This is a genomic window from Roseburia sp. AF25-13LB (genome assembly GCF_003478915.1).
In the GTDB taxonomy this organism is placed as follows: Bacteria; Bacillota; Clostridia; order Lachnospirales; family Lachnospiraceae; genus Roseburia_C; species Roseburia_C amylophila.
Map to the genome: position 1 here is coordinate 115,344 of NZ_QUFO01000002.1, position 57,671 is coordinate 173,014.

At 39.2% G+C, this 57,671-nt stretch carries 60 protein-coding genes and 1 pseudogene (1 of these 61 only partly in view); 51 read left to right on the forward strand and 10 right to left on the reverse strand.

Annotated features, from left to right (window positions below; all coding sequences use genetic code 11):
- From DWY37_RS03785 to DWY37_RS03875, 18 genes are all read left to right on the forward strand, one after another.
- A protein-coding gene (locus DWY37_RS03785) for a phage protein (RefSeq protein WP_118592590.1) crosses the window boundary here: on the forward strand, positions 1-709 show its 3' portion. Its footprint begins 170 nt before the window's first position; only the last 709 of its 879 coding nucleotides appear in the window; its start codon lies off the left edge, out of view; the stop codon is at positions 707-709.
- Entirely contained in the window at positions 679-1,278 is a 600-nt protein-coding gene (locus tag DWY37_RS03790; protein ID WP_243093193.1) for a Gp138 family membrane-puncturing spike protein, read from the forward strand. Before DWY37_RS03785 ends, DWY37_RS03790 begins: the two co-directional genes overlap by 31 nt.
- Positions 1,279-1,294: 16 nt before the next feature.
- Positions 1,295-1,642: a hypothetical protein gene (locus tag DWY37_RS03795; protein ID WP_118592592.1), complete on the forward strand. Its 348-nt coding sequence runs from the start codon at positions 1,295-1,297 to the stop codon at positions 1,640-1,642.
- A complete protein-coding gene (locus DWY37_RS03800; protein WP_118592593.1) occupies positions 1,635-3,095 on the forward strand; it encodes a hypothetical protein in 1,461 nt (486 codons plus the stop codon). Before DWY37_RS03795 ends, DWY37_RS03800 begins: the two co-directional genes overlap by 8 nt.
- Positions 3,082-4,239, forward strand: coding sequence for a DUF2612 domain-containing protein (locus DWY37_RS03805; RefSeq protein ID WP_158576765.1), 1,158 nt, complete (start codon positions 3,082-3,084; stop codon positions 4,237-4,239). The genes DWY37_RS03800 and DWY37_RS03805 overlap by 14 nt, the downstream gene beginning before the upstream one ends.
- Positions 4,240-4,250: 11 nt before the next feature.
- Positions 4,251-4,565, forward strand: a complete 315-nt coding sequence (locus DWY37_RS03810; protein WP_022463640.1) for a hypothetical protein — start codon at positions 4,251-4,253, stop codon at positions 4,563-4,565.
- Positions 4,566-4,567: 2 nt separating this feature from the next.
- A complete protein-coding gene (locus tag DWY37_RS03815; RefSeq protein WP_003502310.1) occupies positions 4,568-5,050 on the forward strand; it encodes a hypothetical protein in 483 nt (160 codons plus the stop codon).
- A complete protein-coding gene (locus tag DWY37_RS15940; RefSeq protein WP_003502312.1) occupies positions 5,050-5,220 on the forward strand; it encodes a hypothetical protein in 171 nt (56 codons plus the stop codon). The genes DWY37_RS03815 and DWY37_RS15940 overlap by 1 nt, the downstream gene beginning before the upstream one ends.
- Positions 5,217-5,561 carry a hypothetical protein gene (locus DWY37_RS03820; RefSeq protein WP_118592595.1) on the forward strand — a complete coding sequence of 115 codons (345 nt, stop codon included), beginning with the start codon at positions 5,217-5,219 and terminating at the stop codon, positions 5,559-5,561. Before DWY37_RS15940 ends, DWY37_RS03820 begins: the two co-directional genes overlap by 4 nt.
- An 11-nt stretch (positions 5,562-5,572) precedes the next feature.
- Complete coding sequence (locus DWY37_RS03825) at positions 5,573-6,625, forward strand: SUMF1/EgtB/PvdO family nonheme iron enzyme (RefSeq protein WP_118592596.1); 1,053 nt, start codon at positions 5,573-5,575, stop codon at positions 6,623-6,625.
- Positions 6,626-6,777: 152 nt separating this feature from the next.
- Positions 6,778-7,113 (forward strand): diversity-generating retroelement protein Avd, encoded by a 336-nt coding sequence (gene avd / locus DWY37_RS03830; protein WP_003502318.1) that lies wholly within the window; start codon positions 6,778-6,780, stop codon positions 7,111-7,113.
- Positions 7,114-7,396: 283 nt separating this feature from the next.
- On the forward strand, positions 7,397-8,503 hold the full coding sequence (locus DWY37_RS03840; RefSeq protein ID WP_022463643.1) for a reverse transcriptase domain-containing protein: 1,107 nt from the start codon (positions 7,397-7,399) through the stop codon (positions 8,501-8,503).
- Positions 8,496-8,723: a hypothetical protein gene (locus tag DWY37_RS03845; RefSeq protein WP_003502321.1), complete on the forward strand. Its 228-nt coding sequence runs from the start codon at positions 8,496-8,498 to the stop codon at positions 8,721-8,723. The genes DWY37_RS03840 and DWY37_RS03845 overlap by 8 nt, the downstream gene beginning before the upstream one ends.
- A gap of 40 nt (positions 8,724-8,763) precedes the next feature.
- Positions 8,764-9,072: a hypothetical protein gene (locus tag DWY37_RS03850; RefSeq protein WP_003502322.1), complete on the forward strand. Its 309-nt coding sequence runs from the start codon at positions 8,764-8,766 to the stop codon at positions 9,070-9,072.
- A 33-nt stretch (positions 9,073-9,105) separates the two neighbouring features.
- A complete protein-coding gene (locus DWY37_RS03855; protein WP_003502323.1) occupies positions 9,106-9,432 on the forward strand; it encodes a hypothetical protein in 327 nt (108 codons plus the stop codon).
- 11 nt (positions 9,433-9,443) lie between these two features.
- On the forward strand, positions 9,444-9,680 hold the full coding sequence (locus DWY37_RS03860) for a hypothetical protein (RefSeq protein ID WP_147403578.1): 237 nt from the start codon (positions 9,444-9,446) through the stop codon (positions 9,678-9,680).
- A 9-nt stretch (positions 9,681-9,689) separates the two neighbouring features.
- Positions 9,690-11,495, forward strand: coding sequence for a glucosaminidase domain-containing protein (locus DWY37_RS03870; RefSeq protein ID WP_243093192.1), 1,806 nt, complete (start codon positions 9,690-9,692; stop codon positions 11,493-11,495).
- A gap of 125 nt (positions 11,496-11,620) precedes the next feature.
- Complete coding sequence (locus DWY37_RS03875) at positions 11,621-11,878, forward strand: helix-turn-helix domain-containing protein (RefSeq protein WP_003502325.1); 258 nt, start codon at positions 11,621-11,623, stop codon at positions 11,876-11,878.
- A 67-nt stretch (positions 11,879-11,945) separates the two neighbouring features.
- Here DWY37_RS03875 and DWY37_RS03880 read toward each other — a convergent pair whose 3' ends face one another.
- Complete coding sequence (locus tag DWY37_RS03880; protein WP_118592598.1) at positions 11,946-12,389, reverse strand: gamma-glutamylcyclotransferase family protein; 444 nt, start codon at positions 12,387-12,389, stop codon at positions 11,946-11,948.
- A gap of 46 nt (positions 12,390-12,435) precedes the next feature.
- Positions 12,436-13,359, reverse strand: coding sequence for an amidoligase family protein (locus DWY37_RS03885; RefSeq protein WP_118343944.1), 924 nt, complete (start codon positions 13,357-13,359; stop codon positions 12,436-12,438).
- A gap of 185 nt (positions 13,360-13,544) precedes the next feature.
- On the opposite strand from DWY37_RS03885, the gene DWY37_RS15780 reads away from it, so the two are divergent.
- The 23 genes from DWY37_RS15780 (at position 13,545) to DWY37_RS03990 (ending at position 36,813) form a co-directional block, all read left to right on the forward strand.
- Entirely contained in the window at positions 13,545-13,706 is a 162-nt protein-coding gene (locus DWY37_RS15780; protein WP_158576766.1) for a hypothetical protein, read from the forward strand.
- A complete protein-coding gene (locus DWY37_RS03890; protein ID WP_118343945.1) occupies positions 13,703-13,900 on the forward strand; it encodes a helix-turn-helix domain-containing protein in 198 nt (65 codons plus the stop codon). Before DWY37_RS15780 ends, DWY37_RS03890 begins: the two co-directional genes overlap by 4 nt.
- A gap of 15 nt (positions 13,901-13,915) precedes the next feature.
- On the forward strand, positions 13,916-14,203 hold the full coding sequence (locus tag DWY37_RS03895) for a hypothetical protein (RefSeq protein ID WP_118592599.1): 288 nt from the start codon (positions 13,916-13,918) through the stop codon (positions 14,201-14,203).
- Between the two features lie 212 nt (positions 14,204-14,415).
- Positions 14,416-15,192, forward strand: a complete 777-nt coding sequence (locus DWY37_RS03900; protein WP_117946275.1) for a Cof-type HAD-IIB family hydrolase — start codon at positions 14,416-14,418, stop codon at positions 15,190-15,192.
- Positions 15,193-15,213: 21 nt separating this feature from the next.
- Positions 15,214-16,260 (forward strand): HAD-IA family hydrolase, encoded by a 1,047-nt coding sequence (locus DWY37_RS03905; protein WP_117946277.1) that lies wholly within the window; start codon positions 15,214-15,216, stop codon positions 16,258-16,260.
- Between the two features lie 511 nt (positions 16,261-16,771).
- Entirely contained in the window at positions 16,772-16,912 is a 141-nt protein-coding gene (locus DWY37_RS15785; protein WP_158576447.1) for a hypothetical protein, read from the forward strand.
- On the forward strand, positions 16,899-17,357 hold the full coding sequence (locus DWY37_RS03910; RefSeq protein WP_118542420.1) for a hypothetical protein: 459 nt from the start codon (positions 16,899-16,901) through the stop codon (positions 17,355-17,357). Before DWY37_RS15785 ends, DWY37_RS03910 begins: the two co-directional genes overlap by 14 nt.
- A gap of 719 nt (positions 17,358-18,076) precedes the next feature.
- Positions 18,077-19,039, forward strand: coding sequence for a Cthe_2314 family HEPN domain-containing protein (locus DWY37_RS03915; protein WP_118592600.1), 963 nt, complete (start codon positions 18,077-18,079; stop codon positions 19,037-19,039).
- 69 nt (positions 19,040-19,108) lie between these two features.
- Entirely contained in the window at positions 19,109-19,918 is an 810-nt protein-coding gene (locus tag DWY37_RS03920; RefSeq protein WP_118544457.1) for a hypothetical protein, read from the forward strand.
- A 968-nt stretch (positions 19,919-20,886) separates the two neighbouring features.
- The gene (locus DWY37_RS03925) at positions 20,887-21,078 is read left to right on the forward strand and encodes a DNA-binding protein (protein ID WP_118542482.1); all 192 of its coding nucleotides are present in this window, start codon (positions 20,887-20,889) and stop codon (positions 21,076-21,078) included.
- Between the two features lie 17 nt (positions 21,079-21,095).
- Complete coding sequence (locus DWY37_RS03930) at positions 21,096-22,193, forward strand: site-specific integrase (protein WP_118542484.1); 1,098 nt, start codon at positions 21,096-21,098, stop codon at positions 22,191-22,193.
- Positions 22,190-22,564, forward strand: a complete 375-nt coding sequence (locus tag DWY37_RS03935; protein WP_118544456.1) for a plasmid mobilization protein — start codon at positions 22,190-22,192, stop codon at positions 22,562-22,564. Before DWY37_RS03930 ends, DWY37_RS03935 begins: the two co-directional genes overlap by 4 nt.
- A gap of 131 nt (positions 22,565-22,695) precedes the next feature.
- Positions 22,696-23,730 carry an AAA family ATPase gene (locus tag DWY37_RS03940; RefSeq protein WP_118544455.1) on the forward strand — a complete coding sequence of 345 codons (1,035 nt, stop codon included), beginning with the start codon at positions 22,696-22,698 and terminating at the stop codon, positions 23,728-23,730.
- Positions 23,731-23,936: 206 nt separating this feature from the next.
- Positions 23,937-24,560, forward strand: coding sequence for a hypothetical protein (locus DWY37_RS03945; protein ID WP_118544454.1), 624 nt, complete (start codon positions 23,937-23,939; stop codon positions 24,558-24,560).
- A gap of 12 nt (positions 24,561-24,572) precedes the next feature.
- Complete coding sequence (locus DWY37_RS03950) at positions 24,573-25,214, forward strand: AbiTii domain-containing protein (protein ID WP_118542546.1); 642 nt, start codon at positions 24,573-24,575, stop codon at positions 25,212-25,214.
- A gap of 44 nt (positions 25,215-25,258) precedes the next feature.
- Positions 25,259-26,338 carry a hypothetical protein gene (locus tag DWY37_RS03955; protein ID WP_118544453.1) on the forward strand — a complete coding sequence of 360 codons (1,080 nt, stop codon included), beginning with the start codon at positions 25,259-25,261 and terminating at the stop codon, positions 26,336-26,338.
- 44 nt (positions 26,339-26,382) lie between these two features.
- On the forward strand, positions 26,383-27,102 hold the full coding sequence (locus DWY37_RS03960) for an ATP-binding protein (RefSeq protein ID WP_243092085.1): 720 nt from the start codon (positions 26,383-26,385) through the stop codon (positions 27,100-27,102).
- 218 nt (positions 27,103-27,320) lie between these two features.
- Complete coding sequence (locus DWY37_RS03965) at positions 27,321-27,644, forward strand: hypothetical protein (RefSeq protein ID WP_118541577.1); 324 nt, start codon at positions 27,321-27,323, stop codon at positions 27,642-27,644.
- A 23-nt stretch (positions 27,645-27,667) separates the two neighbouring features.
- Positions 27,668-30,625, forward strand: a complete 2,958-nt coding sequence (locus DWY37_RS03970) for a TOTE conflict system archaeo-eukaryotic primase domain-containing protein (RefSeq protein WP_118541579.1) — start codon at positions 27,668-27,670, stop codon at positions 30,623-30,625.
- A gap of 90 nt (positions 30,626-30,715) precedes the next feature.
- Positions 30,716-31,738 (forward strand): virulence RhuM family protein, encoded by a 1,023-nt coding sequence (locus tag DWY37_RS03975; RefSeq protein ID WP_118541581.1) that lies wholly within the window; start codon positions 30,716-30,718, stop codon positions 31,736-31,738.
- 715 nt (positions 31,739-32,453) lie between these two features.
- Positions 32,454-33,305, forward strand: a complete 852-nt coding sequence (gene licT / locus DWY37_RS03980; RefSeq protein WP_117946301.1) for a BglG family transcription antiterminator LicT — start codon at positions 32,454-32,456, stop codon at positions 33,303-33,305.
- Positions 33,306-33,428: 123 nt separating this feature from the next.
- Positions 33,429-35,315 carry a beta-glucoside-specific PTS transporter subunit IIABC gene (locus DWY37_RS03985; protein ID WP_022242328.1) on the forward strand — a complete coding sequence of 629 codons (1,887 nt, stop codon included), beginning with the start codon at positions 33,429-33,431 and terminating at the stop codon, positions 35,313-35,315.
- Between the two features lie 70 nt (positions 35,316-35,385).
- On the forward strand, positions 35,386-36,813 hold the full coding sequence (locus DWY37_RS03990) for a glycoside hydrolase family 1 protein (protein ID WP_118056547.1): 1,428 nt from the start codon (positions 35,386-35,388) through the stop codon (positions 36,811-36,813).
- A gap of 24 nt (positions 36,814-36,837) precedes the next feature.
- Here the strand turns inward: DWY37_RS03990 and DWY37_RS16390 are convergent.
- Positions 36,838-36,909: pseudogene (locus tag DWY37_RS16390) on the reverse strand (NAD(P)H-dependent oxidoreductase); the annotation flags it as partial.
- Between the two features lie 232 nt (positions 36,910-37,141).
- Here DWY37_RS16390 and DWY37_RS04000 point away from each other — a divergent pair.
- Entirely contained in the window at positions 37,142-38,473 is a 1,332-nt protein-coding gene (locus DWY37_RS04000) for a uracil-xanthine permease family protein (protein ID WP_118541613.1), read from the forward strand.
- A 125-nt stretch (positions 38,474-38,598) separates the two neighbouring features.
- Here DWY37_RS04000 and DWY37_RS04005 read toward each other — a convergent pair whose 3' ends face one another.
- Complete coding sequence (locus tag DWY37_RS04005; protein ID WP_118541585.1) at positions 38,599-40,683, reverse strand: methyl-accepting chemotaxis protein; 2,085 nt, start codon at positions 40,681-40,683, stop codon at positions 38,599-38,601.
- 320 nt (positions 40,684-41,003) lie between these two features.
- Between DWY37_RS04005 and thiE the strand changes: the two genes are divergently transcribed.
- The 5 genes from thiE to thiM all read left to right on the forward strand — a co-directional run bounded on the left by thiE (position 41,004) and on the right by thiM (position 45,361).
- Entirely contained in the window at positions 41,004-41,651 is a 648-nt protein-coding gene (gene thiE / locus DWY37_RS04010) for a thiamine phosphate synthase (protein WP_117698462.1), read from the forward strand.
- Positions 41,652-42,018: 367 nt separating this feature from the next.
- Positions 42,019-42,822: a bifunctional hydroxymethylpyrimidine kinase/phosphomethylpyrimidine kinase gene (thiD, locus tag DWY37_RS04020; RefSeq protein ID WP_118541589.1), complete on the forward strand. Its 804-nt coding sequence runs from the start codon at positions 42,019-42,021 to the stop codon at positions 42,820-42,822.
- Positions 42,815-43,999 (forward strand): putative hydroxymethylpyrimidine transporter CytX, encoded by a 1,185-nt coding sequence (gene cytX / locus DWY37_RS04025; RefSeq protein ID WP_118541591.1) that lies wholly within the window; start codon positions 42,815-42,817, stop codon positions 43,997-43,999. Before thiD ends, cytX begins: the two co-directional genes overlap by 8 nt.
- A 42-nt stretch (positions 44,000-44,041) precedes the next feature.
- On the forward strand, positions 44,042-44,557 hold the full coding sequence (thiW, locus tag DWY37_RS04030) for an energy coupling factor transporter S component ThiW (RefSeq protein WP_022243897.1): 516 nt from the start codon (positions 44,042-44,044) through the stop codon (positions 44,555-44,557).
- Between the two features lie 3 nt (positions 44,558-44,560).
- Positions 44,561-45,361, forward strand: coding sequence for a hydroxyethylthiazole kinase (thiM, locus tag DWY37_RS04035; protein WP_118541593.1), 801 nt, complete (start codon positions 44,561-44,563; stop codon positions 45,359-45,361).
- A gap of 21 nt (positions 45,362-45,382) precedes the next feature.
- Here thiM and DWY37_RS04040 read toward each other — a convergent pair whose 3' ends face one another.
- Entirely contained in the window at positions 45,383-46,261 is an 879-nt protein-coding gene (locus DWY37_RS04040) for a YitT family protein (RefSeq protein ID WP_117698457.1), read from the reverse strand.
- Positions 46,262-46,279: 18 nt separating this feature from the next.
- Complete coding sequence (locus DWY37_RS04045) at positions 46,280-48,232, reverse strand: helicase-related protein (protein ID WP_118541595.1); 1,953 nt, start codon at positions 48,230-48,232, stop codon at positions 46,280-46,282.
- 798 nt (positions 48,233-49,030) lie between these two features.
- On the opposite strand from DWY37_RS04045, the gene DWY37_RS04055 reads away from it, so the two are divergent.
- On the forward strand, positions 49,031-50,416 hold the full coding sequence (locus DWY37_RS04055) for an MATE family efflux transporter (RefSeq protein ID WP_118541599.1): 1,386 nt from the start codon (positions 49,031-49,033) through the stop codon (positions 50,414-50,416).
- Between the two features lie 158 nt (positions 50,417-50,574).
- Here the strand turns inward: DWY37_RS04055 and DWY37_RS15790 are convergent, their stop codons facing one another.
- Together DWY37_RS15790 and DWY37_RS04065 are read right to left on the reverse strand one after the other, a co-directional pair.
- Complete coding sequence (locus tag DWY37_RS15790; RefSeq protein WP_158561564.1) at positions 50,575-51,399, reverse strand: TPM domain-containing protein; 825 nt, start codon at positions 51,397-51,399, stop codon at positions 50,575-50,577.
- A complete protein-coding gene (locus DWY37_RS04065; RefSeq protein WP_117842139.1) occupies positions 51,392-52,987 on the reverse strand; it encodes a zinc ribbon domain-containing protein in 1,596 nt (531 codons plus the stop codon). Before DWY37_RS04065 ends, DWY37_RS15790 begins: the two co-directional genes overlap by 8 nt.
- Positions 52,988-53,667: 680 nt before the next feature.
- Here DWY37_RS04065 and DWY37_RS04070 point away from each other — a divergent pair.
- Complete coding sequence (locus tag DWY37_RS04070) at positions 53,668-53,934, forward strand: RDAC family protein (RefSeq protein WP_117698453.1); 267 nt, start codon at positions 53,668-53,670, stop codon at positions 53,932-53,934.
- A 50-nt stretch (positions 53,935-53,984) separates the two neighbouring features.
- Here the strand turns inward: DWY37_RS04070 and DWY37_RS04075 are convergent, their stop codons facing one another.
- A complete protein-coding gene (locus DWY37_RS04075; protein WP_118541601.1) occupies positions 53,985-55,103 on the reverse strand; it encodes a DUF4422 domain-containing protein in 1,119 nt (372 codons plus the stop codon).
- Between the two features lie 135 nt (positions 55,104-55,238).
- Between DWY37_RS04075 and DWY37_RS04080 the strand changes: the two genes are divergently transcribed.
- Both DWY37_RS04080 and DWY37_RS04085 read left to right on the forward strand, forming a co-directional pair.
- Complete coding sequence (locus DWY37_RS04080; RefSeq protein ID WP_118541603.1) at positions 55,239-56,000, forward strand: LysM peptidoglycan-binding domain-containing protein; 762 nt, start codon at positions 55,239-55,241, stop codon at positions 55,998-56,000.
- Between the two features lie 169 nt (positions 56,001-56,169).
- Positions 56,170-56,598: a hypothetical protein gene (locus DWY37_RS04085; RefSeq protein ID WP_118173023.1), complete on the forward strand. Its 429-nt coding sequence runs from the start codon at positions 56,170-56,172 to the stop codon at positions 56,596-56,598.
- Positions 56,599-57,381: 783 nt separating this feature from the next.
- Here DWY37_RS04085 and DWY37_RS04090 read toward each other — a convergent pair.
- The gene (locus DWY37_RS04090; protein ID WP_022244527.1) at positions 57,382-57,645 is read right to left on the reverse strand and encodes a TIGR03905 family TSCPD domain-containing protein; all 264 of its coding nucleotides are present in this window, start codon (positions 57,643-57,645) and stop codon (positions 57,382-57,384) included.
- Positions 57,646-57,671: the final 26 nt, after the last annotated feature.

Here is a 57,671-nt window from a genome sequence, read left to right on the forward strand (position 1 = left end):
GAATTTATCCCCTGCCAATCTCAGCGTCCTTGACACGGAAGATTGCGTAATTGAATTACAGGCGGGATATGCCAATCACATTGCATTGATTCTGGCAGGAAATGTAGTTACATCATCAACAGAGATGGATGGGGCTGACAGAATGACAGAGTTGGAGGTTGTGGATGGAAGAGTAGCCTTGAGAGACACATATGTGGAGATATCCCGCTCTGGACGAGTTGACAGTAAGGAGGTATTTGACGAGATTGCAGGTGCTATGGGAGTATCAGTTATATACTCAAAAGGCTGCAAGTTTAAGGTTTTACCGCATGGTTTCAGTTTTGTTGGCCCTGCAAAGACTGTACTGAAGAAATTGTGTAAAACATGTGGTCTTTCTTGGTCTATTCAGAATTCCGTTTTACAGATAAGAAAGCCAAACGAACCTATTACGACTAGGGCATATCTTTTAAGTTCCGATACGGGACTGTTAGAGGTGCCTAAGCGTATAACTATTTCATCAGAGGGTGACGATTCCAGCAGTGGGAAAAGCAATAGTCAGATAGGCTATGAGGTTAAGTATTTTTTGAATGGAGCAATTGGTGTGAATGATTATGTAAGACTGGAAAGTGACAAAGTACGTGGCTATTTTAGGATTTATAAGTTGACGATTGATGGCGACAACCTTGAGGGCGATTGGATATGTACAGCCCAGCTTTTGGAGGTGAAATAATGTTACAAGAATTTGTAGAACAGGTTGAAAAAACAGCACGGTCAGTAATGGAAGAGATGCACACTGCTATACCGGGAAAAATAACTGCGTTCAATGCAGGAACAGGCTTTGCTACTGTAAAACCTTATGGAACATATACGACTGATGCCGGCAGAAAGATGGCATATCCAACAGTTACAGAAGTTCCAGTTATCATTCCTCAAAGCCCAATGAATGATATTTATATCGCATTCCCGATAACAGCAGGAATGGATTGCCTGCTCATAGTTTCTGAACAGGAACTGGACGCATGGATTGGAGGCGGTGAATCTGAAAATGACATTCGCTTTGACTTGACAAGTGCAATAGCAATACCGGGGCTGCTTAATAAGGGAAGTGCGACACTGAAAGAGGCATGCAGCAAAGAAAGCATAATATTGCAGAATGGAAATTCTAAGTTATCTATAAATAAAGAAAATGTGGAAATAAAAGGAAACCTGATTGTGAGTGGCGATGTAAAAGCAAAGAATGTATCTCTTATAAATCACACTCATACAGGTGTACACGGAGACACATCAAAGGCAAAATAAAGAAGGAGGCGAGGAAGTGGATATATTGCTCGACAGTAATGGCGACTTGGCATTCAAGGAAACAGACATTGTCCTTGCCAATTCTGTTCGCCAAAAGATAAAAATTCGGTTAAAGTGGTTTTTTCAAGAATGGAGATGGGATGATGAAGCCGGTGTTCCGTATTTTGAATATCTTTTTGTGAAAAATCCAGATATAGACCAGATTAAAGAATTGATAGAAGAACAAATTTTCAATGTAGATGAAATTACGGAAGTTAATGATGTATCTATAGAAATTGATAGCTTGAAAAGGTCGGCAGTAATCCGATACGAAGCTGTTACAGATGAAAAAACATATAAGGAAGAGGTGAAGATTGGTGGCTGAATATGGAATTACAGATAAAGGATTCGAGATTAAAAGATTGGATGAAATATTGGAAGAACTTCATTCAGAACTTTCTGGAAAATTTGGATTTAACACCAGATTGGATCCTCAATCATTTCTGAATGTACTAATAACAACATACGGCGGACAAATTTCTGAACTTTGGGAAGTGGCACAGGCCAGTTATTATGCAAAATATCCGTCTACAGCTGAAGGAGTAAGCCTTGATAATGCTGTGCAGTATGGTGGCATTCGACGAAGCCCTAATAAATACAGTTATTACACATTGCATTGTACAGGCGATGATGGAACGGTTGTAAGGCAGGGAGCTACAGTTGCGACAAATACAGCACCACAAGCTAAACTGGCGGCTGTTTCAGAATTTGTTATAACGAGAGAATCTTTCAATAAGGCATCAATAAGGGTAGCAGCTCCTGTTGCAGGGGCTATATATTCTGTATCAATAAACGGTGTTCAGTACAGTTTTACAAGTGTGTCCGATGATGAATTATCAATCATTGAAGGCTTGAGTAAAGCTGTGAACCCAGATGGATATAAGGTATCTGTGAATGAAAGCAATATTACATTGGATGTGATCAGTGAATCGGCATCAAGGAGTGGAATACTTGTGCTTTCTGACAATTTAACAACATTCAGCGTTACTACTCTTGCAGATTTTGCTACAGTTGACTATGGCAAGCTCATATTCCCTAACGGAACGATAACAATCATGATTACAAATATTAGCGGATTCAATGCTGTTGAGAATTTGATTGAACCTACATACGGAAGGTTACAGGAAACAGATGTAGAACTCCGACATTCATATCTGGCGAAGTCAGCTATTCGTTCCACAAGAATGATAGATAGCATTTGCTCTCAGCTGATAAACAATGTTCCAAATGTGGAAAGTGCAACAGGATATGAGAATGATACGGATAATACAGACGAGGAGGGAAGACCTCCGCATAGCGTTGAAATAATAGTAGATGGCGGAGATGAAACAAGTATCGCAAGCATTATTCTGGATAAAAAAGCTGCTGGTATTCAGACGTTTGGCTCTATTACTGTTAATGTTGCAACAGAGTATGGAGACTCCATTCCTGTAAGCTTCAATAGACCGGAATACATTTATGTCTGGATGAAAGTAACATTAGATGCAGACAAAACATATCTTCCTACAAATTATGCAAACTTGGCGATAAATTCAATTGTCAAAGATGCTTCCAAATTACAGGCAGGTGACAATATGTTGTCACAGACATTCAATGATGGGATTTATTCGGCAGTGGGCGGTGTAACTTATGTAGATATTAAATGTGCTGCCACAAAAGACAAAGAGCGTATTCCGACCAGCGATGAATACACAAAGGTAAATATAAATGTTGAAAGCAGACAGAAGATTGTGGTTGCAGATACGAGAATTGAGGTGGTGTATAGTGGACATTCTTGATAAATGGTTGGATGATTTACCGCAACAGTTTCAAGGAAAGAAATACATAGAAGCCCTTATTTCGGTGTTCGCAAAGCAATTAGAGGATTTATATAAGGTATTCAAACAGCTTGATACAGAGACAGATTTAGATAGTGCTGTTGGTATGAATTTGGATATGGTCGGAGATATTGTGACACTTACACGAAAAGAAGCTGGTGTTCTTGCAGGTATTGATGTTGAGGATCCTGTTATTAGCGATGAGAGGTACCGCCAGTTCTTAAAGTATCAGATGCTGGTTAATACAAATGAATGTACCTACCATGACCTTATGGATGGATTGGCATTATTATGGGATGTATCTCCGATTTATTACAGAGAAGATCCAGCACTTCCTGCTGTGATTATCCTCACAATGCCATTTCTTACACCAGGCGGAAAAGTTGTAACATTGGGTGAAGTTCCGATGGTAAAGCCGGCAGGTGTCAGAATTGAATTTGAGTATTATATCAAGGCTATCGTTGAGGTAGCCTTTAATTTTTGGATATCATCCTATGACGTACCGAGATGCAACACTATTGTTTGCGGCACACACCCAAAGAGAGCAACACTTGGAACTATTATTGAAGTTCGCTGTGAACAGGATGTGAATGCTTTGATAGCAGCTTTTGAATCAAGCAAAACAGGTACAATTCGGATAGGCGGAACTGCATATAATGCGACACTTGGACAATTGCTTAAAAAGGATATAGAAATTGAGATTGACAGCAACCTACAAATCGTAGACTTTCTGCAGTCTGGACAAAGTGTGGCAGGATTGAAGCCAAATAAGGCAAAGAAGGGAATGATAATTCCGAAAGATATTCTTATCGATGGAAGCACATATTTACAGAAATACAACATGCCAGCTTCTGGCCGTCAAACATCTGGCGGTGGAGTGCTGGCTGATTCTTTATCCGTGGATGTTCAGAGCGGCATACAAGCTGAGGAAAATATAATGCTTGGAACATCAACCGAGATATATGCCTCGCCAGGGCACAAAGCTGGTAAAGCATATAAAACGCTTGCTGTTTCATCATCAGAAACAGAGGCAGATGTAAATGTATTCATTGCTTCGGCTACCATCAGACGATGTGGAACCAGAAGCTGTGGAAATAAAGAATAGGAGGTAGCAAGATGGGATTCTGGGAAAAAGATTTTCTCGACAGAAGACGGCAGGAATGGATGAGCTCTATTCATAAATTCCAGTACCAAGTAAATGGAAATTGGTATGATGCCAAAATCAATAGTAAGAAAATCACAGGCAACAAGATTGTTTTTATTGTAAGTTTGCTCACCACTCCCAAGACAGCCCACACAATTACCGGAATTCGCCTTTGGGACATTACCGGTCGCATTTGTGGAGGACTGGAAGTTGCCGTTAAAAGGACGGCAAATCAGGGTGTGTTAGCTAAATTTGAATTTCCAATTTACGAGAAAGGAGATGAATAGGGATGAATGTATTACCAGAATATTTGGAAGGCAACAGAACTGGCTCATACACACCAGAACAGTGGCTTGACGAAGTAAAGGACAAAAATTCGGACGAGATTATCCAGGAGGGAACTCCAATGGATGCCGAACACTTCAATCACATGGAGCAGGGCATTCATAACAACTCACTTATGTTGGCTCTTTTGTTAGAGAATGTAAAGCATACTCAGCAAAGCGTAGAGTCTGTTGATGGTGAGGAACTTGAAGTTACATTGACCAACACAAAGGATTTCTATTTTAATAATTCTGTTAAGACTGTGGCGCTTGCGAATATGCGTAGCACATTGGATTACAGGGTTATCACAGAAGTACAAGGCAATCCTGTAAATGTTGGCGATGTGGTTGTCTATGATAAGCAGGTGAATGGCTTTAAGATTGCTTTTACAGGCAGTGCTAAAAGCGTGACTGTTCGCTGCTTTGTACAGGGAGGAGGTACGGTGTAGTGGCAAATATCATTATTCATAGTGACGAAAGAAAAGCTGAAACAAACAGAACCCTTCGGGATTATGGTATCAATCCGGAACATGCAACCAAAGCACAAAGGGATATGGCGGATTGCGTAGCCCAAAAGACAGGCGAAGCCTGCAGAGAATTAAGGAGGTATGACAGATGAAAGTCGTAGAGGTAAATGTTGGAAAGAAAATTGAGTACAGTGTATCGAAAAATAAGATTACATTTGCTGATGAGCTGATGCTCAATTGCGAAAAGTTGGAGAGAGATAATGATGAATGTGTTGACATTTGCATTGCAAAGAATGGGATGATTACTTCTGGCCAGCTTGGTGAAAAGTATGCAGCACAAATTGAGATTCCGGCAAGGCAGTATATTGAAAAGGAAGTTCCTAATCCAGATTATGATCCTGAGGTAGAAAACAGCAGCGAAACAATTATGGAAAGAACCCCTGTTCCATTCAATATGGCAAATGTTACGCTCAAATTATATGCAATCGAATAAGGAGGACTATTATGGGAAATTATGATCAGATGGCAGCTGCGGTAAGCGAGCTGTCAGGCGGAAAAAATGTGGTATTACTGGATGACATCGGAATGCCATCAATTTATGTAAGAATTCCAAAAGGAAAAAATTCAGAGCTTGTAAGCGGCCTTAGCGATAATGTTCATTATGCGTTTAATGTGGACAGTGTCGAGAAGACCGCTTTTTATTATTCCAAGTATCAGAATATTATTGTAAATGAAAGGGCATATTCTCTCGGACACAGAGATCCTGCAAATTCCATAAATTGGGATGCTGCAAGAAAGGCTTGCGAAAATAAAGGAGCGGGCTTCCACCTTGCAACAATGGCAGAGTGGGCTTATATTGCTCTCTGGTGCCGCAAGAATGGCACTATGCCACATGGAAACAATAATTACGGAAAAGATTCGGCTTATACACATGAACACGGCGAGGAATCTTCAAAGGATAGCGGAAAAACTGGAAGATGTTTCACAGGTTCTGGACCTGTAACATGGAACCATAACCATCACGGAGATGGCATTTGTGACTTAAACGGAAATGTATGGGAGTGGAATGCAGGCATGCGTCTTGTTGATGGAGAAATCCAGATCATTCCATACAATAATGCAGCGATGGGTAGCAAATGTGATATGTCGGCATCCTCTACTCTCTGGAAAGCAATTAAGGCGGATGGCTCGCTTGTAGAACCTGGAACAGCCGGAACATTAAAGTGGGATTGGGTATCTGGCAAAATTCAGCTTACTTCTGGTGCGATTACATATAAGACTGATAGCGGTGTCGGTGGACAGTATAAAGATATGACACTTGCAAGCGGGCTTACTGCTCCAGAAATTGCAAAGATGTTATTGCTCTACCCAGACGAACCAAACGGAGATTACGCAGGTGATTATCATTGGTTCAACCCTGTTGGCGAGCGTTTGCCGATTTGCGGGGGCAACTGGGACAATGGTGCCAGCGCTGGTGTCTTCGGCTTGAACCTCGCCAATCCCCGCTCCTATGCGAGCTGGAGCATCGGTTTCCGCTCCGCTTTTGTTGATCTGTAATCTGTTGCACTGTAATCTGACTGAGGCTGCGATAGCAGCCTCTTATTTTATTTTTTACCTTGCAATAACGAAATACGATATAAAATAACAAATAAATCCGAAGCAGAACTATGTGTGGTAGAATGGAAAAAAATATGGTATAGAGGGACTTTATGGAGGAATTAAAGATATTACAAAAGACCTTCGATATGATGAACTATGCTTATCCTGCATTGGCACAATATCCAAAGGGCGAGAAATTCGCCCTTGTTGTGGATATAAAGAGGTGCATGGATGTTATGTTGGAGAGGATTATCGAGGCCAACAAAAAGTATTATAAGAAAACTACACTACAGGAATTAGATGTAGAAGTGGAAAAGTTAAAAGCATATGTCCGATTGTCATATAACTTAGGTTTTTTACCTCCGAAAAAATATGAACAATGGTCCGGTCTGGTAGTTGAAATTGGCAGAATGGTAGGAGGCTGGATAAAGAGTGTAAGCAAGTAGGGTACGGAATACTGCGTTTGCCGATTTGCGGGGGCAACTGGAACAATGGTGCCAACGCTGGTGTCTTCAACTTGAACCTCAACAATCCCCGCTCCAATGCGAACTGGAACATCGGTTTCCGCTCCGCTCTGCCTTCAAGTCAGATGCTGCAGACCTAATGGGTGTGCAGTCAGTACAGAGGTGTAAAGGATTCCGTCTCCTTTGCTCTCGCAAAAAAAATGTAATGGGCATGAATGCCGGTAGTAGTATAAGCGAATCCCGCAATGCTCTGAAAGGAGATAATATGTCCATTAAAAATGTGTATGCTCAAATCGTATCTTTTGATAATTTGCTACAGGCTGAGAAAGATGCCCGAGCAGGAAAAAGATATGAAAATGAGCAGCTTGCATTCTGGGGGAACCTGGAAGACAATATACATTCGATATCCGAAAAACTTAAATGCCATAATTATCCGCCAGACATATACCATCATTTTTATGTGTATGAGCCAAAATTGCGAAAAGTAATATTTTCTGATTACACAACAAAGGTAATTCAAAGGGCAGCATACAATGTACTCAATCCTATAGTTTGTAAAGGGATGATTAGTGATACCTATTCCTGCATAGAAGATAGAGGACAACTTAAATCTATGCAGAGATTAGCAGGGTGGGTTGATTTTGTAGAGAAAAGCGGTGAACGTTGGTACTATCTGAAAATGGATGTGGAGAAATTCTTCTATCGAATGGATCATGAGGTGCTTATGAGCATAATCCAGAAAAAGATAGGGGACAAGGAAGCGGTTAGATTCCTTGAACATTATGTGTGCCATGCTTCCAGAGCATTTGGACTTCCGCTTGGAGTAAAGTCACCACTGGAAATATCGGATAAAGAAATGCTGTGGGATGTAGGGATTGCCATAGGTGGCGGATTGTCACACATGTATGGCAATATGTATTTAAACCCTATGGACCAAATGGCAAAGAGAAAAGAGGGCATACAGTATTATATTCGTTATATGGATGATGTGATTATTCTATCGACGGACAAGGAGCTGTTACACAGGTACAAGAATATGTTTTCTGATTTTTTAGGTGATGTTCTGAAACTTCGATTAAATAATAAAACAGCAATTCGACCTGTCTCACATGGCATGGAGTTTGTTGGTTATACTATTCGCCCTTTTGATGTTCGATTGAGAAAAAGCACAAGCCTTAGAATGAAAAGGCATTTGAAAACAATACAGGAGCTTTATCGTGATTATGAGATAGACCTTGATAGAGCCCGCTCCACTCTTATGAGTTATAAGGCCTTGATGGACCATTGCGACTGCAGGGCTTTGGAAAAGAAAATATTTGAGGATTTTGTTCTTACGCACAATCCGAAGGAGGCTGATACAGACAATGGATGAAGACAATATGTTGGAACTGCTCGAACTTTATATGGATATGGTTGAAAAACAGGATGAAATCATATACCGCCTTGGAAAAATCGTAGCCAGACAGGCAACGGATATTCAACTGTTGAAAAATGACAGGGAATTTTCGGACGATAAACTGACGGAGGATACAGCAATTGTAGATGAAGTTATCGGGCAGTATAACGATATGAAAAGCGAATTAGAGCCGTAAGGCTCTTTTTTTATGCCATTTGGAAGGAGGTGAGAGAACAATGGAGGATCCAATCACAAGAGCTGAGTATGAAGAATACCAGAAGCGAATGGAGCAGGAAGACCACAGGCAGAACCGACGAATTGAACAGTTGGAGGAAAATACCAAGCAGATCAACGCTCTTACGGTATCGATAGAAAAACTGGCACAGAGTGTTGAGAGCATGGTTAGGGAGCAGGAGGCACAGGGGAAACGTCTCGTGTCTTTGGAAAGCAAAGACGGAGAAATGTGGAGAAAAGTCGTTGGTTATGTAATAACTGCGGTAATAGGAATTGTCCTAGGATTTGCATTTACGCAAATTGGAATGTAACTTTAGTTGAGATTATTTATAGGAGGAATCATCATGAACATGGAATTTATTATTGCTAATGCGTCACAGTTACTTGTTGTAGTTGCGGTTATCTGTACACTGATTTCTGTAATTACAGAGTTCACAAAAGAGATTGGGATTCTTAACAGAATTCCTACATCTTTGCAGGTCTTAATCCTGTCAATTATAATTTGCGTCACAGCCTTTTTTGCATATATTTCATATGCGAAAATCACCTTCGTGTGGTATTACCTCGTGGCTGTAATTTTTGCTTCATTCATTGTTGCTATTGTTTGCTGCAAAGGTTGGGAATATCTGATTACTATTTGGAAAAGGTTCTATAAGCCGGAGGATAAATGAGAACGGTGATTATGGTCTACATAATCATTGCAATTTTAGGATTCACAGCAGGAGTGATTTTGCTTTGCAGGGCAATGTATAAATCTATATCCAAAAGACACACAGAGAATACACCGGGGATAGTAATATTCCCGGTATTTCTTGTGTTAGCATCAATAGCATGGCCGCTGTGTCTAATTGCACTTTGTGTACTGACCATAAAAGAATTGGATAATGAACAAAATAACTATGATCAAAGAGATTTGTAGGAGGAATACATGAAAGAACAGGATTTTATTCAGAAAATATGTGGATATGCGATAAGTGATATGAAAGAGAACGGAATTCTCGCCTCTGTCACGATTGCTCAGGCTATTCTTGAAAGTTCCTGGGGTACATCTGAATTGGCGAAGAAAGCCAATAATTACTTTGGCATGAAATGTTCTTTGAGCAGCAATACATGGGGAAGTGTATGGGATAGAGTATCGAAATACACAAAAGTCACAAACGAGCAGGATGAGGCCGGAAAAATTTATACTATCAAAGCGGATTTTAGGGCATATCCAGACATAGAAATGAGCATAAAGGACCATTCAATGTATCTTGTTGGTGCTATGAATGGAACGGAACATAGATATTGTGGTATCGCAAACGAAAAAGACTACAGAAAAGCGGTTGAAATCATTAAAGCTGGAGGATATGCCACAGATATAAACTATGTGTCTAAGATTTGCTCAATCATAGAGAAATATGAATTAACACAGTATGACGAAATGGAGGAATTGAATATGGGAATTGAAATCAGAAAGCAGATTGCAACGAATAGTCCCTGTAATAAAACGGGAGATGAAATTACTGTAAAGGGCTCTATGTTACATAGTGTAGGGTGTCCGCAGCCTAAGCCAGAAGTATTTGCAAAGATTTGGGAGACTTCTACAGGAGCCTGTGTTCATGCGGTTACAGGCGCTGACGCTTATGCAATTCAGTGTTTACCTCTTTTCCCAGAGAGGAAAAAGGCTAGAAGAGGATGGCATGGGGCAAGTGGAAAGAATGGCAGTGTCAACAACACACATTTATCTCTTGAAATGACAGAGCCGGCTACAATTAAGTATGTGGGAGGGGCTACATGGATTGAGACAGGAGACGGAAGCAATACCAAGAGACATGTCCTTGCAACATATGCGAATGCGGTGAAGTTATTTGCAGAGTGGTGCAGTGAGTTCGGCCTGAATCCGTTAGAAGATGGGGTAATAATCTCACACCATGAAGGGAATCAGAGAGGCATTGCAAGTAACCATGGAGATGTGGAGCATATTTGGAATAAGTTTGGGCTCACAATGAATCAGTTTAGGCAGGATGTCAATAAGGCAATGAGAGGGCAGGTAGTTGATACAGTTCCAACTACTCCGGTGGATAACAGCAGTGATGATAAGAGCTCTCAATCTGTCAATCCTTTAAGTGGAACAGTCACAGTTATCTACGAGGGTGATGATGGACTCAATGTGAGAAAAGCTCCAAGTATCACAGCAGATGTTGATCAGGTTGTTTATAATGGTGTTTATACTGTTGTTGGCATCAGTGCAGATGAAAAGTGGTACAAGTTAAAGAGTGGGCTCTTTATCACAACAATTCCTGAGTATGTATCGTTCAAAGCCACACCGGAACAGAAGCAGCAGACGGCAGGAACTGGATATTACAGAGTAAGAAAAAGCTGGAATGATGCAGGCACACAGATCGGAGCATTTAAGAATCAGAACAATGCCATTGAACTGTGCAAGCAGAATAGTGGATACAAAGTGTTTAACAATGATGGCACTGAAATTTATCCTTGTCTCAAGGCAAATGACAATGTTCCTTTCAAATTCCAGGTTACTATTTCTGATCTTAGAATCAGAAAAGGCCCAGGAACTACTTATGATTACTGGAAGAAAAATGGAAGTCCGGAATATACTGGTAAAAATGTATTTACAATCATTGATACAGCTGAAGGTCCGGGAGCTAAAATCTGGGGATTATTAAAATCGGGAGAAAAAGACAGAGACAGATGGATTTCTCTTGATGAAGATTATGGAAACAGACTGTAATAGTCAAGACGGTCAGTTGCTCCATAACCTATACCGATAAGATATAACATAATCCGCTATAAAATAACAAACGACACAAAAAGATGTCAGAAAATGCTATTTTATAACGGAAGGAGCAACGACGTATGATAAGAATTTTACTATCTACAAAGCTCGGCGAAATGAAATGGAGTCAGGCGGATCTGGCCAGGGCAACCGGAATCAGACCCAACACCATCAGCGAATTGTACCATGAGTACACAGATAGAGTGAATTTGGAACACCTCGACCTAATATGCGAGGCTCTACATTGCGAACTCGATGAACTGATTGTTAGGGTGCCGAATGATTATGCGAAGATTACCCACACCAGATCCGGCTCCTTGATTTCGTCAGACAAGTAGTGCTGCAACACTGCTGTCATAGAGAAAGACGTTCAAGGACCGAACGTCTTTTTTTATACCACAATATTTATCTGCATTCAATGGTATTTCTATCCAATGAATTCTCAAATAGTGTTAAATCAAAATTGTTATCAATGTATCCCTGCCGGATGGTTTCTATGTAGGTCAAAGATGGTCTTCCGGGTGTACGCTGTTGGTTCATAATATAGACCATAGCTCTTTTCTTTTTCCCACCAATATCAACCATTACATTCTGCTTATAATAATATCGGGGATATCCTTCATATATATCTAATCTTTTCTCGTCTTCTGGTTCAATATTCCATAGTAGAACAGGAACATATGAACCATGCTTTTTGGCTATTGTTGCGTGCGAATTGGTTGCACTGCCTCTATATAAAAGTTCCCAGTTAGTTAATTGTCCAGTGCCATAAATACTCGCAGAGGGGCATCTATAAGCCCTCTGCTTTAAGTTGAGATTGCTTCCGTATGCTACATACAATTTTCCCATATTATTCTCCAATCTCCCCGTTGTGCCGGTAGGTCAGCACTTTTTACTAAGCTGCTCGACAAGTCATTCCGGCAGCTTTTTTAAGTGGTGTCATAAGATGAAGCCTGCATGTTTTAAATTCGTCTCCATAAAGTCCGAGGCGGTGAGTGAGAATGTTTCTCATAATTGTAACTTTCTGTTCTGGTGAGTATCCCTCCATTGAACGGAATACTATTTTTTCTTGTGAAGTAATAGCCCATGCAGATACCGCCAAACAAAACTGTATATAGGCCTTGATTTTTCCTGCGTGAAGTGTGCTGTTAAAAAGTCTGAATTCCACTGTACCCTTGGTGAAGAAAGAATGGAGATTTACTCCATGATATCTTGTGGAATTGTAATGCTGATGATCGATTCCACCGCAATAACCATCATTTGCTCTGCTATACCAGATTTCTTCGGCTTTTTCTTTTGTAAGATTCTTATCCTTTTTCATGGCATCAAGTAGCGTTTTGTTGAGCTTGTGGCACCAGTTACTCTCGCGGTCTCCGATTTGGAGAGCTTCGTAAATCAGATCCTGTCTGGCTGTCATAAAGTTAACCAATCTTCTAAGAGATACTGCTGTATGGTTTGCACCATCGACATGGATATGAATGCCGCAACTGCTATGAGCCTTTGCTCCGTTCTCTCGGAGTTTTCGTATGATGTTTTGGAGAAGTTCAATGTCGGAATAATTGAGAGGCGGTGTTACAAATTCGACTCTGTATTCATCAAGAGGCTCGATTGTATCATCGTTTCTTATTGGTGTAATAGATGAATCTCTCATAATTTTCCATTTACGAGCTGCCTGATCAGCAATCGTGCGTGTGTGGTAGCAATTTGATTCTGGATGAGAAGGTGTTGTTCCAAGAACTCCGGCAACGAGACGAGCTGCTTTTTCTCTTGTAATACCTGTCATTTCTACTTCAACTCCGAATAATTGATTTTTTAACATATATATATCCTCCTAAATTGTTTTTCTGTTTTATTGAACTTTTATTCTGTTTCTGTGAATATATTACCATATGTACACCCAGTGTCAATGCTTTTTTCTAATATTCTGAATATTTTTTCTGGAAAAGCAGAATAAAAAGTTGACAAAACAGAAAAACGAATTTATAATAAAACAGAGGTGATTATATGATTGATGAAAGATTGAAAGAGCAATACAATCAATCGGTTGTCGAGATAAAGGAAGCTCTTAAAAGGGAGCGTATTTTTAACAGGATTTACCGAAATATGATTGCGATAATGGATAAATTAGAGAAAATTTTGCGAAAGACAGGGGGAGAAAGAAGATGATTTGCTACGATCGACTGTGGAAAACACTAATTGATAAGCACTTGAAAAAGACAGAGCTTCGGGATAAAATAGGAATCAGTAATGCCACATTAGCGAAGCTTGGTAAAAACGAACCTGTCAATCTTAAAGTTATAGATGCTATATGCCAGGAGCTTGATTGTGATGTTGAAGATGTTTTGGAGATAAAACATTAAATTTAAGGAGGCATTATGTACGTTGAACAGGATAATAAAGTGCATTTTGACAAATCTGATTTAATTGATCCGGTTATTCCTTCTCCGTTTTGGAAAAAACCGTCTATCACAATGACGAATCCAGAGGTTCAAATTATTGCAGAAAATTGTGATAATGAAAAAAATGCACAAGCAGGTGAATCTGATAGATTAGAACATCAGCCTATATTTGATACATATACTGGTATTGACAAAAACATAAATGATGTTATTATGATGTTATTAGAGAACACAAATAAAAGTAATGAAAGTAATCACAAATAAAATTCATAAAATTAGTGGAAAAATTAACGATGAACGTACACAGAAATGCTGTTACGAAATCGAGTTTGAATAACGGATTAAAATGCCGAAAGCCTGTATTTATGCGGGCTTCCGGCATTTGTTTTATCAAATGGCTCTAGTTTGGCTCTATTTGTGGGGAGAGTAATTGATGCAAATATAATTATTCAGAAGAATGAAAAGGAAAAAATGATATGAAGAAATGCAAACTTCTTTTATTTGATTTAGACGGAACTTTATTACAGAGTGACAAAACAATATCAACCAGAACATTATCAGCTCTAAAAAAATGCAGGGGAAATGATATATTGATAGGTGTTTCCACCTCCAGAAGTGAGCAAAACTCTTTGGTATTTTTAAATGAATTGATGCCCGATATTTTAATATCGAGTGGAGGTGCATTAGTAAAATACAAAACAGAATATATTTATAGGGCAGAATTTTCCGAAGAAGAAACGAATGTGATGATTGACATGGCAAGAAATATTTGTGGAAATGATTGCGAAATTACGATAGACACAATAGATGCACATTATTGGAATTATAAAATAGATCCTAAGAAGTTAGATAAGAGTTGGGGAGATAGTATTTATACAGATTTTTCAGATTTTAACGAATGTTCATTAAAAATGTGTGTTGAGATATTTAATCAAGATAAGGCAGATAAGCTGACTCGAAGTCTCTCTGATTGTGATTGTATTCGTTTCTCTGATGGATTTTGGTACAAGTTTACAAAAAAGAATGTGACGAAAGAAAACGCAATTATGAAGATTACGGAAGTATGTGGATTTAGTACAGATTCAATTATTGCATTTGGAGATGATTATGCAGATATCGGAATGCTTGAATTATGTGGAACAGGTGTTGCAATGGGGAATGCGATTGATGAGGTAAAAGAGAGAGCTGATATTGTAATTGGTTCAAATGATGAAGATGGTATTGCGGGTTTTATTGAAAATGAAATATTATAGATATGTACATGGAGAGGAAATATGGTGGAAGTAAAATTTTATGATACGGTTAATGATGAACTATTGAAATTTGCAGTGATTATCTCACAGAGTAACGGCAAGTGGGTATTTTGCAAGCATAAAGAAAGAGATACATATGAAGTGCCGGGAGGGCATAGAGAAGATGGTGAGGATATTCTTGAAACAGCCAAACGAGAACTATATGAAGAAACAGGAGCAATAACTTTTGATATTACTCCAATTTGTATATATTCTGTGACTGCACCAGATAATTTCGATGGAATGGAGACTTTTGGAAAATTATTCTTCTCAGATATACATACATTTGAAAAAGAGCTTCACAGTGAAATTGAAAAAATAGCAATTATGGATGAACTACCGATTAATTGGACTTACCCAGAAATTCAACCCAAACTGCTGGAAGAAGCAAGAAAAAGAGGATTTTGCCCCAAAAAGGACGAAATAAAATGGCTATTTTTTGATGTTGGGTCGACATTGGTTGATGAAAGCAAAGTTTATGAAGACAGGATGAAAAGGATAGCGGATTTATCAGGTTTAACTTACGAGCAAATTTATAAATATGCCATGTCGTTTTATAAAGAAAACAAAAAAGGAGACTTAGAGGTAGCAAGGCAATTGGGCGTGAAACTACCTAAATGGGAATCGCAATACGAAAGGCTGTATACAGATACCAAAGATTGTCTGAAAAAGTTAAGTAGAATTTATAAAATTGGTGTAATTGCAAACCAATCACTAGGAACTTCTGAGAGATTAGAAAATCTTGGAGTACGAAAATATATTGATTTGATTATCGCATCAGCAGAAGAAGGTGTTTCAAAACCAGATAGGCGAATATTTGAAATTGCATTGGAAAGAAGCCGTTGCAGACCAGAGAATGCAGTTATGATTGGTGACCGTATTGATAATGATATTGTACCTGCAAAACAGTTGGGTATGAAAACTATATGGGTAAAACAGGGATTTGGAAGTTTGTGGAATATAACAGATGAGAGTGAAAAAGCTGATATTGAAATTAATAACTTATCTGATATATTAAAATATTTATAGGGAATGAGTCTATGAAATAAGATTCAAATTACAATTGTTCTTGCAGAACATATGATATATATGCTAGGGTACTCTTTAAGGAAAGTACCCATGACAGGGCGTTAAGCATCTGGGGGCACTTGCTTAGTACCGATGACGGCTTATGAGATCATTTCGATTTTCATTGGGATATTAGCATTGCTGATGTCCTTTGGTAGCTTGATTGTAGCGTTGCTTGCCTTTCTCGATAAAGAGAAAAGATCTTCGAGGAAGAGCAGGCGAAAATAAAAATGCCTATCCTGTCTGCCAACAGGATAGGCGGTGTCTGTAAGGACATTTCTTTAGCCTAAACTCGGAGCATCCACCTTTGGAGAGGGTCTCTTTCATATTTTGAAAACTACTTGATACTCCATTTTCTACACTCTTACTCATTGTGTAAGTAATTGTTGTTGTAGAGAAATCTTTGCTATAAGAAACTTTAATTTTTAAAATTCCAATCCATTCTTGCATATTTATCTGGAACAGGGATATTGTGTGCCTTGCAATCATCTTTCATCTTTTGAAAGAAGCGGTAGAAAGCACAAGCAAAGGCATCTGCCATGTGGTTGTTGTAGAGGAGCTTTTCATCCTTAGGCAAGAAAAAGATAATCCAATGTGGGATGACCGCAGCTAGAGAGTTCCTTAAGAAAATAAATCATGAGGGACTGCCATTGTTTAATCCTTTGCATGGAGAGGGAGGAACAGGGAAGAAAGGCAGTAAGACCTCTGGAGGTAATGAATCCAAAGAAGTGAAGTGGAATCCAATTGCAAAACAGCTATATAATGCAATCATGTGGGTGATTGTAATTATAGATGCTAAGCCAAACACCGCAATATATGAGGTCAAGGAAAAGGTGTGGAAATTTAAAAGCTATGAGCCATTTCCAAGTCAAGTGAAAGCTGTAAATACTATAATAGGAAAGAATATAGTCGGAAAAACGTTAACCGAAGCAATTGATGAGCTTAGACATGATAATGACATTAGAGATGGAATGTGTGATTTTGATAAGCTGGTAGACATTATCGGTAACTATAAAGATAAAGAAGGAAACCCTGTTGTAATAGAAGCCAAGTTTTAAAGCAGGCAAGCAGACTTTAGATATGCAATATCCTTGATGCATATTCTTGTCGATTTAGAGTGATATTACATTGAAAATGCCAAGGGGCTATGATAAAATTTCATTGGGTGCCACCATAACGGTAGGCGGTTGGCCTTCTACGGAGGGACTGTGACCCTCCGATTACATAGAAACCCGCAAGGGAATCGAAAGAAGTCATTGATTTCTTGGAAAGGAGGGCTAAGCCATATGAGTATTGTTGATTTTATCGCAGTGGTAAGCTTCGGCTTAACCTGCTTTGGATTAGGGTATTCCTTTGGTAAGGATAATAATAAGACACAAAAATAGCCGCCCCGACCTAGCAAGTTGAGCGGCTATTTTTAGTTAATTGATTTAATGGGTCAGCCGTCTATCGGTGGCACCCTTTTTGTATTATTAATATATCACGTATTGGTTTAAAATTCAACTCAAAAATCACTTTTGGGAATATGTGAGTCAATCTGATTTTTCCTTTAGAAGCTTTGGTGTTGGAATTGTGGTATAGACAAAAGAATACGATATGACATCTATGCAGTAAAAACATGTTTCGATAAAATCTAAATTTCGAGCGTGAACGTCATTAAGAAAGTTTCTATGATATAATAAACTTATACTATGAGAGACTCTTGTTGTTGACAAATAAGAACGGTAGAGATGGTGCCAGTTTATTTATATCACTATTATTAAAGGATGGGGATTGTGTGAAACAGTTTAATTCAGATAACGAGATTAAGGATTATATTGAAAAAAGTATTGATTCCATTAAAGTTTTAGATGAGTGTCGATTATATAGAGAAGAACAACTACAGATTACAGAAGAAGTAATGAGAGCAAGAAATTCAATAGAATGGCTTATCAGAATTAACAAGGTCATTAATAATTTTATCTATGCAATATCCAGGTCTTATGCATATGCAGTTAAAATGAATTGGCCATTGGAAGAAACGGAAAATTCTCAGATGTATGCGTATTATTTGGAGGATGCTGTGTATAGAGATATTGTATTATGGGACTTACTTCGGCAGTTTATAAACGAGTTTTTTAAGTGTGGATATGATAAGGATAGGGAAATAAGTATATTTTCTTTTTTGAATGATGCTACTGTTAGAAGAAAACTTGGTAATTCTGAAGTGAAAAAAATAAGAAAGTATTTAAACAGCGCAGACCATCAAGAAGTTAGGACAAAGTTAAGGAATCAATTTACGCATTCATTGGATGGAACATCTTCATATCTTTTTCATAGAAATAATAATGGAAAAATACAAGCGGATATGGGAAATGTATTTCCAAAACATCCATATGAAAATATTGTATATGTATTGGATGACATAAAGAAATATTTAAGGTTTGCGGAGCTGTATGTAAGTAAATTAGAAAATTTTTTGATTGAAAATATTATGATGGTTACAGTTGAGTGTAATATGAAGTGTGGTAAGGTGGCAGAAGATACAGAACCATGGAGCATAAATATTTTAAAAGATAAGGCGGAGCAGATTTTAGTTCCATGTGAAAATTCATGTGAATATGCAATAGATTATAAGGCGTGTAAAGTATGTAAGCCTATGTTTGTTGAATATTGTAGGATAAATGAAGAAGATAAAAAGTATAAAGGTAAGATTGAATTACATATGAGCTATGAAGAGATGAAAGAAAAGTTTTTTTGATTTAGAAGGTATGATTATGGACAATTTCCCCAAAAGTAAAAATGCATAAAAGGAGAAAGTAATTTACTAATGATAATGTTATTATTAAATATTGGTATTCTGGAAACTATAACAATAATGCTAAGTTTGTTTATATTATCAATTATCATAAGAAGACCTATAGAAAAAAAGAAAAGTAGACAATGGATTGTACGAGTATTTATGTTTTTTTATAAACTAACTCTTATTATAATGATTGGTGGTATATTATTAATTCAATTAATGATTTTGAATATGTTATATAAAGGGAATTATTGTCTCATAAGAATAATTAGTGAAAACGAAAATTTAGCATTATATTTAGCACTCACAATATCATTAATATCAAGTGCGCCAATAACATTGTGCTTTTTTAAGTATTTAATAAGAAAACAGTATATGAACAGTAAAATTGGCAAGGGTGTATTTGCAAATGCTGATAAAGATTGTGCTATTGTTATACAATCTACATATTACTCCTTTATAAAAAAGATAATTGATGTGCTGAATAGGTTCCCTTTTATGGGGATAATACATATTATTAATATGGTATTAGTTATCGCAGTCAACATCATAAAAGCCCTTAATATAAGTGTAGAACTTACAACCACAAGTATTTATATGGGAATTGCAACATTTTATGCTGTGGATAAGGTAATTGATTATTTTAAAAAGAAATACTCTGAGTTTTGGAAAATATTAGATAATAAAATTTTTTTGACAAAAGAAATAGAACAAAAAATTTTATTTGACTTTAATGACATGTTTAAGGTAACAGAGCAAGTGTTTTGTAATTATATTGACACAGGAAAATATGAGATAACTGATGAAATTAAGCAATTTCTGAAGAAAAAAACTTGATAAAGAAAAACAAGCTCGGTATAATACCCATACAAGGTCAAATTCTCCATATCCCAAGGCAACGCCCTTTATCTTCAAGGGGCAAAAATCTTTAGCCTAGGGAATGAATAAAATAACGAGAAAATATAGACCTTGTAGAGCAGAAAGCGTTCTATGAGGTCTTTTTCTTTTACATAAAACCATGGAGAAAGCCTTGAAAATAGAGGAATATCGAGAGATAAGAGAGAAGAAAGAGAGAGTAAGCTAAGACCTTGAAGGAAGTCAAAAGAAGCCTTGAAAGAGAAAATAGGTGAGGATAAAGGATTTTGCCTTTTGAGGATAAAGAGGGTTGCCCGAATATAGTAAACAGAGCTTCATAAATGGCGTAAACAAGCCATTTATGGAGCTTTTTCTTTTATTGTGATACCTATATGATACCTGTTTTCATAGTACCACAGATATTTAAGAGTACTGAGCAAATGTGTCAGAGGTATTTTCTATTATCACATTTCTTTATATTTTCAAAAATTATCCCAATAATCACATAGTCAAAAAATGACAAATATATATATGAAATTGAACCAGTTTAGCGTATTGGTGATTATGAGGTTTCATATTATCATGCCAACGCAGTAAAAAAGACCATCATAGAATATGCTTTTGCAGATTTCGACCATGAGAGAATATTCCGCAATCAGAGGACTGCATTTAAAATATCATATGTAGGGAATACACCAGAAATTGGTGGAAAATAGTGAAGAAACACCAATGGTGTCACTTCCATAAATTTATGGTTTACTGTAGACTTTATAGATGCGGAAAGTATCAGAGAGACAAAAAACCAGAATTGTGTCCATTTCTGGAAAAAAGAACCGTTCCTGTCCCTTTTAAAAATTGAGATATGAAAATACAATAACTGTAACAGATTTTCATAGATACCTATTACAAATACATACCGGCTACTGCTGGAGAAAGGAGGTGAAGCACCTATGGAGAAGAAGTTATATTACACAGCAAATGAGGTGTCTGAGATACTTGGTATATCGGTATCTCATGCATACAAGGTTATCAGAGAAGCTAATGAGGAGCTTAAGGAGAAAGGTTATTTTGTCAGAGCTGGCAGAGTAAGCCGTAAGTATCTTGATAGCAAGGTTTATGACTTATGCGACAGAACAGCATAAGGGAAAGGAGCAGTTGTATGGCAGCATACAAGGATGAGGCGAGGGGCACGTGGTATGTGTCCTTCCATTACAACGATTGGACAGGTAAAAACAGAAGAAAGTTGAAGCGTGGCTTTCGGACGAGGAAGGAGGCATTGGAGTATGAGCAGAAGTTCAGATTACAGCAGGCAACCAATCTGGATATGAATTTTGCAGATTTCTATAAACTGTATGAGGATGATATGAAGCCGAAACTTAAGCTGAATACCTGGCGGACTAAGGAAGTTATTTTTGAAAAGAAGCTGATTCCATATTTTAAAGATAAGAAGATGAATGAAATCAGTCCTGCGGATATTATCAAATGGCAGAATGAGATGATAAAGTATCGGAATGATGGAAAGCCTTATAAACCAACTTATTTGAAGAAAATGCAGTCGGAGCTTTCAGCCATATTTAATCATGCAGTCAGATTTTATAACCTTAGAGAAAATCCTGTTGTAAAGGCAGGAACTATAGGAAAAGGCAAAGCTGATGAAATGAATTTCTGGACAAAGGAAGAATATCTAAAGTTTATCGAATGTGTTAAGGACAAGCCAATATCATATTATGCGTTTCAGATTCTTTACTGGTGCGGAATAAGAGAAGGAGAACTGCTTGCACTTACTCCAGCAGATATTGATTTTGAGAATAAAAAACTCCACATTACAAAGTCATACCAGCATATCAATGGTGAGGATATTATCACAGATCCAAAGACAGAGAAGAGCAAGCGTGATGTTGTAATTCCGGATTTTCTGGTGGAAGAATTAAAACAGCTCATAGGAATGTTGTATGGATATGGTAAGAATGACAGAATATTTCAGATTACGAAATCATATCTGCACCATGAAATGCGCAGAGGTGCAAAAGCAGCTGGAGTTAAAAGAATAAGAATTCATGATCTCAGGCATTCGTACGCATCAATGTTAATCAAGCTTGGATTTTCGGCAGTAGCAATAGCTAACAGAGTGGGACATGAAAGTCAGGCAATAACATTCCGTTATGCTCATATGTTTCCAACAGAACAGATTGAGATGGCAGACATGCTTAATTCTGAGTTTGCAACAGAAACAAGGAAAGGAGTTGATGCATTATGAGTGGAGTTCATAAAAATTCTACAATCAGTTTTCGTATATCAGACCACGAAAGACGTGAAATTGAAGCAAGAATAAAGATGAGTGGAATGATGAAGAAAACATTTTTTGCAAGATGCTGTATCTATGGTCGAATCTGTGTTGTAGGTAAGAAAGAAACGATATATCTGCTGGTGCAAACGCTTGAGCATATGCAGGAAGATATTCACAGCTTGTATGATGAAATCATAGAAAAAGGACAGATAAAAGAAAAAGAATCGCCGATAGATGGCAGTATCTATTCAGATATAGAGGAATTGCAGCATGATTATCTGGCAATGATACAGGCAATCATTGATATGTTAGATGGTGCAAAATATTTATGGCAGAAATAGAGGCTTTCCTGACGGCAATCGGGAAAGCCTCGGCAGATAACAAAAGCGGGCTTCTGTTACGCTGATACCAAATAAAGTATAACAGCAGCTCACTTTTGAAACAATGATTATTTATGAAAGTGAGGAACAAGATGGAAGAAAGTGCAGAACTTAAGTTAATAAATATGTCAGATGTACAGACGCAGGAAATAAAGTGGCTGTGGTATCCGTTCATAGCTTATGGAAAGATGACAATTGTGCAGGGAGATCCAGGAGATGGAAAATCAACACTGGTACTTAATATTGCGGCTAAGCTCTCAAGAGGTGAGAGGCTTGAACCAGAAATGAATATTGATAAACCTGTAAATGTGATATATCAGACAGCGGAAGACGGACTGGCAGATACAGTAAAACCAAGGCTAGAGCAGGCAGGGGCAGATTGTAGCAGGATAAGTATTATAGATGGAAGTGAAAAGTCGCTCTCTATGATAGATGAGAGAATTGAAAAAGCAATTATAGCTGCAGAAGCAGGCTTGCTGATACTTGATCCGATTCAGGCATACCTTGGCGGTGGAACTGACATGAACAGGGCAAATGAGGCAAGAGAGTATACAAAGAGGCTAGGTAGTATTGCAGAGAGGACAGGCTGTGCAATTGTTCTTATTGGTCATATGAATAAAGGTTCAGGAGCAAAGGCGGCATACAGAGGTATGGGGTCGATTGATTTCTTTGCAGTTGCAAGAAGTGTAATGCTTGCAATGCAGATTTTCAGAGGATTCTCTTATATTCATTCTAAAGGCTATCTACATAGAGATATTAGTTTTACAAATGTATTGTTACAGCACTATGAAAATGATTTGACAATAGTAAAAATTTCTGATTTTGGTTTAGTTAAGATGGAAAAAAGTGATTTGACAAGTTTCGGAAGTGAAATAAAGGGTTCACTAAATGATAGTAATCTTCAAATTGTAGGATTTGGAAATTATAATATGGAGTATGAAACTTTTGCGCTTACAAGACTTATTTATTATGTAATGACTGGTAGGTATAATTTGGAAAAGATTAAAAATCAAAATATAAAGGATTTTGTATTAAAGGGTATTTCATCAGATTTAGATAAAAGATATCATAGTGTTGCAGAAATGAAGGAGGCATTTGATGTTGCATTTCCTCTTTCTGGATATTAGTCGAAATTGGGTTACAGACAAAAGGATATAATATGGCATCTATGCAAGGCATCTATGCAATAAAAATATGCTCCGATAAAATCTAAATTTTGAGAATAAACTTTTCTATAGAAAGTTCTATGTTATAATAAGTTTATACTAATAGAAATGGTAAATAGAAGAAAAACAAAACGAAAACTTAATGAATTTAGATAGGAGCGTTTGTGTTGAGAAAAGATAGTGAAAAATTTTTGGAGATACTTTTGGGAAAAAGAGGAAAGTTAGGTCAAGATGCTATAAGTTGTGGCATAGATGAATTTATGGAAATACCTAATGTTAAATTTAATGCTAAAGCAATATTAGATGATTTGAAAATGTGTGGTTGTATTACGAATGCTAGTTCAATGTATATTAGCGGCAGGTTGGATATTTATTTAACAATGGTAGGGATAGATTATTTTCAGGATAAAGAAAAAAAGTATCAGGAGGTATGTATGAGCAGTAATACAAATAATTTTTATGGTAATGTAAGTAATATACAACTTCAGCAAGGAAATGTTAATTCGATACAAACACAAACGGTTACTGCTGTAGAAACACTAGATTTTGATAGGGTTTCGGAGTTCGTTACAAAAATAAAGAAGTATGATTCTTTGTTAGAAGATGAGTTTGGGGATAAAGCAATGGAAGTTAGACAAAAAATAACAGAAATTGATGCTTTAGTCCAAAAGAAAGAAAATCCTAGTAAAGTGAAAATGCTTTTAATGGATTTGAAAAATTTATCTATTGGTGTGACTGGAAGTCTAATTGCGACAGGGATTGTAGAAGGAATAAAATTACTTTTTATATAAGAGGAATGAATTATGAATGGTATTGTTTTGGAACTACAAAAAGAAGCTATGGATAAAAAAGCAGATATAGAATCTTTATTAAGAAAATCATACGTTATTGCACGTAAATTGAAGCTGCCAGAATTTCAAGAATGGATACAGTGTGAGCAAGAAGGATATGGGAAAAAAGAGGTCCCTGAATATAGAATGATACAGGGACAATTGAAAGCATTAAATCCTGTAAGGGGATGGATTCCGGTTGTGATGGATTCTGCAGTAGCTGAAAGCACTTTTACGAAAACAAAATTGCCAAATTCAGTTTCAGAGCTATATGATTTATACCAAAATGCTGAAAGCTCAATGTTAGTGATGAATTTACCTGCTGAGAGGAATAAGTATGTAGCAAAATGTTGTGGATTTAATACTCAATTTAGATTAGAATTTGGAAAAAATCAAATATATTCTATTTTAAGTAGAGTGAAAAATAATATTTTAGATTGGGCTTTGACGTTAGAAGAAAGTGGAATAGTTGGGAGAGATTATTCATTTTCAGAAGAAGAAAAAAAGATTGCGCAAGAAAAAACAGAAATAACAAATTATATAACAAATTTTTGGGGAACAGCAACAGATGTGCAAATGCAACAGGGAAACGTAGATTCATTACAAGATAAGTAGAAAAAACATAAGAAAAATTTTGATTACGAAAGAAGGAATAAAAAATGGGAGAAGTTACTAATCAGTATTCTGCAGAAGAGATAATAGAAAAATACCACAAACATATCCATAATTATAATAGTATTATCGAAGAATTAAAAAATATTATGGAAAACGCATATATAAAAAAGCAGAATATTGCTGATTTTTTTGAGTTACACCTTCGTTTTTGTGTAGAAGCGGTTAATGTTTTGGGTGAAGCTATAGAAACAATTCAGAATGATATGGTTGATGAAAGCATGTGTATGCGTTTAGAAGGATTATTTAATAGTTGCGCAAGAGAACATAAGGATTTAGAAGATGTATATAGTAATGTGAAATATAATGATGAAATTTGTGGATATGAAGATGTACTTATAAGATTACGAGATGAATGTGAAGACATGGAATATTGTGATGAAACAGTTAAATTTGTTAGGGCAATAATTCGAAATACTATTAATGCTAATAATTTTTATGGAGATGTTAAAAATATACAAATTCAGCAAGGCACACGAAACTCATCACAAAAAGCTTGCGAATCAACATATAGTATGCGAGACACTATAATTGAAAAGGAAAGAACTTCTGTTAAAGAAATTTTGAAAAGTAAAGCATATGAAGGAATAGTAGCCTGCGTATTATTAGCAGTTGCATCAATACTTTATAATGTACTAACAAAAGAGATACTTGAAAAAATACAGAGCAGTACAAAAATATTTTTGCTGTTTACTATGGCCATTTTTTTTGTGTTTGGAATAGGTTTATTGATTATATGTGTTTATGATATCATAAATATGTTACCTTTGATGACAAAAGGTGCTTTTGTAGAATTAGAATCTAAGATTGAGTGGCTAGACAAATTCTTTGCTTTTTTTCAAAAGTCAGATGAGTTAGTACAAAAAGATATAAGAACAACGGGAAAGTGCTACAAGAATATAGATGGAGTAATCTATAGAATAAAAGGGAAAAAGTGTCCATACTGTGAGACGCAGCCAATAGGAGAAATGTTTTTAAATTACTCCAATTATAAGAAAATGTATTTTTGGGAATGCAATCAAAACCAATCACATGTAGTTGAGTTTGATTATAAGAAGAAAATATAGCAATTATTATTGATAAGGAATATACGGGAAGTCTTGTTACACTATTGCAGTCTGTACCGGATTTTGTAAGAAATAATTCCAAGAAAGCATGGCGTAAGGTTGATGATGGCAGAATTGAAATGCCTGATTATCCGGATCGTGCAGTGCTCGAAGGTGTAGTAAATGCATTGATTCATAGAAATTATATGGAAATAGGTAGTGAAGTTCACATAGATATGTTTGATGATAGAATCGAAATATATTCACCGGGTGGAATGGTAAGCGGAATATCTTTAGCGGGAAAAGATTTATTGAAAATCCCATCAAAGCGAAGAAATCCGATATTAGCTGATATATTCAGCCGTTTGAAATACATGGAGCGTAGAGGTAGTGGATTTAAGAAAATATTGGCAGACTATGAGGGACAGGTTGAATTTGATGAGACTAAGATGCCAGTCTTTGATGCGGATAATGATGATTTTATATTGACTTTGTATAATCTGAATTATGGCACTAATTATGCAACACAGGTGAATGAAAATGTCATAGAAATTTCGGAAGAAAAAATTAAGAAATTAATGCCAGAGTATTCTAAGAAGAAGCTTGCTAAAGCATGTGAGATCCTAAAAATGATTTCGGAAAACCCGAATATTTCTATTGATGAATTAAGAATAGCCTTAGATGTCACAGATAGAACAATTGCTAGATATATATCAGAATTAAAGGATAAAGGTATCATAGAACGAAAAGACCCAGATAATGGTGGAGAATGGAAAATTAAGTAAACCACAGGAAATATGGCATTCAATGTGTCACCTAAACGTTCACTCAAGGATATTCCAGAGTTAGTCTCAGCAAAGTCTCACGGGATTTGAGACTGAGTGAGACTCTATGATATAGCAAAATGCGATAAAATCGGTATTTGCAGGTGAATTATAAAGTAGTAGTCTCAAGTCAGTCTCATTTTTGAAATTGTTTGTTGATACTGAGGAGGTTCAAAATCATGGACATAAGTAAAAAAGATTGGAAGCTATTTCGAGAAAGATTATCAGGTTGGCAGGAAAAAAATATGGAAGGTCTTGTTAAAGAGTATGCCAATTTTCTGAATGATGATAAAAAGCCTGCATCAGAGAAATTCTGGAAACTTGAAAAACGGATAAAAGAAGATAAGCGCCATCCGGGTGTTATTATGGAGTTGAGCAAGTCAGAGGCAATATGGGATATTGTTCGTCTTATTAGACTGAAGGTGATTACATATTATGATTTATCAGAATTCAGTGACAAATTGCAGCAGGAAGTGAAAAGAATACTTGAGATGAATAGATAATGATGGAAAGGAAGGTATGACCAATGCAAGATCCAATAGAGAATGTGACGAGATTGCAGAAGCAGCTAAATAATCTGCAATTGGAGAATCAGGTATTAAAGAATATATTGGATAAAGCAGGATTGTCATATCAAAATGAACTGGCAAGTATAAGGGAAACGGAAAAGAAAGAGGATTTTGATCCAGAACAGGGTAAAAGGATTGTGCACCCAAAAGAGATTACAGACAGGATGGCAAAGCTCTTTTTCTCATTCTTTTGGGGAAGAACAGATGTATATGCGAAAAGAAATGTAAATAAAAACGGAGAGGCGGCATATTATCCGCAGTGTGATAATTTCTGGTCAGATAATTGCCATAGGAAATTAAATACACATATAGATTGTAAGGATTGCAAATACTGTTCATATACAAGATTAGACTTATCAACCATATTGATGCATTTGAGGGGAAACTCTTATGTTGCAAAAGATGTAATTGGTGTGTATCCATTATTTAGTGATGGAACATGTAGATTTCTGGTGTTTGACTTTGATAATCATGAGAAGAATGCAGAAAAAAGGGACTTTGCAAATACAGATGATACATGGATTGAAGAAGTCGAAGCTATGAGAGATATCTGCACATTAAATGGGATAGAACCTTTGGTAGAACGTTCTCGTTCAGGAAAAGGTGCACATATATGGATATTCTTTGACAAGCCAATATCGGCGGCATTGGTTCGTAAATTTGGCTTTGCACTTTTAGATAAAGGTGCAGAGAAGGTGAATTTAAAGTCATTCAATTATTATGATAGAATGTTGCCAGCACAGGATTCCTTAGAAAATGTGGCAATAGGAAACCTGATTGCATTGCCATTACAGGGAAGGGTGTTGAAAGATGGCAATAGTGCATTTGTAGATAGTAACTGGAATGCTTATCCTGACCAATGGAATGCTTTATTAAGTAAATCTAAGCTTTCAGAAGAATTTCTGGAGAATAAGATAAAGGAATGGATATTTACAGCAGATGACCTTGAAGCATCCAGTGATGAAGAAAATAGGGAAAAGCCATGGGATAGAATGAAAAATTTTGCAAAATCAGATGTTGATGGGAAAATGGATATCACATTATCAAATGGTATATATGTCGACAGCACGAATCTTAAGCCTGCGATGCAGAATAAGATTCGCAGAATGGCAGCCTTTAGTAACCCAGTATTTTATAAAAATCGTGCGATTGGAACATCTAATTATGATACTTCGAGGTGGATTTATCTTGGAAAAGACCATCTTGGTGGATACATACAGATTCCAAGAGGATTACAGGATGAATTAATAGCAAATATTGATAAGGCAGGAATTGAATATACTATTGATGACAAGAGGCAGCAGGGAAGAAATATTAATGTAGAATTCAATGGAGAACTACGACATGAACAGAACAAGGCGTTAAAGGAACTGACTAAGCATGATAATGGAATACTTCATGCTGCAACAGCATTTGGGAAAACAGTTGTATGCAGTGCAGTAATTGCAGAAAAGAAAGTGAATACTCTGATCCTGCTTGAATCATCTGCACTTATAGAACAGTGGAAAGATGCTCTAAACAAATTTTTAATTATAGATGAAGAACTACCCCAGTACAAAACGAAAACTGGAAGATTAAGAACTAGAAAAAGTCTGATTGGAACATTGCAGGGAGTACATGATTCGATGACAGGGATTGTTGATATTGCAATGGTCGGCTCACTTTGCAAAAAGGGAGAGTTTCATAATTTGCTGAATGATTATGGACTTGTGATAATTGATGAGTGTCATCATTCTGCCTCTGAAACAATAGCAAATGTGCTAAAAGAAGTAAAAGCAAGGTATGTATATGGTGTGACAGCAACTCCGAAAAGAGGAGATGGACTGGAAAAAATCAATTATATGCTGATAGGACCTATAAGATATAGTTACACAGCAAAGGAAAAGGCTATGGAGCAGGGGATACAACATCTTGTATATCCGCGTTTTACCAGAACTGTTCCACCAAGAGGTGTACTTATCGGTAAGATGCATCCAAATGAAGCTTATGAGATTATTCATAATAATGATATCAGAGACGAACAGATTGTTGAAGATGTGAAGAATTGCGTATCAGCAGGTCGCACCCCAGTTGTTTTATCACGATACAAGGATCATTCAGAGAAACTGTACGAGCGTTTGAAAGCTTATGCAGAAAATGTATTCTTAATGACAGGTAACAACTCAAAGAAAGAACATAAGAAGATTCTGGAACAGATGCATCAGGTTGATAAGGCGGAGTCTCTGATATTAATAGCTACAGGTTCACTGGTAGGAGAAGGTTTTGATTTTCCAAGACTGGATACACTTTTTATGGCAACACCTGTATCATTTCGTGGAGTTGTTGAACAGTATGCCGGTCGATTGAATCGTGATTATGCTGGTAAAGAAAATGTAATAATATATGATTATGTAGACAACCATATTACAATGTTTAATAACATGTATATGAAGAGACTTAAAGCATATAAACAGATTGGATATGAGATTGCAGGTGGTTTGCATAATGATAAACAGACAGCTAATGCAATATATGACGGTGATAATTATGCTGAAAATTATCATAAAGATTTACTGGATGCAAATAAAAATATAATTATTTCAAGCCCTGCAATTAGTGGGACAAAAGTTTATGAACTGATTAACCTGCTAAAAGAAAAGCAGTTATCAGGTGTTCAGATTACGATAGTAACATGGGCACCGGATTCCTATGGATTTGGAGATGCATCATACTGGATGCAGCTACATGAAGAAATGCGCAAAGCTGGTTTCTACATTAAAACAGTAGAAGAGTCATGTGAACGTTTTGCTGTTATTGATCAGGAAGTCGTCTGGTATGGAAATATTAATCTTTTGGCGAAGGATAAGGTTGATGACAGTATTATGAGGGTTTTGAGTAAAGAGATAGCCAGTGAATTGATGGAAATTACATTTTGAGATAATGGTTGAGCTGAATAGGACTAAAACATGTGGAGTCGATAAGATGTAAAGAAGACGTTTCATGAGAATAGAGAAAGGAATGCGTTTATGAGCAAAGAATTACAGATAAGAAATAGCACTGTGGATTTTCTAGTTTTTACACGAGATGCAGGAGAAGAAGGAATAGAAGTCAGGGTTCAGAATGGCAATGTTTGGTTGACGCAGAAGGCGATTTCGCAGCTTTTTGATGTAGATAGAAGTGTGATTACAAAACATCTGAGTAACATTTTTAAAGAGGGAGAATTAGATGAAAATTCAGTTTGTGCAAAATTTGCACAAACTGCGGATGATGGAAAAACATACAATTATAAGTTCTATTCGTTAGCAGCTATTATTGCTGTGGGCTATCGCATTAATTCAGAACGGGCAACACAGTTCAGGACATGGGCAACCAAAGTGTTAGATACATTTACAAAGCAGGGTTATGTTCTTGATAAAAGCAGATTGATTAATGGACAGATTTTCGACGAAGACTATTTTGAGCATCTTATTGCTGAGATTCAGGAAATCAGAGCAAGTGAGAGAAGATTTTACCAGAAAATTACAGATATATATGCAACAGCAGTTGATTATGATAAGAATTCACAGGTGACAAGAGAGTTTTATGCAACAGTTCAGAACAAGATGCATTATGCAGTTCATGGTAATACAGCGGCAGAAGTGATTGTTGCAAGAGCTGATCATAATAAAGAACATATGGGACTTAAATCATGGAAAAATGCGCCTGATGGTAAAATAGTAAAAACAGATGTGTCAATTGCAAAAAACTATTTAGAAAAAGAAGAACTTGCAGAATTGAATGAGATTGTGACAATGTATCTTGATTATGCAACAAGACAGGCACGAAGACATATTCCTATGACTATGGAAGATTGGAAAACAAAGCTTGACGCATTTTTTAGATTTAATGATGCAGAAGTACTTCAGGATAAAGGAAAAGTTACTGCAGTTATTGCAAAGGAATTTGCAGAAAGTGAGTTTGAAAAATACAGAGTTATACAGGATTCACTATATGAAAGTGACTTTGATAAATTGATGAATGATATGGAGAATGATGGTACTACCCATTAGTACCACAAAATTTTTCCTTGCAGAAATATCGCTTGGAGATTATAATTTCCATAGATGGACTTGCAAACCGACAGAATTTATTCTGTGAATGGCAAACGAACCTGCAAGCCACCGGAACTACACACAATAATGAAAAATGCAATGGTACTGGATTGGTACTAAAAATATGTGAAACGAAAAATAATGTGTGGAAAAGGTGTAGAATAACAATACAAAATAGTATAGATAACCATATTGAAATAACCTAAATCAAACCAGACTTTGCGAGTTTGAGTAGTAAACTGTAAATTAGCAAACTCTATTATCCTGAAATTAGTAAACTTCATTGTCCCGTCATAGGTAGAGTCCTAAACATATTTTTTGGTATGTTTGGGGCTCTTTTTTTAATGGAGAAAGGGGGTATCCATTCATTGATATGTACCCTCCTTACTGGTTGTCCAGTAAAGAGGGTACATATCATCCGTATGGCAGGAACATCAGGGGATTTTGTCAAAGTTCACAAAAATATTATAAATATTTTATTAAATATTCCAGATAGACAACATATATTTTTTCTGATACTATTACATGCAGTTATTAAATAGTTACGAATCAGAAGGATTGTTACTGAAATATTTATTTATCGTCAGGCAAGACCTTATAGTAGTATAGGAATAGGTTTTCTATATACTGTAATGGCCTTTTTTTATTTGTCTGGCAGCGGGGGAACAGGAATATGGTTATCCATAAGATTTTGAATAATAATCTGATACTGTCCAGGGATGGACAGGGACATGAAGTTATTGTAAAGGGTTGCGGAATTGCCTTTCAGAAAAAGAAAGGACAGCAAGTGGAGGAGTCCAGGATCGAGAAGATCTTTACTGCGGAAAATGCCCAGATCAGCAAGGAGATACAGGGTTATCTGACTGCTATTCCGGAAAAATATCTGGATTTTGTGGGAGCTTTTGTAAATGAAGTGAAGGAAAAAGAGGGGATGAAATTAAATGACAGTATTTATTTTTCCCTTAGCGACCATATCATGGGTGCGATCTCCAGACTTGAAAACGGGATCCGCCTTCAGAATATGCTGCTTCTGGATATCAAGCAGCTTTATCATAAGGAATATGAGATCGGCTTGGAATTACTGAAAAAGGTAAATGAGATGTTCGAGGTAGATCTTTCTGCAGATGAAGCAGGATTTTTTGCATTGCATTTTGTGAATGCGGAAGATGGCGGCAAGACGGACAGCTATCAGATTTCCATTATCGTACATCAGATCCTGGACATCGTGGAGAAGTATTATGACAATATGGAATTTCAGGAGGATAATCTGTATTATCAGCGGTTTCTCACGCATCTGAAATATTTTGCCCAGAGATTCCTTCATAAAGAACTTCACTATGATGAGAATCAGGAGCTTTTCAAGATCATTAAGGAGCAGTACAGAGAAGCTTACGGCTGTGTAAAAATGATCTATCTTATGATGGAAGAGGAATATAAATACGCTATGACTGAGGACGAAATGCTGTATCTGACGATTCATATCCAGAAGATCACAGAAGACCATAAACGTCTGAAAAATCTGTGAAAAGAGATTGTTTTATAAATTAGGTGTTAATGGATTGTTACTGAAATACGTGCCATGTGCGTATCTTTTCAGGCAAGACCTTTAATATAAATTTCAATATTTATTATTAAAGGAGGTCCCCAAATGAAAAAGGACTATGCAAAAACTGCAGACACACTGATTGCAGCGCTGGGCGGAAAAGATAATATCACCCGTCTGTTCCACTGCATGACAAGGCTTCGTTTCTATGTGAAAGATAGATCGAAGATCAACGAGAAAGAGATCTTAAAGCTTTCTGAGATCTCCGGCGTTAACTGGCATGAAGATCAGTTCCAGGTTATCGCAGGAAACGAAGTAAACGCTGTTTACAAGGCATTGGAAGACAAAGGTGTTCCTACCGATGATGCACCGGCAGCGAACTCTGACAGCTCAAAGAGTGTTGTTTCAAAAGTTATCGATGCCATCACCGGATGTATGACCCCGATGATCCCTGCCCTGACTGCAGCAGGTATGATCAAAGTTGTACTTACCCTGCTGACAACTTTTCATCTGGTATCAGAAACAAGCAGCACCTACCAGGTGATCAGTTTTATCGGAGATGTTACTTTCTACTTCATGCCGTTCCTGATCGCAGCAAATGCTGCCAAGGTTTTCCGCGTGAACCAGTCACTGGCGCTGTTTATTGCCGGTGTTTACTTAAGCCCTACCTTTGTAACTATGGTAGCTGGTGATGCGGCCATCACACTGTTTGGTCTGCCGATCACAAAAGCAACTTATTCTTATTCCGTTATTCCGGTTATCCTGATGGTATGGATCACACATTATATTGAGATTCTGGTTGATAAGATCACACCGAAAATGGTAAAACTGATCCTGAACCCGACACTGGTAATTCTGATCAGTGCACCGATCGCCCTGATCGTAGTTGGACCGATCGGAACAATTATTGGTAACGGACTTGCGGTAGCCATCAACTTCCTGTCCGTAAAACTTGGTTTCATTATTGTAGGTATCCTTGCAGCAACCTTCCCGTTCATCGTTATGACCGGTATGCACCATGCGCTGACACCGATCGGACTGAATGCCATTGCAACCGGTGGTAGCGATACACTGATCTTTGTATCTCAGGTATGCTCTAACCTTGCACAGTCCGGAGCTTCTCTTGCAGTAGCTGTAAGATCCAAGGACAGCAACATGAAACAGCTGGCAAGTGCAGCCGGTGTTTCCGCTCTTATGGGTATCACAGAGCCTGCTCTGTATGGTGTTACACTGAAACTGAAAAGACCGGTTGTAGCAGCTTCCATCGCAGCCGGAATCGGTGGTATCGTAGGAGGACTTCTTCAGGTTTCTCTTTACATTGCACAGAATTGTATCATGGCGATCCCGGCGTTTATCGGCGAGAAGGGATTAAGCAATCTGATTTATGGAATCATTATGATCGTGGTATCTTTTGTAGCTGCTTTTGTTCTTACACTTATCTTCGGATTTGAGGATGTAAAGGCTGAGACAGAGGATGAAGTACAGAATACAGATACAGAAAAACAGCCAGCACAGCAGAACGCTCCGCTTGTAGATAAGATCGAGCTTTGTGCACCGGTAGCAGGAACTGTAAAAGCACTTTCCGATGTTCCGGATAAAACTTTTGCTGATAAGGTTTTAGGTGACGGAGCAGCAATCGTTCCATCAGAAGGAAAGGTTTATGCACCGGCAGATGGTACGGTGGCAAATATCATGGAGAGCAAACATGGAATCATGTTTGTGACAGAAAGTGGAGCAGAAATTCTGATCCACATCGGAATTGATACTGTAAATTTAAATGGTAAATATTTTAAATCCCATGTTTCTGAGGGAGATAAGGTAAAAAAAGGAAAGCTTCTTGTGGAATTCGATATGGATGCCATTAAGAAAGAAGGATATGATCTGATCACACCGGTTGTTGTGACCAATATTTCTGATTATATCAAAGCAGTATGCATGGAAAAAGAAGATGCAGCTGTAAATGCAGGAGATAAATTTCTGACTATTGTATAAGAATAACAACGAAACATCAGGCGGAGATAACAGATCCGTCTGATGTTTGTAAAAAGGAGAAAATTAAAATATGAAAAATTATAACCGTATGCCGGAAAAATTTCTCTGGGGCGGAGCAACTGCTGCAAACCAGTATGAAGGCGGTTGGGATGAGGATGGCAGAGGCCCGTCCATTGCAGATGTCCTGACAGGAGGAAGTGTGGATAAGGAACGTCGTCTTACACCGCCGGCACCGTTACCGGAAGAATTTTATCCCAATCACCAGGCAACTGATTTTTATCATCACTGGAAAGAGGATATTGCTCTTTTTGCAGAGATGGGATTTAAGGTATATCGTTTTTCTATTTCTTGGTCCAGAGTGTTCCCAAATGGGGATGAGGAAACTCCAAATGAGAAAGGCCTTAAGTTCTACGACAATGTGATCGATGAGTTGAGAAAATATAACATTGAGCCGCTGATAACGATCTCTCATTATGAGAATCCCCTTCATCTTTCTCTGGAGTATGGCGGATGGAAAAACCGTAAGATGATCGATTTCTATCTTCGATTTGCAAAGGTTTTATTTGAGAGATATAAAGGTAAGGTAAAATATTGGCTGACTTTTAATGAGATCAATATGCTGACGCAGGATTTTGGTGCGGTATTCTGTGCAGGAATGCTGGACCCGAAGGATGTATGTGAGCAGAGCCGTTATCAGGCAATGCATCACCAGCTGGTAGCAAGTGCACTTGCAGTTTCCATGGCTCATGAGATCAATCCGGAGTTTATGCTTGGCTGTATGCTTGCTTATCACAATGGTTATCCATATACCTGCCATCCGGATGATATCTTATATGCACAGCAGTTTGGGCAGATCCACAATTCCATTGCCGGTGATGTTCATGTAAGAGGATATTATCCGGGATTTGCAGCGAGATACTTTGAGGAGCACGGAATCCAGCTGGAGGTTCTTCAGGAGGATAAAGAGATCCTCAAGAAGGGTACGGTGGACTTTTTCACCATCAGCTATTATTCCAGTAGCTGTGTCAGCGTGACAAAGGACGGAGAGAAAACGGCCGGAAATGGAAGTGACAATCTGAAAAATCCATATCTGAAAGCTTCCGACTGGGGCTGGCAGATCGATGCAACTGGTCTTCGCTATGTTCTGAACCAGATCTATGACCGCTATCAGATTCCAATCATGATCGTGGAAAATGGTCTTGGGGCGGTGGATCAGCTGACAGAGGATGGAAAGATTCACGATGATTACCGTATTGAATATATGCGCCGCCATATAGAGCAGATGAAGGAAGCAATCCATGACGGAGTAGATCTGATCGGCTACACCTGCTGGGGCTGTACAGATCTTGTCAGTGCCTCCACCGGAGAATTCAAGAAGCGTTATGGTCTTATCTATGTAAATAAAAATGATGACGGGACCGGAGACTTTTCCAGAATCCGCAAAGATTCTTTTTACTGGTATAAAAAAGTGATTGAATCCTGCGGGGAAGAGTTTTAACTGAATCCTTGCAAAAAATGCTCGGTCAAGAAATGATGTAATCTGTCCACTTGCCCCCGCATAATAGACTGGAGAGCCTAATACGATTCCGTCTATTGCAAGAGCATTTTTAAAGGGTGCACCGGAAGAACTTACAGCAAAGGATGGCGTTTACCGGCATATGGCAAAGACACAGCTTCAGGCAGCAGGCTGGAAATTGTAAAAAGAAGTTGACCTCCCCTTTGTTCCGTCATAAGATAAAAAAGATAGCGGGAATGCTATTGCGGAAATAGATAACGGAGGAAAAAAGAAAATGAGTTTTTTAGAAAGAAAAAACACAAAAGATGGTATGGCAGCAGGTCAGAAAGCCAGTGTAGATAATATTTATATGCTGGATGGCAAAGTGCCGGTTTTAAATGCAATTCCATTTGGCTTGCAGCATATTTTAGCTATGTTTGTAGCCAATATTGCACCGATTCTGATTGTGGCAGGGGCCTGCGGAATGGATGCAAAGAATACGGCAATGATTATTCAGAGTGCAATGATGATTGCTGGAATCGGAACATTGATTCAGTTATTCCCAATCTGGAGAATCGGTTCGAGACTTCCGATTGTCATGGGAATTTCCTTTACCTTTGTATCCATTGCCTGTGTCATTGGCGGACAGTATGGCTATGGAGCAATCATGGGAGCGGTTCTTGTTGGAGGTATCGTAGAAGGTGTCCTTGGACTTTTATCCAAATACTGGATGAAACTGGTAACACCGATTGTAGCAGCTACCGTTGTAACAGCAATTGGATTTTCCCTGCTTGAAGTAGGCGCAGATTCCTTTGGTGGTGGCAGCAGCAGTGCAGATTTCGGATCTGCAACCAACTGGATACTTGGAACTGTGACACTGGTATGCTGTATCGTATTTAATATTGTAGCAAAATCCTATTTCAAACAGTTAGCCGTACTGTTTGGACTGATTGTAGGTTATATTGTGGCATTGTGTATGGGTGTGGTAGATTTTTCAGCACTTTCCGATACAAGTCTTCTGGCGCTGCCACATCTGATGCCATTTAAAATGGAATTTCATGCAGATGCCATTATCGCATTTGTTCTGATATTTTTAGTATCGGCAACCGAGACAATCGGAGATACTTCGGCACTGGCATCATCCGGCTTAAACCGTGACGTTACTACAAAAGAAACTGCGGGCTCGCTTGCCTGTGACGGATTTGTCAGTGCATTATCTTCGGTATTTGGCTGTATGCCGATTACATCCTTCAGCCAGAACGTAGGTCTGGTTGCCATGACCAAGGTTGTAAACCGTTTTGTCATTGCAACAGGAGCTATAATTATGATTCTGGCAGGAATTTTTCCGGTAGTGGGCGCAGTGCTTGCCACACTGCCAAGTGCCGTTCTGGGTGGATGTACGATTATGATGTTCGGAACTATCGTAATCAGTGGACTGCAGATGATTGGAAAATGTGGATTTTCCCAGAGAAATATCACCATATCGGCACTGTCCTTAAGTATCGGATTAGGCTTTACCCAGCTGCCGGATTTATTTGCAATCTTCCCAGGCATTATCCGTTCTATTTTTGCGGAAAACTGTGTAGCAGTTGTATTCCTTACTGCCATTATTTTAAATCTTGTATTGCCTAAAAATATGGAAGTAGAACGTCAGGAAAAGTAGTGCCGGGGATTACAAATACAAAATACAGACCAAAAAGAAAACTCATAGTAAATTCCAAACGGAATCTGCTATGAGTTTTCTTCTTTCGCAAGCAGCGATATCTTAAAAAATTACTTGAAATAGTTTTATCCTAGCAACTGTTCTACATAATCTTTAATTGCCATATTGTCTTCCGGCATCTGGCAGCCGACGATATACATCCCTTCGTCGTCGGAACTTCGGATAATATGACCTTCCAAAGCAGCCTGATCTGGTAAATCAAAGGAAAGGATATTTAAGAGAATATCAGTCCCTTTGCTATCTGCAAAGAACGGTGCATCGCAAAGGAAAGCAAATCCGTTGGCACTGATATTTTCCATACGTCCATGGAAGGTTTCTCCGGTGTTCTTAACTGTAATATTACAGAAATTGGAAAGGTCGGCACGAGGATATTTCCGTCTGTTTAAAATATTTGGACTGCCGGTGATTTCTACGACGAAATCAGAGGTTATTTTATCTACATGGATGGAAGCATTATCCCAGCAGTATAGTACATTTCCAACAGTAATCTGGATGGAACAGGATTCACTGTTACGAAGAGAAAGCTTTTCTTCCAGGGAAAGTATAATCTGGTTGGAATACTGTTTCAGAACTTCACCATGGAAATCATGGTCGGGGTTTTTCGTCAGGCGGATAGTTGCTTTCATACCAGGATTGATATCTTCAATACCCATGAAGCCGCCGATTCCAAGCTTGCACATTAACGCCTGGATTTCATTTTCTATGCTGTTAATATTGTTAGCACTTTCATCATATTTACTTACCATACGCTGACTGATATCATCGGAATCATGAATGCAGAGTGTCATGGTATCGACAATTTCAGAAATATACTTCATGTTTTCTACTAACTGTCGGTTTGATGTTTCCACTTCTTTGATTGCATTGTCAATGACCTGTATATGCTCACCCATCTGAGATGAGTCAGCGGTAATTTTATTTACGTTTTCGCCGGTCAGTGTGACTTTCTCAAGAGTAAGCTGAATAAGTTTTAAGGTCTCTTCAATGGATTTTGTCATCTTGCCGGAGATTTCATCCAAACGCATCAGCGCATCCTGGATCTGTTTGGATGAAGCCTTGGTTTCAGTGCTCAAGGTACGGATTTCTTCAGCAACAACAGCAAATCCTTTTCCTGCTTCTCCGGCTCTTGCAGCTTCGATGGAAGCATTTAATGCCAAAAGGTTTGTCTGACCGGAAATATTATCAATGGTTCCGGTTTCAGATTTTACTTTTTCAAATTCAGAAGTAAATTCCGTAAGAACCTGTTCTACTTCGCTGGAAAGCTTTGACATAGTGCCGGTAGTTGTAACCAGACCCTCTAAGTCGGCAGAACTAATCTGTGCATGGTGAATGGATTCATCCGTCAAAGATACCATTTCGTGAATCATGGATACAACATGCTCAACCTGGGAATTGATGTCAGTTGTCATATCAAGGGAAGAAGTCGTACGGTTCTGTAATTCCTGATTGTTGTTGGTCAGATTATTCATTCCTTTTAAGACAACGTCAGAACCGTGTTTATTTTCATTAGCCAGTTCCCGGACAACGGTAATGCCATCCATAACGTTATTGCTGGCAGTTTTCACCTTTTCTACGGTATTTACCACACGGTGTAAATCATTCTTAATGCTGTCTGTTAATGCACCGTCAGCTTCATTTAAGTGGCGGATGGACATGATATAACAGATATAGCACAGAATCAGGCAGGATATCTGCAGCTGATAATTCTTTACGTCAGTAGCAGTGGTGCAGCTTAATACCATATAGCGGTAAATAATACTGATTACTACGCTGATAGTATTTGCAATACCGCACTGCAGCATGAATTTCCGGTCTTTAAAAATAATTAAAAGACTGGTTACCGGCAGAATGTAGGTAAATGCAATTGGGGATGCTGTGGTACATAAAAGATAAGTATAAAAGATACCGTAACCAAGCACCAGTATATAGCGATAGATGTCAGTAGTTTTGCCTTTGATTTTTAGAAATAATTCTCCAATAAAAAATGGAATCCAGCAGAGCAGAACAAAATAGAGATACTGCTTCGATGGATAGAGACCGTTGGACATATCGGCACCATAGTTAGCGGTCAGCAGCAGGGAAAATACAAGCCAGATTCTGCGGGCTTTGATATTGGCCTTGGCTTTAAAAACATTTTCATCATAATTCATAGATATTCTTAATCCTTCTCTTTCGTACAATGATATAATAAGCTAAACTAATTCTAAGCCATTTTTTTGTGGTTTTCAAGGTATTTTATGGAAAACATAGCTTGCTTTTTTGTGGGGAATGTGTATAATGAAAATCGTTGAAAAACGGGGTGCTCGCACAGGCGGGCTGAGAGTAAGCAGAAGCTTTAACCCAGAACCTGATTTGGATAATGCCAACGTAGGGAGATAACGAAACGCAGGTGCGATTACTTAGTGTGCAGGAATCTTTTTTACAGAGGTCCTGCACTTTTGTTTTTGCAGGTAGTGAGGAGAAATCACATATGAATATTACAAGAGAACAGCTTCTTCTTTATGCCGTTACCGACCGTAGCTGGCTTAAGGGAGAGACCTTATATGAGCAGGTAGAAAAAGCATTGAAGGGCGGAGTTACTTTAGTGCAGCTTCGGGAAAAAGAATTATCTGAGCCGGAATTTGAAGCAGAAGGCAGAAGCCTTTTGGAACTCTGCCACCGTTATAGGGTACCATTGATCATCAATGATAATGTGGAACTGGCAGAAAGGATAGGAGCCGATGGCGTGCATGTGGGACAGTCCGATATGGAGCTGACCCGTGCAAGAGAAATTCTTGGAACAGATAAAATCATCGGAGTGACTGCGAAAACAATAGAACAGGCACAGGCAGCAGAAAAAGCCGGTGCAGATTACTTAGGAAGCGGAGCCGTATTTGGCAGCAGCACCAAGACCGATGCAAAGCCGATGGAATTAAGCCTCCTGCAGGAAATCTGCCAGAGTGTCACCATCCCCGTAGTCGCAATTGGCGGCATCAACCACGATAACATCCTGAAACTAAAAGGATGCGAAATCGCAGGAGCAGCAGTTGTAAGTGGAATCTTCGCATGTGAAGACATCGAAGAGGGAACGAAAGAACTGTTGCAAAAAGTAAATATGGTAGTAAAAAATCATGAATAAGATAGGACATAAAAAAGTCTTACTTATATAAAGTGCAGATGATGATTTTTGTGAATAAGGGATTCGGGTTGTTCTGATAATACCATTTCTTTGGCTGCTAGAGGCTATTGGATTTCCCTTATGCAACAGGCAACGCCGGCATCATGGATGTGCCGGCGAGGCGGAATGGAGCATGGATGCGACTTTTCGCCGTTTGCCAGAAAAAAGATATACTTCCGGGAAATCCTAGAGCCTCTTATAGTCAAAGAAGGTATTTCAGGACAAGCCGAAGCCCGTATCAGAAAATGATTCATCTGAACAATTCAGCGGCAGATTGGGGGCACCACCTTAGGTCGCTATACAAAATTAATGCAAAGGAGACAAATGTATGAACACAGCATTAACAATCGCTGGAAGTGATTCCAGTGGAGGCGCCGGCATCCAGGCAGATATTAAGACGATGACCGCCAATGGCGTATACGCCATGAGTGCGATCACGGCACTTACTGCCCAGAATACAACCGGCGTAACAGACATTATGGAGGTAACTCCAGAATTTTTGGCAGAGGAGCTGGATCGTATTTTTACGGATATATATCCGGATGCAGTGAAGACCGGAATGGTCTCTTCCAGTGCTCTGATAGAGACAATTGCGGACAAACTGACAGCGTACCACGCAAAAAATATAGTCGTGGATCCTGTTATGGTAGCGACCAGCGGAGCAAAGCTCATCAGCGATGACGCTATCGGTACATTGAAAACTAAATTATTGCCTCTGGCAACTGTTATAACCCCAAATATCCCGGAAGCGGAAGTGCTTTCCGGTATGGAGATAAAGACAGAAGCAGATATGGAAAAAGCAGCAGAAATCATTTGTAAAACCTTCGGTTGTGCCGTGCTGTTAAAAGGCGGACATCAGTTAAATGATGCCAATGATTTGCTCTGGCAGAAGGACAAAGAGCCGGTATGGTTCCACGGAAAGAGAATTGATAATCCAAACACCCATGGAACCGGTTGTACCTTATCATCTGCCATAGCATCTAATCTTGCCAAGGGACGCGGTCTGGAAACATCCGTGCAGTATGCAAAGAATTACATATCCGGCGCACTGGCAGCCATGTTAGACCTTGGAAAGGGAAGCGGCCCGATGAATCACGCATTTGCAATAGAAGGAGAATATACCAATGAATGAGAAGAAGACATCTGTATTCAGTAACGGATTAATCTGGTTTGGAGCCGGTGTATCCATAGCTGAAATTTTAACCGGAACTTATTTTGCACCACTTGGATTTGGCAAAGCCATGGTAGCTATCTTATTGGGACACTTAATCGGTGGACTGATGATGTTTGCAGCAGGGATGATTGGTGCAAGAGAACGAAGAAGTGCCATGGAAACCGTAAAAATGAGCTTTGGAGAGAAGGGAAGCCTTCTTTTTGCAGCGTTGAATGTATTGCAGCTGGTAGGATGGACAGCCATAATGATTTATGATGGCGCACTGGCAGCCAATGGTGTCATTCCAGTAGCAAACTGGTTCTGGGCAGCTATTATCGGAGTCCTCATTATCCTTTGGATTCTGATTGGACTTACGAATCTTGGAAAGCTCAATACCGTTGCAATGACTGCATTATTTATCCTGTCACTGGTATTGTTTAAAGTGATTTTTATTGGAAATGGAGCCATTCCGGCAATCGTGGATGATGGAAGCCTTACCTTTGGCGCAGCCGTAGAGCTTGCGGTAGCAATGCCACTTTCCTGGCTGCCATTAATCAGTGATTATACAAGAGAAGCAGAAAAACCATTTGCAGCAACCGCAGTCAGCGTTGTTGTATACAGTCTGGTCAGTATTTTCATGTATGTCATTGGTATGGGTGCAGCACTTATTACCGGTGAATATGATATTGCACAGATTATGTTAAAGACCGGATTTGGTATCGTAGGACTTGTGATTATCATTTTCTCAACAGTAACAACGACTTTCTTGGATGCTTATTCTGCAGGTGTTTCCAGTGTATCCATTTCTGAGAAAATCAATGAGAAATGGGCAGCAATTATTGTAACGGTAATCGGAACTGTTGCAGCAATTGTATATCCAATGGATAACATTACAAATTTCTTATATCTTATCGGTTCTGTCTTTGCTCCGATGATTGCCGTACAGATTGCAGATTACTTTATTTTAAAGAAAGCCAATGCAAAAGACATGGCATTTCAGTGGCGTAATCTTGGTGTCTGGCTTATCGGATTTGTGCTTTACCGTGTGCTGATGCACATTGATACTCCGGTTGGAAATACACTTCCGGATATGGTGGTTACCGTCATTCTCTGCGTGATTGTGGAAAAAGTTGCAGAAGCAGTAAAGAAAAACTAAAAAGTTCCCGTCCTCTCGGATGGGAACAGAAGAGAGGACAAAATGAATCACAAATCAAACTTAAAGAAATTAACCGTAACAGCAATTTTTGCAGCAATCGCAGTTGTAGGAAGCCTGTTTTCATTTCCGGTATTCGGCTCAAAATGTGCCCCGGTACAGCATCTTGTAAACGTATTGTGTGCTGTTCTGGTAGGACCTTGGTGGGGACTTGCCCAGGCATTTATTGCATCCTTAATCCGTAACCTTTTAGCACTGGGAAGCCCACTGGCATTCCCGGGAAGTATGTGTGGAGCACTTCTTGGCGGACTCCTTTATAAATATGGAAAGAAACTCCCATTTGCATATATCGGTGAGGTAGTAGGAACCGGAATTATCGGTGGAATGCTTTCTTATCCGGTTGCTTATCTGGTAATGGGAAATACAGCAGCTGCATTATTTACTTTTGTAGTACCATTTTTAATCAGTACCTGTGGCGGAACCATTATTGCAATGATTATTACCATTCCTTTAAAGAAATCAGGAATGTTAGCAAAAATGAAAGACAGTCTGGAGAACTAGAATATGGAATTAGAAGCCGGAAAAATTGCAGAACTGCATCATGAGATAAAAAAGAAACGTCCGGTCATTCACTGTATAACCAATGCGGTGACCGTCAATGACTGTGCCAATATTCTGCTGGCAGCAGGCGCATCTCCGACCATGGCACATCATCCGCTGGAAGTGGAAGAGATAACAGAAGGGGCAGCAGCCTTAGTCTGCAATCTTGGAGCTATTGCGGATTTTGAAGCTATGGAAAAAGCCGGAAAGAAAGCGGATGAAATGGGACATGCCATTGTATTAGACCCGGTAGGAATTTCCGGTTCTACTTACCGGCGGATGAAATGCCAGACTTTGATAAAAGAAATTCACCCGACCTGCATTCGGGGAAATTATTCTGAGATTCGTGCACTGTTAAAGGACTGCAATACCGTAACCGGTGTGGATGCATCGGATAAGTCTGTTGATGTGGAAAGCATGAAGCAGTATGCCAGGGCACAGAAGACCATACTGATTGCATCCGGTGCAGTGGATGTGATTACGGATGGCGTAGAAGTCTTTGAATGCAGAAGAGGCCATGAAATGATGGCGCATATTACCGGAAGCGGTTGTATGTCATCGGTTATGCTGGGTGCATTTCTTGGAACAGAAGCAACCATAGAAGCGGCAGCAGCCTGCTGCAGTTTTATTGGATTGTGCGGCGAGGCAGCCGCAGAAAAAACAAAGGAATGTCAGGGCGGTACCATGACATTCCGAAATGTTTTCATTGATGAAGTTTCGTTGATGACACCGGAGAAAATTTATGACCGGTATCAGGAAAAGTAGTTTTGTATACCAGATGATGCATTAATCATTTGGAGTATTGTGAAACCGGCCTTCCAATTCCTCCGTCTTTACAATATTGATAAATGCGTGTGGGTCGATGGAACGTATCATAGGAATTAACTGGCGCTTAGCCTCCGTATTAATGACGGAGTAGATAAGCGTCTTTTCTTTTTCTTCATAACAGCCAATGCCCTGAAAGAGGGTGGCATCGTGGTTGGTGGTTTCCCGGATCGCATGATAAATTTCATTGGATTTATCAGAAATAATAAACAGAGTCTCTTTCTTGTAACGCTTATAAAGCATCTGAATTACCTGTGTGCTGCAGAACTGGTAAATAATGGAATAAAGTGCAATAGACCAGCCAAAGAGAGCACCTGCAATGGCAAGGATAATGACATTGCCAAGGAGAATATAATTCCATGCATCAATTCCCTTCTGGGAAGAAAGATAAATACTGATAAAATCGGTTCCACCGGTAGTAGTTCCAACGTTTAAGCACAGGCAGATGGCAAATCCGTTTAAAAGACCACCGAACACACTGATTAAAAGAACATCCTGTGTAAATACATAAGCCGGCAGCAGGTCTACGAAAATACTGGATAAGAAAATCGTAAGAATCGAGTACCAGGTAAATTTTTTCCCAAGGAACCGGAAACCGATATAGATTGGGAAAATATTTAAAGCCACGTTGAAAAAGGTATATGGAATATCAATATGGAAAAAGGTCAGTCCGATTTCCTGCAAGAGCAGGGATACTCCGGAAAAGCCACCCGGAAATAATCCGGCAGTTTTCGCAAAACAACGCAGGTTCCATGCATACAGAATCGATGCAAAAAATACGATGAAAATCCGGAAGACCTGATAAAATTTTGGATGTTTGGACTCAATGGAAAGAAACATAATGATTACCTCCTGTTATCAGATTTTTTTATAGGGACTGTGTCCATAACACTTCTCACAGACCCGGAACGGATAACCTACCGGCAGCGTTACGCCGCAGTATTTACAGGTGCGGATATAATCCTTCTTATCTTTGGCAAGAAGCTTCATAATTGTATCTTCTGTCTTTTCCCGTTCCCGGTTTAATCGCTCGCTATCAGAAATTTTTCCCATTCTGGTGGAAAACTGATGGTACAAGTCCAACATTTTATAAAAAGTTTCGTAACGCATCAGTCCCTTGTCATTACACATAATCAGTGATGGAAAATGAAGGGAGACATCAGCAGTATAGGTTTTACAGTAATAGAGCCACAAATCAACGATATCCCGGTTTTTGATATCAATGGAGCAGGTCAGCATCCGGTAGAGGGTATGTTTATCCTCAAACCCATCGATTTCTTTACGGGCTTTATATGCCTTATCATATAGAAAGAGAATTTCGTCAATGCTGATTTTCTCAAAAGGAGCAGATGGTTCTACGGATTTCCATATTTTTAAAATGGCATTTAATGGCTCGTCCATATCTAAAAGGACGTGTGGGAAACCAAGGCTTACCTTCTTAATAACCGGTTCCGGCTGGTCAAAACGTTTGGCAATATAATTTCTGGCATCCTCGCCCATGGCATTGACATAACCGGTGTCATACATGCCAAACCGTCCGGCACGTCCGGCAATCTGCCGTATCTCCGGAATATTAAGCGGGCGGGTGGAAATGCCGTCATACTTTTCTGTCTGGATAAAAACAATTCTTCGTACCGGAAGATTCAGTCCCATACCGATGGCATCGGTGGAAACCACTACTTTTGTTTCGTGGCTTAAGAAAAGACGAATCTGTCTTCTGCGGATTTCCGGTGGAAGACTGCCGTAGATGACACTGGCACGAATTCCCTCACGTTCTAATCGTCCGGCAATGTCTAAGACAGCACGCTTGGTAAAAGTGATTAGTGCATCACCTTCTGTGACATCATCCGGAAAAACAAATGCCTCTTGCTCACAGACCAGTGCAGTTTTCCGTTCATAGTGGCGAACCTCAAAGGTGTCATCGCAAAGGGCTATGAGGTGGGTAACAACTTCCTCGGCAGCAGGACTCATGCAGATATGGATTTCATCTGCTTTTACCCCCAGAATAGCGCGGGTCCAGGAGTGCCCACGGTCACGGTCTGCAATCATCTGTGCTTCATCAATAACGGCAATATCATAGTGCTGTTCCATGTCCAACATTTCAATGGTAGAAGAAGTAATCCGGCTGTTTTCCTCCGGAATGCATTCCTCTCCGGTAAGCATCGTACAGGCAATGCCGGCATCTTTCATTTTCTCATAGATTTCCAGCGCTAGAAGACGCAAAGGACCAAGATAGACTCCGCACGAAGCCTCTTTTAAACGCTCTAATGCGTGATAAGTTTTGCCACAGTTGGTAGGACCAACATGCAGGATAAAATGCCGCTGCATGCCTCTGGTCTGTGGAAATTCTGTTTCCGGTTTCAACGGAACCATCCCGACAATCTGATGACGCATTCCAAATTGTCCATACTGATGGCACAAATCCTTTAAGGTGCGCCGGCAGATTGCAAGGGGCATTTCCTGATATAAAAAGTTTAAGAAACGCTCTGTAATTAATTCCGGTTCCTCGTCCCGCAGGGAACTGATATCAAGACGGACCAGCTCAGCAACAAGATAAGTCTCAAACTGCATAATATAAATGGGATTGGCATCCCGATAAACAAAATAGGAAAGATTACGGAGCTGACGGTGATAATTCTCCAGCTGCGGCTGTTTTATCTTCGGAGAATGGATAGCCAGCAGTTCCTTGGAAAGCCGCTGCATCCGCTTCGGATAAGGACCTGTTTCCGGTATCGTTTTTTTATGCTTCTTTTTTGCAAAGGTTTTATACTGGGCACAATAGAATTGTGCCAATTTATCTGTCTGTATCATACGACCTCCATATCTATGCTAAGTATACCATTCTTTGGGTATGGTTGCAAAAGACATATTTTTCACTTTACAGGAAATTGCTTTCCTGTAAAGTAAGAAACGCTCCGCGAGGATGCGCACTGCGGCGTATAAGGTAGATGTCGCAAGCGACCGCCGCAGGCGCGAGAATGTGCCAAGGCACATTCTATGTTCTATGAAATCTCTTCCACCGCTGGTTTGACTTCGGAGAAAATGGGTGTTACAATCGTTCGGTATGAAATGCTTTATGCAGGCGATGGAGAAAGCTTATAAGATAATACAAAATCATTGGTTATTCACCAATTGCCTGTTTGGGACTGGAAAATCCCACAGTTCTAAAGTACATGTTTTTCTTTTTGCTATGAAAACAGTCTTTTCCATGTTTGACAGTAATACTGCACCGTTCGCTGAAATACGGATGTATTTTAAGGACTGTTAGGGGCACTTGGAATTTCGTCTGACAACAGGCAACGCTGGTACAGGGATGTACCAGCGAGGCACAATTGAACATGGATGTGAATTTGTGCCGGTTGCCAGACAAAGCAGGCTGTAAATCGAAATTCCTAGTGCCCCTTGCAGGACTTATGTGGCATCCGTATCCAGCGGACAGTACAGTATTCCAGTCAAAGCAGGCAAAAGACAGTTTACAATCAAGAAAAACATGCACCTAAGAACTGTTGGCATTTTCCGTTAAAAAACAGTTAATTGCTGAATAACCAATTGATTATATATATTAAGTTTTAAGCTTTCCCCCTCGCCGGAGAAAGAAAGGAGACCGTGATGGAACACACAGTAGAAACTACGAAGAATCCGCTGGCGGAAGAAAAAATCGGGAAACTGATTGCCCGCTTTGCAATACCGGCAATCATCAGCATGCTGGTAAGTTCCCTTTATAATATAGTAGATCAGATATTTATCGGACAGGGCGTTGGCATGCTTGGAAATGCCGCAACAAATATTGCATTTCCGGTATCAATTATCTGCACGGCAACGGCATTGTTACTTGGAATCGGAAGTGCATCCAATTATAATCTGGAGACCGGAAAAGGAAATATAGAAGAAGCAAATAAGATTGCAGGAACAGGACTGGGTCTTCTGTTTATCTGTGGAGTGATAATTGCAGCAATCGTATTGCTGTTTTTAAATCCGCTGCTGTATTTATTTGGTGTAACACCGGATGTGCTGCCATATGCACAGGATTATACATTTATTACAGCCTTTGGAATCCCGTTTCTGGTATCCACAACCGGTGGAACGCATCTGATTCGTGCGGACAGAAGCCCGACCTATTCCATGACCTGCATGCTTGTGGGCGCAATTATCAACACGATTTTAGACCCGTTATTTATTTTTACATTTAACTGGGGAATCAAAGGAGCCGCATGGGCGACTGTAATCGGACAGTTTGTATCAGGTCTGCTTGTTATTATATATTTTGTAAAATTCCGAAAAATGGAACTTCGGTTTTCCATGCTTCGTCCAAGGGTAAAATATATGAAAGTGATTGCAGCATTGGGAATGGCTTCCTGCATCAACCAGATAGCCATGGCAATCGTGCAGATTACCATGAATAATACGCTGCGTCATTACGGAGAAATGTCTGTATATGGAACAGATATCCCCCTTGCCTGCGTTGGAATTATCTCAAAAGTAAATATGGTATTTATGGCAATCTGTATTGGAATTTCCCAGGGCTGTCAGCCAATCTGGGGCTTTAATTATGGAGCGGGAAGTTTTGGGAGAGTAAGAAAAACATTCTGGCGTGCCTTTGAGATATCCGTGCTGGTGGGTGTTGCATTTTTTATTGTATTTCAGATATTTCCACATCAGCTGGTGACGGTATTTGGTGATGGAAGTACAGAATATTTCCAGTTCGCAGAGCGGTATTTCAGAATTTTTATGTTTATGACATTTATCAATGGAATCCAGCCAATGTCTTCTAGTTTCTTTACATCCATTGGAAAAGCCAGACTTGGTATTGTTGTATCACTGACCAGGCAGGTGCTGTTTTTACTGCCGCTGATTCTTATTTTCCCTTTGTTTATGGGAATCGACGGAGTAATGTATGCAGGACCAATCGCAGATGCCGCTGCAGCTGTCGTTGCCATTTTCTATGCACTGCGTGAATTAAATATCATGAAAAATTTAGAAAAGAAAGCAGTATAAAAAATATCAATATAAAAAACGTCAAAAGAATCCCATGGAAAACAGAAATATTCTCCATGGGATTTTTGCTATTGCCGGACATCTGCAGGAATTTGCCGGTGGCAGGTTCTACAGGTTATGAAATAGCGGTATGAAACGGCAAAAGGCAGGTCTTGGGATTAGAAGCTGTGACCGCCGCCACCGCCGCCACCGCCACTGCTGCTGCCACCGCCGCCACCGCTGCTGCCACCGCTACTGCCACCGCTGCCGCTGCTGGAAGGCGGACTGTAGACACGGGATTGCCGGATAAAACGGACATTTGGATTGACAATATTGCACTGTGTAAATACCTTTCCTAAAAGATCTGTTTTCGATGGTCTCTTCGCACGGGAGAAGGAACGTACCAGAAAATAATTTAACAACAAAGCAATGATAACTGCTAAAAAGGCATTACTGATATATTTCATCGGCTGCGCAATTTTTCGCCCTTCGAGCAATGTATTAATCTGACCAAAAGCGGTAAATGCACAGGTGTAATAATCACCATCAGAGGCATATTTGTATACATTATCGGTGATAGTGTTGGCATAACTTTTCGTAATGGTTTCATAAATGGTTCCGTTGCTGTGAATCCAGATGTTCCGATTGTCCATATCAATGAGAAATACGGTTGCACTGGTGGAACCGAAGGTGTCGCGGTAATAGCTTCGGATATAATCCTCAGTAGAATAGTAAGGATTGTAATCGATGGATTTAAAAGCAACACTTCCGTAAGTGGTAATCGGAGCCATCTCTTTTCCAAGGGTGGTTTCTTCCTCGTCTGTTAAAAGGTTGGCATCGTCCTCAACGATAACCTGATAACCGGTGCTTTTATTGGTATAGGTCTTGGTTTCGGCTTTGCAGGTAATACTTCCGTTAAGTAAGAGGAAGAAACATGCAAGCAGGCAGCCAAGAATTATTTTTGCAGAAAAAGAGCTGTATTTCTTCTTATATGTATCAGGCACGGTCATCACCTCCCTGTCGGTTAAACTGCGGCAGTTTCCGCATGGTAAGCATATTGTATTCCTTTAAAATGCTAAGAAGCGTAAAAATAATACCGGCAAAAGATACAATTGCACCACCATAGTAATAAAGGTCGGAAACCGGATGCAGGAAAGTAATCATTCCAGCAGCAGCAATGGAAATTAAAGCTCCTAGGAATCCCGGAATTTTTCCACGGGTGGTTGTTTCGCTGAACTGGGAAAATCCAAACAGCGAAGTCAGAACCCCACCGCCGATAACAATAAGCATGACAATTTTAGAAAATGAAAAACCGCCGGAACTAAAGATTCCCATTAGAACCTGAATTGCAAATACACCTAAAAACAGATAAGGAATTATTTTTTCGAATTTAGATTTCATGCTTTTATGGGGCTTTAAGTTTACTTTTACTTTGGCTTCTTTCTTGACATTTCCCTGTTTGGACTGATATCCCCTGTCATTCTCATAGGTTTCCTGACTATGGATTTCGCTCAGCTCCACAAAATAAATAATGGAGGCAAAAAGTGCCAGTGCCGCAGAAAGTATCAGGGTTGAAGCAGGCCGTATGGTAAAGAAAAGATTTAAAAGCAGAAAAACCGGGATAGCCAGTAGAAAGGAACCGAGTAAAAATTTACGTCTATCTACCGGGATATCAGCAGCAACCTTTCCGGTCTGTCCATTGACCGTAGCGTAGGCAACGCGGTCTTTGTTACGGTAGGATAAGAACCATACCGGAAGCATGGCGCTGGCAGCTTCCTTGCATTCCGTATTTAATGCATAACTCATATAATGGTTTGTTTCCGGATAAATAAAATTAAATTCCTGGAAGGCAGGTATTTTTTTGACTTTGGAATAAGTCTGTTCATTGGCAATGGCTTTTGCGTCCTCCAGATAAATATCGCTGTCCACATCGGCAGTATCAGCATAGAAACCACACAGAATGGACGGAGTAAAACTTTTCATGCCGCGCACATCAAAGGGAGCAATATTCTCGCTGATAACATCCGAAAAAGAAGAAGACGCATCATAAGAGAGCCCTTTATAATAGGCATCCGTCTGGCAGAGCAGATTATAGTGGTCGGTTACAATATAGTTACCTTCCCGGTGGCTTTTTTCAGCCGGCAGCTGTACTGTACCTTCGTGGGTAATGTTATATACCCAGTAAGGCATATAAATCCCACGGAAATTGTCTACATTGCGAGGGTCTTTCAGTTCCTTAGGGGCAAAAATGGCATGGCGCATCATTTTGCCATAAGCCTTCTTGCAGTCCTCCTTGGTAATCTGGAAAGGAACAATGTAGTCCGGACGTTTTTCCCTGGCAATCCGGCTGTCAAGAATCGTAGAAGCACCACAGAAACTACAGAATCCGGTTGCAGCATTCTCGGTACTTAAGATTTCACCGCCGCATTGCGGACAGGTGAAAATGTTGACATCATAAGTAGATGTCTCCACAGCATCGTGATCCTTCTGATAGCTGTAAGGATTCAGCTGTGTGTGACAGTAGTCACAGAAAAGTGATTGTGTTGGAATATCAAACCTCAGATTTCCTCCACAATTGGGACATTCATACATAACATTCTCCTCTTTTGATTTAATATACTCAGGTATTGACCGCACAAGGATACGTTGTCCCCGGAAAACTTCTGGTATCGAAGACCTTTGTTTTAGATATAAAAATACCGAATTTCTAATGTGTGTGTTTCACTTTTGGTTATAAAAACTATCTTTCCAATGTTTGACAAAATCACTGTACGGTTCGTCGAAATGCAGATGCCTTATAACGACTGCTAGGGGCACTTGGAATTTCGCCTGAAAACCGGCAACACTGGCACAGGGATGTGCCAGAGAGGTGCATATGAGCACGGATGTGAATTTGCACCGGTTGCCGGATAAAGTGATATATTGTCCGAAATTTCCGGTGCCCCTTGCAGCCGTTAGGTGGCATCTACAATCGACGGACAGTGCAGAGATTCCGTCAAAGCAACGGAAAGACAGTTTACCATCAAGCGAAACACACACATAAGAAATGCAGGTATTTCATATTATAAAAACAAAAGGTTCTTCGATACCAAAGTTTTCCGGTATCAACTTATCTCGTTGACAATGACCTAATGTAATATACTAATATGGTAATAGAAATATAACAGAAAGTAAATACATTTTACTTTATATTTTCAGAAAATTGAGTTATAATATATATATCTAGAAGTAATACGAGAGAGTTGTCATACGACCGTAGAGGAGGGGTGCTTATGAGACAGGAATTTACTTATAACCAGATTGCACACCTGAATGCAGCGTTACATGAACAACGCCTGCCATACCGTATTAGCTTTCATGATGCGGAGACAGCCGTTGTAGAACCGTTAGGATTTTGTGCATGTGATGGTAAAGAGGGTATGCTCAAAGCGGCAATTGAAGCATTTTTTGAAAAAGAGGGAATGACCGTAACATTCTCTGACCATTGCGAAATTATTTCACCGGGATGCCGGACCGTTTCTGTGGCAGCCTGCCAGTAGAAACAGATGAGACCGGAAAGATGGGCAGATTAGAAGGAAGAAGCCGGAATTCAAAAATCTTTGAGATGGGAACAGATTTTTGAAAATACTTTCTCTTTTAAGTCCTCATCAGAACAGAACATCTGAATCGCTATATCCACTGCTTTCGGAGAGAGAGCAGTGGATTTTTTGAGCCATGAAATATCAGCGGCAGACTCTGTTCCTGTAAGAAAATGATTTACAATTTCATTTAACCGGTGACAGAATTCCATCAGGGAATGATAATCATGAATCATATCTAAAAGGTTATGCCCGTAAAGTTCCTGTTCGAAGGAACAGGTAGAAATCACCTGCATGCAAAGGCGCAGTTCGCCGGTAATATCAGAAGCTTCCATCAGAATGTCCGGACGTTTCACATAGTTTTCCATGAAAATGGACTGGGCTTTCTGGTAGTCACCATCTGCGAAACATTTTGCCAGAGATTCCCGGAGCACTCTTGTTTCATGTTTTTCGCCGGACATCCCCACCATACATTCATAAGTGGAGAGATTCTGCTTCGCAATGTAAACTGTTAACAGAAATTCCGACAGGAATCCAAACAACCGCTTGCAGTAATTATCATAGCTGCTGATATCGACCCGGCGTTCCACTTCAAAGAGAATGTCAAACAGCCATTCACAGTAGGCATCAAATCGTTCCTTTGAAGTAATGAAAATATTCCCAAAATAAGTATGTACATCATGAACCATATGGTGAAAAACAGGCACATAGTCCGGGTATTTTTCAGAAATGACCTGCTCAGTAATCAGCAGATCCTTCTGGTGATGGTTCTGACTGAAACCATTAAAATAGGAAGTATTTAAAGTCAGAAGCTTTGGTGTAATCATGTCATGATTCTGAAGCAGCCGCATCAGCTCATTTTCCGTGAAAATAAGCCCCTGCCTATTTATGAGATAACGGCGGTAATGACAGATGCCGATATAATCGCAGGCATGGTAATTTTTCCAGAGCCAGTAAATGCCGGTCAGCTCGCAGAAACTTTTGTTTTTCCGGGAAATATTATCTCCGGTATCATCTGCAAGATAGCCCAATTCCGGAGAAATTGCATGTCCGACCTGCAGGGGAACATACATGGAATCAGTGGGAGCTTTAAATTGTTTGTGGGTCATAACGAATATTTTAATGGACATAATACACCTCGCAAAAACATGCTTTTCCTTTACTGTATACGCAATCGCATTCCCTGGCAAGAGCAAATCGGGGAACCAATCAACATTTTTGACATAAACTAATACGAAAGTAAGAAAGAATGGAAAGAGGTCAGCGTGAACTGCAGCAATTCAATCGAACATACCGTGGAAGCTGGGGATACATTATACAAACTTTCCCGGCAGTATAAGACAACGGTATCCTCTATTATTTTAAGCAATCCAAGGATAAATCCTTACAATTTACAGATTGGAATGAAGATAGAAATATGTCCGGGCAGAGAATACACAAGACCGGAAATGTCGGGAAATACAGGAAATTCCGGGATTTCCAATAACAACGGAAAAGGAAATTTAAAAGAACTGATGCGGATGGCATGGCTGAATCATACTTACCTGCTCCGGATGCTTTTGGTCAGCATGGCGGCGGATTTGCCGGATCAGCAGGAGCTGGTTACTGCATTAATTGATAATGCAGAGGAAATAGCAGACCTTTTCGGCAGATATTATCCGGAAAATACGGTGCACAGCCTCAGAGATTTACTGGTGCGCCATGTAGAACTTACCGGTGGACTGATTACCCAGAAAAAAGAAGGGAGAACGAAGGATATGGCGGAGCAGGTACGCCGGTTAAACGAAAATGCAGACCGCATCGCAGAACTTTTAGCATCTGCAACACCGGAATATGAAGAAAGTGCATTAAAAGAAATGTTCCGTATGCATGTAGAACTGATTGGACAGGAAATCAGTGAGCGGCTTGCCGGTAATTATGAAAAAGATTTACAGACATTCTGGAATATCCAGCGGCAGATTATTGCCATGGCAGATTATCTTGCCAGCGGACTGGAAACAGAGGCAAAGGAATCCGGGCTTCGTTAAAGAAAAGGCATTAAAAAGTATTATTTCTTATGGTTTCACAGCAGAAGCGGCTGTGTTATAATAGAAAAACAGGACAAAAATAACCGGGGCTGTCCGAATGCAACTGCGGACAGCCACAACATAAAAGTACCAGTACAAAAAGAATAGAAAATAGAAGGAGACAGCAAAAATGACACCAGAATTTTTAAACAGCACATTAGAGCATTTATATGAGAGAACCAAAGAAGGAAAGCAGCACTGGAATGTTGAGATGAAGACCAGCGAATATAAAGAGGAATCCGAAAAGCCGGTTGTAGAAGCCGACGGAAAGCAGTGGGTAGTAGATGAGTGTTATACAGCCTATTCCTGCGAAGAGCATGGAAATGAATTTGTAATGATTACTTATGAAAATATTGAGACTTGTGGAGAAGAAGTGCGGAGCACCAACATGGTATTCCTGCCGGATCCGAATGTCCGCTATTTTGATTTGGAACGGCTGGCCCAGTATGCAATTCTTCCAAGCCAGAAATTGATGGAGACCATTCATCAGTTATTTACTCTTCTGCTTTCTCTTCAGAAGGAAGAAAGTGCCCAGGTAGAGTGGAAAGTCAGCGAATAGGAAATGGCATCGCAGACAGATTACAGTTACATATGTTTCCTGTAGTTGTTTTAACAATTTAAATAAAACTGAAAATTCAGATAATTTACACAATATATGCAATATAATAAAGTAAATACGAAAAATAATTAAGAAAATTCTAAAAATAGTATTGACAAATGAACTATAGTTAGATATAATCAAATCATCAAAAGAAACAAATGAACGGAAACAAAGTAAGGAGGAGATTCCACCAGAAAGAGAAGGAACAAACTCATAATAATGTAAGAGGAGGTCGATACCACCAGGATATTAAATCAGAATCGGACAAGCGTTTAGACGAAGAGAAACGCAATAGTAAGAAAGGAAGGTACGGTCCAATGCAGAGCTGATAGATATTATGAAACCTGACATAATAAATAATAAAATCAGATTCAGTTCATGGATTCAGAATCGGAAGGAAAACCTGAGGTAAATACAAAAGAAAAGTGGATGGAGAATCAGAACGGCAACGTAAAGATATGGTTCCAGTCCAACAGGACTCAGAAGCGAACGGATTCAGGAGGAAGGGTTCAGGGATTGAAGACGAAATATACGAAATGAGGTAAAAGTCCAATGGACGAAATAGTATGAAAGGGCATCATCTTAAGAGAATTTAGATGATGCCCTTTTTCACTTTACAGGGAATTGCTTTCCTGTAAAGTAAAAAACGCTCCGCGAGGATGCGCACTGCAGCGTATAAGGTAGATGTCGCAAGCGACCGCCGCAGGCGCGGGAATGTGCCAAGGCACATTCTTTGTTCTGTTATGCTTCTTTTTTCTGCGCTTCAAGGGCTGCTAAGCATGCCTGGGCAAGCTGGTCGCCACAGGAAGTGGATTTGAATCCACAGGTGATGCCCTTTAATTTTTCTTCTACTTCTTCTACCGTTAATCCTTCTACCAAAGAAGAGATAGCCTTTAAGTTGCCGTTACATCCGTTGGTAAAGGTAACATGTTTTAAAACATTTCCCTCTAAATCCAAATCAATCTGGGTGGAACAGGTTCCTTTGGTTTTGTATGTGTAATGCATAAGAAACTCCTTTCTATACCTGGACT

Excerpts from the sequence above, each read along its gene's own strand:
- DWY37_RS03820 (WP_118592595.1), top strand. The coding sequence starts at position 5,217 with ATGAAAGTCGTAGAGGTAAATGTTGGAAAGAAAATTGAGTACAGTGTA.
- DWY37_RS03970 (WP_118541579.1), top strand. The coding sequence starts at position 27,668 with ATGCAAGATCCAATAGAGAATGTGACGAGATTGCAGAAGCAGCTAAAT.
- DWY37_RS04070 (WP_117698453.1), top strand. The coding sequence starts at position 53,668 with ATGAGACAGGAATTTACTTATAACCAGATTGCACACCTGAATGCAGCG.
- DWY37_RS03860 (WP_147403578.1), top strand. The coding sequence starts at position 9,444 with ATGGTCTACATAATCATTGCAATTTTAGGATTCACAGCAGGAGTGATT.
- DWY37_RS03815 (WP_003502310.1), top strand. The coding sequence starts at position 4,568 with ATGAATGTATTACCAGAATATTTGGAAGGCAACAGAACTGGCTCATAC.
- thiE (WP_117698462.1), top strand. The coding sequence starts at position 41,004 with ATGAATATTACAAGAGAACAGCTTCTTCTTTATGCCGTTACCGACCGT.
- DWY37_RS03965 (WP_118541577.1), top strand. The coding sequence starts at position 27,321 with ATGGACATAAGTAAAAAAGATTGGAAGCTATTTCGAGAAAGATTATCA.
- DWY37_RS03950 (WP_118542546.1), top strand. The coding sequence starts at position 24,573 with ATGAATGGTATTGTTTTGGAACTACAAAAAGAAGCTATGGATAAAAAA.
- avd (WP_003502318.1), top strand. The coding sequence starts at position 6,778 with ATGGAGGAATTAAAGATATTACAAAAGACCTTCGATATGATGAACTAT.
- DWY37_RS03955 (WP_118544453.1), top strand. The coding sequence starts at position 25,259 with ATGGGAGAAGTTACTAATCAGTATTCTGCAGAAGAGATAATAGAAAAA.
- DWY37_RS04090 (WP_022244527.1), bottom strand. The coding sequence starts at position 57,645 with ATGCATTACACATACAAAACCAAAGGAACCTGTTCCACCCAGATTGAT.
- DWY37_RS04075 (WP_118541601.1), bottom strand. The coding sequence starts at position 55,103 with ATGTCCATTAAAATATTCGTTATGACCCACAAACAATTTAAAGCTCCC.
- DWY37_RS03825 (WP_118592596.1), top strand. The coding sequence starts at position 5,573 with ATGGGAAATTATGATCAGATGGCAGCTGCGGTAAGCGAGCTGTCAGGC.
- DWY37_RS03880 (WP_118592598.1), bottom strand. The coding sequence starts at position 12,389 with ATGGGAAAATTGTATGTAGCATACGGAAGCAATCTCAACTTAAAGCAG.
- DWY37_RS03845 (WP_003502321.1), top strand. The coding sequence starts at position 8,496 with ATGGATGAAGACAATATGTTGGAACTGCTCGAACTTTATATGGATATG.
- DWY37_RS15780 (WP_158576766.1), top strand. The coding sequence starts at position 13,545 with ATGATTGATGAAAGATTGAAAGAGCAATACAATCAATCGGTTGTCGAG.
- DWY37_RS03840 (WP_022463643.1), top strand. The coding sequence starts at position 7,397 with ATGTCCATTAAAAATGTGTATGCTCAAATCGTATCTTTTGATAATTTG.
- DWY37_RS03920 (WP_118544457.1), top strand. The coding sequence starts at position 19,109 with ATGATAATGTTATTATTAAATATTGGTATTCTGGAAACTATAACAATA.
- DWY37_RS03810 (WP_022463640.1), top strand. The coding sequence starts at position 4,251 with ATGGGATTCTGGGAAAAAGATTTTCTCGACAGAAGACGGCAGGAATGG.
- DWY37_RS04040 (WP_117698457.1), bottom strand. The coding sequence starts at position 46,261 with ATGTTTCTTTCCATTGAGTCCAAACATCCAAAATTTTATCAGGTCTTC.
- DWY37_RS03930 (WP_118542484.1), top strand. The coding sequence starts at position 21,096 with ATGGCAGCATACAAGGATGAGGCGAGGGGCACGTGGTATGTGTCCTTC.
- DWY37_RS03925 (WP_118542482.1), top strand. The coding sequence starts at position 20,887 with ATGGAGAAGAAGTTATATTACACAGCAAATGAGGTGTCTGAGATACTT.
- thiD (WP_118541589.1), top strand. The coding sequence starts at position 42,019 with ATGAACACAGCATTAACAATCGCTGGAAGTGATTCCAGTGGAGGCGCC.
- DWY37_RS03855 (WP_003502323.1), top strand. The coding sequence starts at position 9,106 with ATGAACATGGAATTTATTATTGCTAATGCGTCACAGTTACTTGTTGTA.
- DWY37_RS04085 (WP_118173023.1), top strand. The coding sequence starts at position 56,170 with ATGACACCAGAATTTTTAAACAGCACATTAGAGCATTTATATGAGAGA.
- DWY37_RS04065 (WP_117842139.1), bottom strand. The coding sequence starts at position 52,987 with ATGTATGAATGTCCCAATTGTGGAGGAAATCTGAGGTTTGATATTCCA.
- licT (WP_117946301.1), top strand. The coding sequence starts at position 32,454 with ATGGTTATCCATAAGATTTTGAATAATAATCTGATACTGTCCAGGGAT.
- DWY37_RS03890 (WP_118343945.1), top strand. The coding sequence starts at position 13,703 with ATGATTTGCTACGATCGACTGTGGAAAACACTAATTGATAAGCACTTG.
- DWY37_RS04005 (WP_118541585.1), bottom strand. The coding sequence starts at position 40,683 with ATGAATTATGATGAAAATGTTTTTAAAGCCAAGGCCAATATCAAAGCC.
- DWY37_RS03990 (WP_118056547.1), top strand. The coding sequence starts at position 35,386 with ATGAAAAATTATAACCGTATGCCGGAAAAATTTCTCTGGGGCGGAGCA.
- DWY37_RS03895 (WP_118592599.1), top strand. The coding sequence starts at position 13,916 with ATGTACGTTGAACAGGATAATAAAGTGCATTTTGACAAATCTGATTTA.
- DWY37_RS03935 (WP_118544456.1), top strand. The coding sequence starts at position 22,190 with ATGAGTGGAGTTCATAAAAATTCTACAATCAGTTTTCGTATATCAGAC.
- DWY37_RS03905 (WP_117946277.1), top strand. The coding sequence starts at position 15,214 with ATGGTGGAAGTAAAATTTTATGATACGGTTAATGATGAACTATTGAAA.
- DWY37_RS03910 (WP_118542420.1), top strand. The coding sequence starts at position 16,899 with ATGACCGCAGCTAGAGAGTTCCTTAAGAAAATAAATCATGAGGGACTG.
- DWY37_RS03985 (WP_022242328.1), top strand. The coding sequence starts at position 33,429 with ATGAAAAAGGACTATGCAAAAACTGCAGACACACTGATTGCAGCGCTG.
- DWY37_RS03875 (WP_003502325.1), top strand. The coding sequence starts at position 11,621 with ATGATAAGAATTTTACTATCTACAAAGCTCGGCGAAATGAAATGGAGT.
- DWY37_RS04000 (WP_118541613.1), top strand. The coding sequence starts at position 37,142 with ATGGCAGCAGGTCAGAAAGCCAGTGTAGATAATATTTATATGCTGGAT.
- DWY37_RS03870 (WP_243093192.1), top strand. The coding sequence starts at position 9,690 with ATGAAAGAACAGGATTTTATTCAGAAAATATGTGGATATGCGATAAGT.
- DWY37_RS03900 (WP_117946275.1), top strand. The coding sequence starts at position 14,416 with ATGAAGAAATGCAAACTTCTTTTATTTGATTTAGACGGAACTTTATTA.
- DWY37_RS03975 (WP_118541581.1), top strand. The coding sequence starts at position 30,716 with ATGAGCAAAGAATTACAGATAAGAAATAGCACTGTGGATTTTCTAGTT.
- thiW (WP_022243897.1), top strand. The coding sequence starts at position 44,042 with ATGAATCACAAATCAAACTTAAAGAAATTAACCGTAACAGCAATTTTT.
- cytX (WP_118541591.1), top strand. The coding sequence starts at position 42,815 with ATGAATGAGAAGAAGACATCTGTATTCAGTAACGGATTAATCTGGTTT.
- DWY37_RS04045 (WP_118541595.1), bottom strand. The coding sequence starts at position 48,232 with ATGATACAGACAGATAAATTGGCACAATTCTATTGTGCCCAGTATAAA.
- DWY37_RS04055 (WP_118541599.1), top strand. The coding sequence starts at position 49,031 with ATGGAACACACAGTAGAAACTACGAAGAATCCGCTGGCGGAAGAAAAA.
- DWY37_RS03885 (WP_118343944.1), bottom strand. The coding sequence starts at position 13,359 with ATGTTAAAAAATCAATTATTCGGAGTTGAAGTAGAAATGACAGGTATT.
- DWY37_RS03850 (WP_003502322.1), top strand. The coding sequence starts at position 8,764 with ATGGAGGATCCAATCACAAGAGCTGAGTATGAAGAATACCAGAAGCGA.
- DWY37_RS03790 (WP_243093193.1), top strand. The coding sequence starts at position 679 with ATGTACAGCCCAGCTTTTGGAGGTGAAATAATGTTACAAGAATTTGTA.
- DWY37_RS03940 (WP_118544455.1), top strand. The coding sequence starts at position 22,696 with ATGGAAGAAAGTGCAGAACTTAAGTTAATAAATATGTCAGATGTACAG.
- thiM (WP_118541593.1), top strand. The coding sequence starts at position 44,561 with ATGGAATTAGAAGCCGGAAAAATTGCAGAACTGCATCATGAGATAAAA.